Below are 55,006 nucleotides of genomic sequence, written 5' to 3'. Positions count from 1 at the left end.
GAGCGGTCCGCCGAGGATGTCGCCGACGCCCTTGCCGCGCAGGGTGGCCAGGCGGCGGGCGCGGCGCAGGTCGCGGGCGATGCGGTCGTAGACCTCCTCCGCGGACAGGCCGGCGAGCTGGGCGTCGTGCAGCAGCCCTTCGGGCATGGTGCCGACCTGCATCTCGCTGAGCCAGCCGTTGATGACGTAGTCGCAGGCGACGTTGAACAGGTAGGGGTCGCGGGTACCGCAGCGGTCGCCGTGCCGCAGGGCGGCGTGCAGCATCTCGTGGGCGAGGACGAAACGCCACTCCTCGTCCTCGAGCTGCCTGAGGGGGTGGCAACTGCTCGTCGAGGGGCGTACATAAGCTCGCTTTAGCTCGATCGTGTGATGGTCGGCTTCCGGCCTTGCGGCGCGCCGGGCCGTCCGGGTTAGCGTTGCTGTGCGATCTGGGACACCGGAAACGGTGCCAGCGTGCGGGGCCCCCGCTCCACCAGAGTGATGGTTCGGGGCCTCCCCGTCGCCTCTGGCCGTCTCCATCTGGCCAGGTCGTACAGGGAACTGGCCTCCCGGGAACGGACCACGCACGAGATGCGTGTCGCCGCCCCGGGGTCGAGTACGCCGGGGACCAGCTCGCCCAAGACCGTTCGGGGCGCGCGGCTGAACGGGACTCACTCACGCTCAGTCCACAGGAACGGTTGACGTACACCTCACCGGCCTCGGCGTTCACCGCGGCGACGGAGATGCCGTGGGCGCGGGCGAGTTTGGCCGCCCCACCTGCTCCACGGGACGAGCAGCTGGTCCGCCTCTCCGGCCGCCGTGCCGCAGTGCTCGAACGCGACGGGGATCCCGGTCCGCCGCCAGCTCGCGGCGAGCTGCTCCTCGTCGCCGTCGGGGTATGACAGCGGCAGGCTGTCGGGGGGCGGCCCACGGGGACGGTCAGCAGGAAGCGGTTGACGACCGTGCAGCGGGCGGCGAGGTCGTGGCGGTCGGGCTGGACGCGTTCGCCGCCTGCCGCGGGGACGTGTCCGAAGCCGAGGTGGATGAGGGCGTGTGCGACGGCCCAGGCCCACTCGTCGGGTTCGGCGAGTCGGGTGGGGTGCAGGTGCACGGTGCCGTTGGAGGTGACGCGGGCCAGGCCGTGCCGGGGAGCCAGGTCGCACTCCTTCTCACGGCACAGCTTGGCCTCGATCGCGGCCAGCGCGGGATTCGCCAGCGCGAGGCGCACCCCGTCGGCGCACGCCTCGGCGGCGGGGTCCTTCTTGGGCCCGCCCGGCTTGCGGCCGCGGCTCATCCGCGGGCCTCCGCGTTCGCGTGCGTACGGCTCACCGGCGGGCCCCCGTCCGCGCGCGGGCCCGGCTCATCGCCGCGCCTCCACCAGCCGGGGCATGTCCCGGGCCGCCTCGATGAGGAACCAGGCGGGCAGCACGGGGTTGCCGTCGGCGTCGGAGGCGATGACGCTCTGGGCGACCTCGACGGAGATCTCGGCGAGCTGCACGAGCAGCGACTTGGCGCGGTACGCGGTCTGGCGGCCGCTCGCCGACATGTGGTTCTTGCTCGCGGGCAGTTCCTTGGCGAGGCGGCCGCGGAAGGACTCGGCGAGGTAGTACAGCAGGTCGCGGTCCTCCAGGCGATTGGGCCAGTGGGCGTCGCCCTTGAGGATCGCCTCGATGCCGAACCGGCTGCGCACGATCTTGGCGTAGCCGCAGAACGCGGTCGCGTGCGCGGGTGTCAGCGTGCCGTGCGCCAGCACCTTGAGCGTCTCCTCGTCGAGGCCCGGCCCGAAGGAGTGCAGCGCGTCGGAGAGCATGTGCCAGGAGCGGGGCGTGGAGAAGGGCTCCTCGGTCTTCGGCGGCTTGGACCACAGGTGGTCGGGCCGGTCGGTGAGGTGGTCCGACGGCTGCCTGCAAGGAGCGGCTCCTGGGTGGGTGGTCGAGAAGGGGCGCGCCGGTGCGCGACGTCCGGTACGACAGTGTGGGCGCGGCGGTCGGCGGGCGCAGCCCACTTAATGTGCGCCGGATTCAGGCGGCTTCATGTGCGCCGGGTTCAGGCGGCGCTTCGGTCCTGGCGTGCCGCCAGCGGAACCTGTGGGCCGTCCGTCTCGCGCAGCCAGCGGCGCAGCACACGGTGGATGTGCTCGGCTCCGGCGAGCTGCGTGCCCTCCTCGACGGGGGCGGACAAGGCGAGCGGCGACAGCAGGAAGGCCTTGGCCTGGGCGCCGCCGAGGCCGCCGTGCGAGCCGATCTGCTCCTCGAAGGCGAGGACTTCGCCGTCGGCGGGGTCGTACCAGGAGTTGACCATGATGTCGGCGGTGTGCGGGAAGGAGTGCGTGCGGCGGACGGCGTCGGCGGCGCCGGGACCGAAGTCGGCGAGCGGGCCGGGGTTGTCGTCGAGTTCGTCCAGGGGGATCTCGGCGCCGAACGGGCCGAGGACGACCCCGCCGTGTTCCTCGCTGCGCACCAGCAGGAAGCCGATGCCGGGGTGGTTGGCGAGGGTGGTCAGCAGGGCGGGGTGGCGGGCGTCGATCTCCTCCTTGCTCATCCGGTGCGGTACGTCGGGGAAGGACACCAGGCCGAGGTTGCCGGAGGCCAGCACGATCGGCTCCGAGCGGCGGGTGGAGGGGCGGTATTGTTCGCCGCCCTCCTCGACGGGCCGGTGCAGTGCGGTGCGGACGGCCGCGCGGGCCTCGGCGCCGCTGTGGGTGCGCTCGGCCTTGCGCGGCACGGGCAGCCCGCAGCCGGCCCGGACCAGGTCGCCGAGGGTGAGGCCGTAGCGGGTGCGGAAGGTCTCGCCGGGGCTCTGGCCGTGGTCGGACAGGACGACGATGCGGTAGGGGCGCGGGGCGTGCTCGGCGACGTTCTCGATCAGGGCGAGGGAGCGGTCGAGACGTTCGAGGACCTTGAGGGCGTCGCGGCTCGCCGGCCCGGAGTGGTGGGCCACTTCGTCGTACGCCACCAGGTCGGCGTAGACGGCGGTGCGGCCGGCGAGCATGTCGCCCATGACCGCGGCGACGACGACATCGCGTTCGACGACGGTCGCGAAGGCGCGGATGAAGGGGTAGAGGCCGCCGCGTCCCACCCGCGGACGGACCTTGCGGACGCGGGCCCGGGTGGACTGGCCGATCTCGCGGCCGGCCTCGGCGACGAAGGACAGGGCGGTGCGCACGGCGTTGGCCGGGTCGGAGAAGTAGGCGAAGTAGCCCGCCCTGGAGCGGTTCTCGCGGCTGCGGCGGCGGGCGGCGATGGACAGCACGAGGGCCTGTTCGTCGGCGCCGCCGGAGAAGAGGTTGCCGCGGCTGGCACCGTCGGCGCCGAGCAGTCCGCCGTCGCCGGTGGCCTCGACGGCGCGGCGCTGGAGTTCTGCGGCGCTGGTCGGGCGGTTGCAGACCATGACCTCGCGGCGGTCCTTCTCGTACCAGCGGAAGGCGGGCACGTCGTGGTTGCTGCCGTGCAGGATGCCGAGCTGGCTGGCGCCGGTCTGGCTGGACCAGTCGGTGCGCCACGGGGTGAGCCGGTGGGTGGGTCTGCGCCGGCCGCCGTGATGGGCGGGGGCGTCGCCGAGCCAGCGGGCGACGGTGGGCATCAGACAGCGGCCGACCGCGTCGAGCAGGACGTCGTGGCCGACGCCGTCGAGTTGTATGAAGACGGTGCCGGGGCTGGCCGGGCAGGGCGGTGCGCCGCCCCTGCGGCGGCGGTCGGCGAGGCGGTACAGGCGGCGCCGGTAGGCGTCGTCGTCGCGCACGGCCAGCGCGGCGCCGGTGGCGGAGGCGACGGCCGACATCACGGCGGCCACCACGACCGCGGTCTCAGGGGCGGCGTCGCCCTGCTCGGCCGGGTTCAGGCGCAGGGCGAGCAGCAGCAGCCCGCCGTTGAGGAAGAAGACCAGCAGGCCGAGCACGAGCGCGGGCACGAGCAGCAGCAGCCGTACGAGGAGGGGCCACGCCAGCGCCGACAGCAGACCGAACGCGCCGGCCCCGAACGCGGCGGTGACGGCGATCCGGGTGGCGCTGTCGCCGTCGGGGGACTGGAGCCGGAAGTCCGGCAGGATGCCCGCCAGTACGAGCATCGTGACGGTGGAGACGGCCCACACCGCGACGCTCCGCCCGACCTGACTGGCGACCCGCCGCCAACGCCCTCCACGCACGCCTCGCACACCTCACGTCCCGGCCCGGCCCGTCATCGGTGCGGGCCCGGAGCAAGCCTGTCATACCGGCGCCGGTCGAACGGGGCCCTTGGTGGCGTCCGCTACCGGCCGTCGTACCCGGCCGTCGGCATCGACAGCCTGCGGTGCACCCGGGCCTTCATCTGGGCGTCGTACGACGGCTCCGCGCGCCCCACGGTCTCGACCCGCACCCCGCGGCGCGTGCACTCGGCGGTGAACTCGTCGACCGACGACAGGGCGCTCTGCAGGACGCGCAGGCTCGGTGCGACGAACACGTCGCGGCCGGGCCGTACGCCCTCCCACAGGACGCCGTGGTCGGGACGGAGCCGGTGCACGAGCAGTTCCCGGGTGACGACGTAGCCCCGCTCGGCGGCCCAGCGGGCGCACATCGCGTGCTGGCTGCGGGAGTCCACCAGGAAGGGGTCGTCGTCGAGCTCCTCCAGGGGCGTCAGGCTGGCGATCGCCGTGACCCGCAACGGCGGGCGCTTGCCCGGTGCGTCACGAACCTCTCCCATGGATCCCATGAAGTCCCCCCTCACCTCCGGTTTCGTTCGCCGACCCTACTCCTGCCCGTAGGCTTCGGGGGAGTCGCGCGAAGGAGGCAAAGAGGTGCCGGTGGAGATCACGTGGTGGGGTCACGCCACCTGCACGGTCACGGATTCGGACGTACGTGTGCTCACCGACCCTCTGTTCGCCCGCCGCCTGGCCCATCTGCGGCGCCGCCGCGGGGCGTTGCCGCCGCCCGGCGCCTGGCGCGCGGACGTGGCGCTGGTGTCCCACCTGCACGCCGACCATCTGCATGTGCCCTCGCTGGCGCGGCTCGCACCGGGCACGCGCCTGCTCGTGCCCCGGGGCGCACCACGGGCGGTGCCGGGGCTGCGCCGGCTCGCGCATCTGAGGGTGAGCGAGGTGGCTCCCGGGGACGAGACCAGGATCGGTGAGGTGGTGGTACGGGTCGTGCCGGCCCGGCACGACGGCCGGCGGCTGCCACTCGGACCGCACCACTCCCCCGCGCTCGGTTATGTCGTCGAGGGCGAGGGCCGTACCTACTTCGCCGGGGACACCGGCCTGTTCGACGAGATGGTGAAGGAGGTCGGTCCGGTCGACGTCGCGCTGCTGCCGGTGGGTGGCTGGGGACCGTATCTCGGCGAGGGGCATCTGGACGCGGGGCGGGCCGCGGAGGCACTGGTCCGGCTGGCGCCGCGCAGTGCGGTGCCCGTGCACTACGGCACGTACTGGCCGATCGGGATGGACGCGGTGCGCCCGCACGAGTTCCACACGCCGGGCGACGAGTTCGTACGCCTCGCGGGCGAGCGGGCGCCGCAGGTGGCGGTGCACCGGCTCGGGCACGGGGAGAGCGTGCGGCTGGAGGTCGCCCGGTGAGCTGGCTCGCCGCCGCCTCGACGGCTGTGTCGCCGGAGTCCACGCAGCAGGCGATCGGGTATCCGACGCTGTTCGTGCTGGTGCTGCTCGGGGCGCTGGTGCCGGTGGTGCCGACGGGGGCGCTGGTGAGTTCGGCGGCCGTGGTGGCCTTTCACCAGACGGCGCCGTTCGCGCTGGCGCTGGTGTTCGTGACGGCCTCGGCGGCCGCGTTCCTCGGTGACATCGCCCTGTACTGGCTGGGGCGGCGCGGCATGCGGTCGAAGAACGGCTCGCGCTGGCTGGAGGCGATCCGCTCGCGGGCACCCGAGGACCGGCTCACCCAGGCGCAGGAGAAACTCGCCGACCATGGTGTGGCGGTCCTGGTGCTGTCCCGGCTGGTGCCGGCCGGGAGGATCCCGGTCATGCTGGCCTGTCTGATGGCGAAGTGGCCGCTGCGGAGGTTCGCCCGCGGGAACTTTCCGGCGTGCCTCGCCTGGGCTGTGACGTATCAGCTGATCGGGATCCTTGGCGGGTCGCTGTTCAGCGAGCCCTGGGAGGGCGTGGTCGCGGCGGTCGCGCTGACCGTGGTGATCAGCGCGGCGCCCAGTGCCTGGCGCAGGGTCCGCCGGACCGCGAAGGCCTAGTCGAGGATCCGGGAACCACCCACCGGCAGGTCCCACAGGTCCTCCCGGGCCAGGCCCGCCTTCTCCCACGCCGCCCGCACGCGCGTGAGCGGTTCCAGCACCGGCTCCGCCGACAGCACGAACGTCGCCCAGTGCATGGGCGCCACGCGCCGCGCCCCGAGGTCCTGCGCCGCGCGGACCGCCTCCTCCGGGTCGCAGTGCACGTCGCTGAGCCACCAGCGGGGGTCGTAGGCGCCGATGGGCAACAGGGCCAGGTCGATGCCCGGGTGGCGCTGTCCGATGCGGGCGAACCAGTGGCCGTATCCGGTGTCGCCCGCGAAATAGACGCGCCGGCCGTCGGAGGCGGTGAGCACCCAGCCGCCCCACAGGGTGCGGCAGGTGTCGGTGAGGGAGCGCTTGGACCAATGGTGGGCGGGCACGAAGTCGAAGCGGACACCGTCCAGTTCGGCCGCCTCCCACCAGTCCAGTTCCGTGACGTTCGTGAACCGGCGGCGGCGGAACCAGCGGCCGAGTCCGGCCGGCACGAACATCGGGGTGGCGCGCGGGAGTCGGCGCAGTGTGGGGGCGTCCAGGTGGTCGTAGTGGTTGTGGCTGATGACGACGGCGTCGATACGCGGCAGGTCGCTCCAGTCGATGCCGACCGGGGTGATGCGGGCCGGGGTGCCGAGGATGCGGCGGGACCAGACCGGGTCGGTGAGGACGGTCAGGCCGCCGATCCGCACGACCCAACTGGCGTGTCCCGCCCAGGAGACGGCGATCGTGCGCGCGTCCACGCGGGGCAGCGGGCCCGGCTCGAAGGGGAGCCGGGGAATGTCGGCGAGGCCTTCCCGGTCGGGGCGGATGGCGCCCTCGCGGGCGAAGCGGGCCATGGACTTCAGGTCGGGCAGCGGGGCGGTCAGCCGGTTGTGGAAGGACCGCGGCCACAGGCGGTGCTCGCCGAGGGGCCTGGGGGCCACGGGGGGCGTGAAGGAGGGGGCCGTCGGAGCGTCGGTGTCGCGGTCGGGTGTGCTCGTGGTCGACTCGGACTGCTGCGTCATCGAGGAGGCTCCCATCGCTGAGCGTCGTCGCGGAGATCGTCGAAGACCGATTCCAGAAGGATCAACGCGCGTCGCACGTGTGGCAGTTCCAACGGCGAGGGTGAACCGAGGCATTCCGCGCGTTCCTCGTCCGTGCCGCCCAGCAGCGGACCCGTGCACAGCCGCACCCGCAGCGCCCCGAGGTCGTCGCCGAAGCGGTGGCCGCCCGGCGCGGGCATGCCGAGCCGGGCGGTGAGGAACTCCTCCAGTTCCTGGGCGTCGCCGACCCCGTGCCCGGTGAGCGCGGTCTTCAGGGGGCCGAGGTCGACGTAAAGGTGACGGCCGGCCTGCGGGGGCCGGGCCAGAGCGCCGGCCCTGACGACGGCCGTGTGCGCGGCGGCGGCCAGGCGCGCGTGCAGGCGTACGGCGGCTTCGACCCGGGCGGTCACCGGCTCGGGCTCGGTCAGGGCGTACGCGGCCGCGACGGCGACCGGGGCGGCGACGCGGGCGCCGAGCGCGGTGAGCACGTCGAGCACACGCGCGCGCAGGGCGTCGCCGGCCTCGCCCTCGGGGAAGCGGGCGACGGCGGCCGGCCAGCCGGTCGGCAGCAGGGCGCCGGCCAGGTCGGTGACCACGGTGGCCTTCCCGGGCAGCATCTCGGCCGGACTGAGCAGCACGGTGCCGTGCGGGTCGTGCAGGGTGTCGCGCCAGGTCTCGTCACTGACCAGGTACAGGCCCTCGCCGACGGCGGCCTCCAGCGTCTCGTGCAGCAGTTCCGGCGGGGCCACGGTGGCGGTCGGGTCGTCGGCGAGGGACAGCACGAGGAGCCGCGGGTCTCCCCCCTCCTCCCGGACCCGGCGGACGGTCTCCAGGAGGGCGTACGGATCGGGGACACCCCCGCTCTCCGCCGGTGTGGCCACATGGAAGGCGGGTCTTCCCAACAGGCGTGCGTACGGCGCCCACCAGGCGGCACACGGCCGCGGCACCAGGACGTCGCCGCCGAGGGCGGCGGTCAGGGCGAGCAGGAGGGAGGGGGCGCCCGGGGCGGCGACCACGTGGTCGCGGGCGGTGGGCAGGCCGCGCCGGTCCCAGTAGCCGCACGCGGCCCGAACGACGTCGGTTCCCCCGCCGACCGGTTCGCTCCCGGCGCGGCCGGCCGCGGCGGCGAGTACGGCGGACAGCTCGGGCAGCACGGGCAGCCCGTCTTCGGGCAGCGGCGGCCCGAAACGGACGGGGCCGTGGCCTTCCGGGTCCGTCCGCGACATGCGTACCTCCGGGGTGGGGGGGTGTTGTCCGCCGGTGTTGTCGCCCGGGTGTGTTCGGTGGCTCGTACGGTGCGGGTCGTGCCCTCGGGCTGTGAGTACCCAGACATGCGCCGCGGCATGGGCGCCTGTCCGGGTTGCTCCGGTCACACGGCGGCGACGATGCCGGTGTCGGCTCTTCTCGGCGGCGACAACGGCGGTGCGTGCCCGCTCTCGGCGGCGACAGCGCCGGCGTCACCTCTCGGCGGCGGGCTCCTTGCGGCGCAGCCGGTAGACGGCGCCGCCGAACGCGCCCGCGATCAGCACGCCACCGGCGACCAGGGCGGGCACGGAGTCGGTGAAGGCGCCGCCCTCACCGGCCCGCGCCCCGCGCGGGGCGACCGTCCCGCCGCAGGAGTCGGTGTGCGACTCGGTGCAGGGGCGGGTGGTGGCGCAGGACTCGGCGTGCGACCCGGTGCCCGACTCGGTCTCCGCCTCCCTCTCCGTCTCCATTCCCGTCTCCATTCCCGTCCCCGTCCCCGTCTCCGTCTCCATTCCCGTCCCCGTCTCCGTCTCCATTCCCGTCCCCGTCTCCGTCTCCATTCCCGTCCCAGTTCCCATCCCCGTTCCCGTCCCCATGCCAGTTCCGGTCCCCATCCCCGTCCCCGTCCCCCTCCCGGTCCACGTCCCCGTGCCGCACCACGTGCCGCTTCCGCGGGACACCGTGAACGTGGCGCTCCACTGCTTGCCCTGCCCGCCGGCAGCCGCCGGGCAGTTGCCGTCGACGGTCCGCGCGGAGTCCTTGCCGACCGCGTCCACGCCCTCCTCCAGGACCTCGGCCGAGGCGATCCGGGCGGTGCCGTCGTAGACGGGGCCGGTGACCTTGTCGTCGTTGCCGGAGACCAGCCGCAGCTGGACAGTGCCCTCCTCGAAGGCCTCCGAGGCGGCGTCGATCGTGTCCGGCGGGGCGCCGCCGGTCGGGTCACAGGTGACGGAGACGGAGACGCTGCCGCCCGGGGAGGCGCTGCTCGGGCTGACCTCGGCGGCCGGCTCCGCGAAGGCCGCCGGTACGGCGATGCTCAGCGCGGCACCTGCCAGGGCGGCGACGGACAGGGCGCGGACGCTCGGGCGCATGGGGAGGGCTCCTTCGGCCGACGGCTGCGGGGGCACGACCGCCGTGTCCCCGCACCATCACAGCCCGCCCACCGCCCGGCCGCGCGGGGCCGGACACCATTCGCGTGACGCAAACCGCCGAGCGGGTGACACCGCACGGCCACCAGCCACTCGGGCGTCAGACCGGGGGTAACATCACGCGGCCCCCCGCCCCCCACGAGGCGTCGGACCGCGCCGATGACACCACGCGAAGGCTCCGCCACTCAGGCGTCCCGGCCCGGGAGACACCACGGACCCCAGACCACTCAGGTCCTGCCGGCCCCGGAAGACACCGCACCGACCTCCGCCGCACGACGACCCCACGCCACTCGGGCGTCAGGCCGCCCGGCGACACCACACCGCACGACGACCCCCGTCGCTCGGGCGTCAGGCCGCGGTGTCCCGCATGACCTGCTCCCGCACCCGGCCGCAGCAGCGGCTGATCAGCCGGGAGACGTGCATCTGCGAGATGCCCAGCTGTTCGGCGATCCGACTCTGGGTCATGTCGCCGAAGAACCGCATGTACAGGATCGCGCGCTCGCGTTCGGGGAGGGCGGCGAGCCGGGGCTTGACCGCCTCGCGGTCCACCACCGTGTCCAGCGCGGGGTCGGCCGAGCCCAACGCGTCACTGAGCGAGTAGCCGTCCTCGGTGCCGGGCAGCTCCGCGTCCAGGGACAGCGCGGTGAAGCTCTCCAGGGCCTCCAGGCCCACCAGGACGTCTTCTTCGCTGAGGTTCGCGTGCGCGGCGATCTCCGCGACGGTGGGCCGGCGGCCCGGGATGGTCTGGGACAGGTCCTGGCTCGCGAAGCGGACGCGGTTGCGCAGGTCCTGGACGCGGCGCGGCACGTGCAGGGTCCACATGTGGTCGCGGAAGTGCCGCTTGATCTCGCCGGTGATGGTGGGTACGGCGTAGCTCTCGAAGGCGTTGCCGCGCTCGGGGTCGTACCGGTCGACGGCCTTGACCAGGCCGAGGGCCGCGACCTGGCGCAGGTCGTCGAAGCTCTCGCCGCGGCTGCGGAAACGGCCTGCGAGGCGGTCGGCCATCGGCAGCCAGGCCTCGACGATCTGTCCCCGCAGGGTGTCGCGCCGTGGGCCGGGGGGAAGCTCGGCGAGCTCGCGGAACGCCTGGGCCGTGTCGGGTGCGTCGTCGTGCGGATGGTGCTTCGCGCTCACTTTGGTCGCCATGGTGCGTCGCAACTCCCTGGGAGGGGTGCTCTGGGATGGACGGTCACCGTGGGGAGGGGGCGTCTGCGGTTCGGACAGACGCGGCCGTGGCGGCCTCTCGCCGCTCCCACGGACGTGCCTCCGGTCCGAAGCACAGAAGTGCGCCTGCCCCCGGCCCCCGACCGCAAACCCGGCGCAGGTTTTCCGGGACCGCGCAGGGTGACTCGTACAGCTGCTGTCCGTGTCACCCATGTCTATGTCCGGGAGGTCCGTACATGAGCACCAAGGTCTCCGACCGCGTCCTGGAACGACTGCGCGAGTGGGGTGTGGACCACGTCTTCGGCTATCCCGGCGACGGCATCAACGGCCTGCTCGCCGCCTGGGGGCGGGCCGACAACCGGCCCCGGTTCGTCCAGTCCCGGCACGAGGAGATGTCCGCGTTCCAGGCGGTCGGCTACGCCAAGTTCAGCGGTCGTCTCGGAGTGTGCGCGGCGACTTCCGGGCCCGGTGCCATCCATCTTCTGAACGGGCTGTACGACGCCAAGCTCGACCATGTGCCGGTGCTGGCGATCGTCGGCCAGACGCACCGCACCGCGATGGGCGGCTCCTACCAGCAGGAGGTGGACCTGCACACCCTCTTCAAGGACGTCGCCTCCGACTTCCTGGAGACGGTGACGGTCCCCGAGCAGCTGCCGAACGTGCTGGACCGGGCGATCCGCACCGCGTACGCGCGCCGCAGCCCGACGGCGCTCATCATCCCCGGGGATGTGCAGGAGCTCGACTACTCGCCGCCCACGCACGAGTTCAAGATGGTGCCCTCCAGCCTGGACCGAAGTTCCTGGACGTCGATTCCGTCCGAGGAGTCCCTGCGGCGGGCGGCGGAGATCCTCAACGCCGGTGCCAAGCCGGCGATCCTGATCGGCCAGGGCGCGGCCGGCGCGCGGGCCGAGGTGGAGCGGGTCGCCGAACTGCTGGGCGCGGGCGTCGCCAAGGCGCTGCTGGGCAAGGACGTGCTGAGCGACGAACTGCCGTACGTCACCGGCTCGATCGGCCTGCTCGGCACGCGTCCGTCGTACGAGCTGATGCGGGACTGCGACACGCTGCTGACCATCGGGTCGTCCTTCCCGTACACGCAGTTCCTGCCGGACTTCGGCAAGGCGCGGGGCGTGCAGATCGACATCGATCCGCACATGGTCGGCATGCGGTATCCGTACGAGGTGAATCTGGTCGGCGACGCGAAGGCCACGCTTCAGCGGCTGATCCCGATGCTGGAGACGGACCGCGGCGGGCGCGAGTGGTACGACACGGTGCGCGACAACGTGACGCGCTGGCGTGGGGTGATGGAGCGGCGGGCCGAGCTGTCGGCCGACCCGATCAACCCGGAGTACGTGGCACACACGCTGGATCCGCTGCTGCCGTCCGACGCGATCGTCACCTCCGACTCCGGCTCCACGGCGAACTGGTACGCGCGGCACCTGACGATGCGGTCCGGGATGCGCGGCTCGTTGTCCGGGACGCTCGCGACGATGGGCTGCGGGGTGCCGTACGCGATCGGCGCGAAGTTCGCGCACCCGGACCGGCCGGCGATCGCGCTGGTCGGGGACGGGGCGATGCAGATGAACGGCCTTGCGGAGCTGATCACGGCGGCCAAGTACCGGGACCTGTGGGAGGATCCGCGGCTGGTCGTCGCCGTCTGGAACAACCACGACCTCAATCAGGTCACGTGGGAGATGCGGGCCATGGAGGGCGCCCCGTCGTTCCTGCCCTCGCAGCAGCTGCCGGACGTGCAGTACGCGGCGTTCGCCCGCTCGCTCGGGCTGACCGGTGTCCGCGTGGAGAAGCCGGAGGACGTGGAGGCGGGCTGGCGGGCCGGTCTGGAGGCGGACGGGCCCGCGGTGATCGAGTTCCTCACCGACCCCGCCGTACCGCCGATCCCTCCGCACGCCAGCTGGGAGCAGATGGAGGCCACGGCCGCGTCGATCCTGAAGGGCGACGCGGACCGTGGGTCGGTGGTCAAGCAGGGGTTCAAGGCGAAGGTGCAGGAGTTCCTGCCGGGCCGCGAGAAGAAGAAGTAGCGGCAGCAGCGGCCGAGGGTTGGGATGGGGCGACGACCGGTTGGTGCCGGTCCTCGCCCTCCTCGGGCAGTAGCAGTTCCTCGTATCGACCCAGTGCCAGCACCACGCCGAGCATGAGGAGCGGGATGATCACAGCGAGCACCGCCATGGCCTGTCCTTTTGCTGGGATGTGCGCGGGGGGCGTGAGCCGGGTCTCCCGCCATCGGGCGGGCAAACCCCGTGTCGGTGTCCGGTCCTCGGGTACGCGGGTGCCCACCCCGAAGTTCTGGAGGGAGACATGCAGCGAGGCAGCGATCGGCTGAGTCGTCACCGCGACGACGAGATGAAGCACGAACTGCAGGGTCTGCTCAGGTCCGGCCACCCCACGCGCAGTGAGGAGTGGCACGACCCGGAGCCGACCGCCGAGGACGATCCGGAGGTCTGGGGCGGGCCCGTGGCACCGGACCAGGGGGCGCCGCTGGAGACGGTCCGGCTGGAGCTGGCCCGGATCCTGGGCCGCAGCTCCTTCCCGGCCACTTCCGTGGAACTTGCCCGCACCCTGCGCCGCAAGAACGCTCCCGACACCCTCGTCGAGGCGGTGGAGCGACGGCCGCGCAGGGAGTCCTACGCCACCGTGCAGGAACTGGCACGGACGCTGACCCGGAGGGAGGGCGCGTAGTGGCGGCCGACTTCGTGAAGGACGTCATGACCCCGGGCGTCGTCGCCGTACGCCCGGACGCCTCGCTCGTCGAGGCGGCGCAGCTGATGCGCACGCAGGACATCGGCGACGTCCTGGTGGCCGACGGACAGCACGTCGTCGGCATGCTCACCGACCGGGACATCACGGTCCGCGCCGTCGCCGACGGCGCGGATCCACTGACGGTGAGCGCCCAGATGGTGTGCACGCCGGATCCCGTGGTGGTGGCCCCGGGCGACCCGGTGTCGACGGCGGTGGCGCTGATGCGTGAGCACGCCGTACGGCGCCTGCCGGTCGTCGAGGACGGTCTGCCGGTCGGGATGGTGAGCCTCGGCGACGTCGCCGAGGCCGAGGACCCGGACTCGGCGCTCGCCGACATCAGCCGGGCCCTGCCGGACGACGGGCGGGCCGCCGACGGGCTGGACACCCTGTGAGCGGGCGGCGCGACCAGGCCGCGAGGATCGCGGCATCCGGCACCGTCGTGGACGTCGGCGAGGCGACCACGCGCTACCTGTTGTACGGGCTGCTGCCCGGCTGGTTCGCGCCCGGTCTCGCCGACTGGGCCATGCACCGGCGCACCCGCATCGAGGACACCGCGGGGACCAAGGAGTCCCTCATCCACTCCCTGATGATGGCCGAGGTCGGCCTCCCGATCGCCCTCACCCTGCGCTACGAGATCAACCCGCTGCTCCTCACGGTGCAGCTGGGCGGGGCCGCGGTGCACGAGGCGACCGCGCTGTGGGACGTGCGCACGGCCGTCCACAGCGACCGCGAGGTCAAGCCGGTCGAGCAGCACATCCACAGCTTCCTCGAGTCGCTGCCGTTCGCCGCGCTGGCGTCCCTGATGTGCCTGCACGCCGACCAGGTCAAGGCACTGCTGCGGGGCGGTCGGGGCGACCCGGACGCCTGGCGTCTCGTGCCGCGCCGTCCGCAGCTGTCGCCCGGCTATCTCGCGGGCATCGCCGCCGCGATCGGCGCCTGTGTGCTGCTGCCCTACGGCGAGGAGCTGCTGCGCTGCCGGCGCGCGGCCAGGTCGAGGAAGAAGCGCGCGGGGGGCGACGAGGCCAAGTGGCGTGCTCCGCGCGCCGAGAAGCGTTCCGAGAAAGGTCGTTGAACCATCATGCGTATCGCGTTTCTGACCGCACCCGAAGGCGTGGAGCAGATCGAACTCACCGACCCGTGGCAGGCCGCGAAGGACGCGGGCCACGAAACCGTGCTCGTGTCGACGAAGTCCGGTGAGATCCAGGCGTTCAACCACCTGGACAAGGCGGACACGTTCCCGGTGGACGAGGTCGTGGGCGAGACGTCGGCCGACTCCTTCGGCGGACTGGTCCTGCCGGGCGGGGTGGCCAACCCGGACTTCCTGCGGATGGACGAGAGGGCCGTGGCGTTCGTACGGGACTTCTTCGAGCGGGGCCGTCCGGTGGCCGCGATCTGCCACGCCCCGTGGACCCTCGTGGAGGCGGACGTCGTACGCGGCCGGGTGCTGACCTCCTGGCCGAGCCTGCGGACCGACCTGCGCAACGCGGGCGCCACCTGGGTGGACGAGCAGGTGAAGATCTGCGACCACGGCACCAACAAGCTGGTCACCAGCCGCAAGCCGGACGATCTGAAGGCGTTCTGCGAGGCGTTCCTGGACGTGTTCGCCCAGGAGGAGGCCGCTTGATGCCCGCCCCGGGCCGATAGCTCGGGGAGGCGTGGGAGGCGTTCAGGAGCGGGGAGTCGCCGACTCCCCGCTTCCGCGTTCCCGGGCTCCCTCACGGGTACGGCCCGCGGCGACCGGCCGGTTCGGGTTGCGGCGCAGGAACTCGCCCTCGAGCTGCGCCATGCGGTCGTTGTGGGCCCGCAGCGCGTCGTTCGAGGCGTACAGCAGCGTGTCGTGGCGCGTGCGGTGGATGGTCTCCAGCTCCTTCATGAGCTGCTGGTCGTCCAGCTGGGCGGCGTCGACTCCGGTCATGGTCATGTCCCGCTCGTCGTGTTCGTTCATGCCCTCCGGGTACCCGCCCGGTGAGCACTACCCCCAAGCGGCACCCGGGAGGGAGCCATGGATCTCGCGTTTCTGCATCCACTCTACGAACAAGCGGGCCCGTGGGCCTCCGTGTACGTCGACACCTCCCGGCACACGGAGGACACGCCCCACGAACGGCATCTGACCGCGATCGCGCTGTCCCGGGAGCTGGCCGAGCAGGGCGCCGACGAGGAGACGTGCCGGGCCGTGCGGGACGCGGTGGATCAGCTGCAGCACTCCTCCGAGCCGCAGGGACGAGCCCTGTTCGCGCGGGCCGGCGAGGTGGTTCTCGATCCGCCGCTGACCAAGGCGCCGGGCGGCAGCAGCGCGTACTGGGCGCCGCTGCCGCACACCGCGCCGCTGCTGGAGCTGGTCGGTGAGGACACGGTGTGCATCGTGGCGTACGTCGACCGCAAGGGCGCCGACTTCGAGCTGCGCAGCGGACTCGGGCGCCAGGACGCGGGGGCGGTCGCCGGTCGGCGGTATCCGATCCACCGTACGAGTACGGCCGACTGGTCGGAGCGGCACTTCCAGCTGCGGGTGGAGAACACCTGGGAGCACAACGCGGCCGAGATCGCGGACGCGCTCGCCGTCTGCCAGGAGGAGACCCAGGCCGACCTGCTGATCCTCGTCGGTGACGACCGGGAGCGGCGGACCGTCCACGAGCGGCTGCCCCAGCGGCTGCACGACCTGGTCGTGGAGGCCCCGCACGGCACCGGCAGCAGGCTGCTCCAGGAGGACGTGGAGCAGGCGCGCGCAGCGCATGTACGGCAGCGGGCGGAGCGGGAGCTGGAGCGGTTCCTCGCGGCCCGCGAGCCGGGCGACGACGGGCGTGCCGGGGCGGTCGAGGGCGTGCCGGCGCTGGTCGAGGCGGCGCGCGAGCACCGTATCGACGAGCTGCTGATCCGTCCGGACGGCCCCGACGCGCACCGCGAGGTGTGGATCGGCGAGGATCCCGACCAGCTGGCGGTGCGCCGCACGGAGCTGAAGATCCTCGGTGAGCAGCACGCCTGGCCGGCCCGCGCGGACGACGCGCTGATCCGGTCGGCGGTCGCGACGGGTGCCCCGGCGATCTCGGTGACACCGGCGGCTCCGGCGACCGACCGCGAGGTTCCGGTAGGCGGTCTGGGGGCGCTGCTGCGGTGGAAGTGAGTTGCTGAGCAGTGCCTGCCGGGCCCGGTGACCTGGGGTTACCGGGCCCGCTCGACGCGCCGCTCGTCCCACACCGGCTCTGTCGTCTCCCGCACCCGGCCGTCGCTGCCGAAGACCAGGTAGCGGTCGAATGAGCGGGCGAACCAGCGGTCGTGGGTGACCGCGAGGACCGTGCCGTCGAAGGCCTCCAGGCCCTCCTGGAGGGCCTCGGCGGATTCCAGGTCGAGGTTGTCGGTCGGCTCGTCGAGGAGCAGGGCCGTGACGCCCTGGAGTTCGAGCAGGAGGATCTGGAAGCGGGCCTGCTGGCCACCGGAGAGCCGCTCGAAACTCTGTTCGGCCTGGCCGGTGAGCTCGTAGCGGCGCAGGCGGGACATGGCGGCGCCCCGGTCCTGGGCGTGTTCCTTCCACAGGATGTCCAGGAGCGTGCGGCCCGCCAGTTCGGGATGGGCGTGCGTCTGTGCGAAGTGCCCGGGCACCACGCGCGCCCCGAGCTTCCACTCCCCCGTGTGCGCCACGTGGTCGCCGGCCAGCAGCCGCAGGAAGTGCGACTTGCCGGAGCCGTTGGAGCCGAGGACGGCGACGCGTTCCCCGTAGAAGACCTCCAGGTCGAACGGCTTCATCAGGCCGGTGAGTTCAAGTCCCTTGCAGGTGACGGCCCTTACGCCGGTTCGACCGCCCTTCAGGCGCATCCTGATGTCCTGCTCGCGCGGCGGTTCCGGCGGCGGTCCGGCCTCCTCGAACTTGCGCAGCCGGGTCTGGGCGGCCTGGTAGCGGGAGGCCAACTCGTGGCTGATGGAGGCCGCCTGACGGAGATTCAGCACCAGCTTCTTCAGCTGGGCGTGCTTCTCGTCCCAGCGGCGGCGCAACTCCTCGAAGCGGGCGAAACGTTCGCGCCGGGCCTCGTGGTAGGTGGCGAAGCCGCCGCCGTGCACCCAGGCGTCGGCACCCGCGGGCGAGGGCTCGACGGAGACGATCTTCTCGGCGGCGCGGGCGAGGAGTTCACGGTCGTGGGAGACGAACAGGACTGTCTTGCGGGTCTCCTTCAGGCGCTCCTCCAGCCAGCGCTTGCCGGGCACGTCGAGGTAGTTGTCGGGTTCGTCGAGCAGCAGCACCTCGTCGGTGCCCCGCAGCAGCGCCTCCAGGACCAGGCGCTTCTGCTCGCCGCCGGAGAGGGTGCGCACCTCCCGGAACTGCGCCTTCTCGTAGGGCACCCCGAGCGCGGCCATGGTGCACATGTCCCACAGCGTCTCGGACTCGTAGCCGCGCGCCTCCGCCCAGTCGGACAGGGCCTGCGCGTACTGGAGCTGGGCGGCCTCGTCGTCCACGGTCATGATGGCGTGCTCGGCCTTGTCGACGGCCCGGGCGGCCTCCCGGATGCGGGGCGGCGCCACCGACACGAGCAGGTCCCGTACGGTCGTCTCGTCCCGCACGGACCCCACGAACTGGCGCATCACCCCGAGGCCGCCGCTCACGGTGACGGTCCCGCCGTGCGGTTTGAGCTCACCGGAGATCAGCCGGAGCAGGGTGGTCTTGCCTGCGCCGTTGGGTCCGACGAGGGCCACGACGGCCCCTTCGCCCACCCGGAAGGAGACGTCGCCGAGCAGCGCCCTCCCGTCGGGGAGGTGGTACTCGAGGTGTGCGGCTTCCAGATGTCCCATGAGGCCGCATTGTGCGGGCCGCCGGTGAGCCCGGGCAAACCGTTATGCGGTCACTGCGGGCCCACGGGCCGGCCGGTGGGGCCGCCCTCGCCCGCGGGGGCGACCACCGCGCCCGCCCACGACAGGGCTTTCCAGCCGTCAAAGGGCGATCCCTCCAGGATCACCACCCCGGTGTTGTCCAGCGGGCGGGCGGCGGCGAAGGACACGTCGACGTTGTCGGCCCGGGCCGCCGTCCACATCCGGATCACCGCGCCGTGACTGACCATGGCGACGCTCGAGGCTCCGCTCGCGGCGGCCTCGGCGACCACGGCGTCGTACCGCGCCAGCGTCTCGGCTCCGGTCTCCCCGCCCGGCATGCGCAGCCCCGTGTCGCCGGCCGACCAGCCGAACACCGTCTCCATGTACCTCATGCCGTGCTCCGAGTCCCCGGGCAGCATCTCCAGGTCCCCCGCGGACACCTCCCGGATACCGTCCCGCACCCGCACGTCGAGGCCGCGGGCGGTTGCCAGCGGGGCGGCGGTGAGCTGCGTACGGACGAGGGTGGAGGCGTACAGGGCCTCGATGTCCTCGTCCGCGAGGGCCTCGGGCAGGGCGGCGGCCTGGCGTTCGCCGAGTGCGGTGAGGCCGGGTCCCGGCACGGCGGTGTCCAGCAGGAACCGTACGTTGGTGAGGGTCTGGCCGTGACGGATGAGCAGCAGACGCATGGGTGGTCCTCCAGGTGCACGGCCCGCCGGACAAGAAACGGCCACTTCAGGGTATCCGGGAGTGCATGAGCCCCGACGTCGACCTCACCGCCTTGAAGCCCGGCCCCCACGTGCTGCGCGACCGGCTGCTGACGCTGGACTGCCGGCTGTTCGAGTTCGCCGCCGAGCGGAACTGGCCCGCCGCCGAACCGGTCCTGCCGCGACTGAGCCGGAGCGCGAACCACGGGGTGCTGTGGTTCGCGACGGCGGCCGCGATGACCGTGAGCCGCACCCCGCGCGCCCGCCGGGCGGCGGCGCGCGGCCTCGCCTCGCTGAGCCTGGCCTCCTTGGCCATCAACACCTTCGGCAAGCGCTCGGTGCGCCGCCCGCGGCCCGTCCTGGACCCGGTTCCGCTGGTGCGGCAGCTGAAGCGGCAGCCGATCACCACGTCGTTCCCCTCCGGCCATTCGGCGTCGGCGGCCGCGTTCGCGGCCGGGGTCGCCCTGGAGTCACCGGCCTGGGGCGCCGTCGTGGCACCGGTCGCCTTCTCGGTGGCCATGTCCCGCGTGTACACCGGCGTCCACTTCCCGAGCGACGTACTGGCGGGCGCGGCGCTGGGCATGGGCGCCTCGTTCGCCGTACGGGCTCTGGTGCCGACCCGCGCCCAGGCGGTGCCGCCGGCCCGGCCACGCGCGGACCTGCCCGCCCTGCCGGACGGCGCAGGCCTGGTCGTCGTCACCAACACCGCCTCGGGCACCGCCGACCGGGTGCGCGCCCTGCGGGACACGCTGCCCGCGGCCGAGGTCGTCGAATGCGAACCGGCGGATGTCCGTACCGAGTTGGAGAAGGCGGCGGCCCGTGCCCGGGTGCTCGGCGTGTGCGGCGGCGACGGCACGGTCAACGCCGCGGCCCAGGTCGCCCTGCGCCACGGCCTGCCCCTCGCGGTGCTGCCCGGCGGCACGCTGAACCACTTCGCCCACGACCTCGGTGTCGAAGGCGTCCGGGATCTGAGCCGGGCCGTCCGGCAGGGCGAGGGCGTACGGGTGGACGTGGGCCGCTTCAGCTGCGGCGAACAGCAGGGCATCTTCCTCAACACCTGCAGCGTGGGCGTGTATCCGGAACTGGTGCGCGAGCGGGAGCGCTGGTCGCCACGGATCGGCGGCTGGCCGGCCGGGGTGCTCGCGGCGCTGCGCGTGTCGCGCACCGACCGGCACCCGCTGGAGGCCGAGTTCCGCGGCGAAACACGGCCGCTGTGGCTGCTGTTCGCAGGCAACGGCACCTACCACCGGATGGGCCTCGTCCCCGGCCGCCGCCGCGACCTCGCCGACGGGCGGCTCGACGTACGGGTCGTGCACGGCGGGCGGCGGCCCACGCTGCGGCTGCTCGCGGCCGCCGTCGCCGGTCCGCTGACCCGCTCTCCCGCCCACGCGGCCGTCCAGGTGGGCCGGCTGCACCTGTCCGGCGTCGCCCCCGGCACGCTCCTCGCCTACGACGGTGAAGTCACGGAGGTGGCGGGCGAGGTGACGCTGGAGAAGCTGCCCCAGGCACTCGCGGTGTACCGGCCGCTGCCCGGCGGCTGACCACCCGTCAGTCCAGATCGCGAAACGCAGATCTCATTATTCGACATGCGCGCGTAGCGTGAGGCGTGGCCGAGGAGACGCCGAACAGGGAGTACACCCATGTCGAAGTCGCAGGAGACCGCCGTCTACACGCACGGGCACCACGAGTCCGTGCTGCGTTCCCACACCTGGCGGACGGCCGCCAACTCGGCGGCCTATCTGCTCGGTTCGCTCAAGCCCCACATGAAGATCCTGGACATCGGCTGCGGGCCCGGCACGATCACCGCCGACCTGGCCGCGCTGGTCCCCGACGGGCACGTCACCGGTGTCGACCACGCGCCGGGCATCCTGGACCAGGCCCGGGCCACCGCCGCCGAACGGGGCCTGGCCAACGTCGACTTCGCGGTCGCGGACGTGCACGCCCTGGACTTCCCGGACGACACGTTCTGCGTGGTCCACGCCCACCAGGTGCTGCAACACGTCGGCGATCCGGTGCGGGCGCTGCGCGAGATGAGGCGGGTCACCGCACCGGGCGGGTTCATCGCCGTACGGGACTCGGACTACGCGGCGATGACCTGGTACCCCCAGACGCCGGGCATGGACGACTGGCTGGACCTGTACCGGCGGGTGGCCCGCGCCAACGGCGGCGAGCCGGACGCCGGACGCCGGCTGAGGTCCTGGGCGCTTCGGGCGGGCCTGACGGACATCACGGCGACCGCCGGCACCTGGACCTTCGCCACCGCCGAGGAGCGGGCGTGGTGGAGCGGCCTGTGGGCGGACCGCACCCTGGCCTCGGCGTACGCCGAACGGGCCACGCAGGGCGGCCACGCGACCGACGAGCAGCTGCGCGCCGTGTCGGCGGCCTGGCGGGAATGGGGGCGGCAGGAGGACGGCTGGTTCAGTGTGCTGCACGGAGAAATTCTGTGCCGAAAGGAAGCCTGAATCCCTGTTTCCGGGAAACTAGGAATGCAGGAGGTTCACACTATGGTTCCCATCCTGCTGGTACTGCTTCTGGCACTGATCCTTTTCGGTGCAGGATTTGCAGTAAAGATTCTCTGGTGGATTGCACTGGCCGTTCTGGTGCTATGGCTTCTGGGCTTCCTGATGCGGAGCACGACCGCGGGTGGAGGCAGGGGCCGCTGGTACAGGTGGTGAATTGACCCCAGGGTTATTCCCCGGGGAAGCACCGGGGTCCGGGTTCATTCCCGGACGCCGGGGTTCGTTCCCGGGGAAGCCTATTCCCCGGAGTTCGTTCCCGGGGAAGCCCCGAGGTTCATTCCCGGGGAAGCAGAGGTCCCAGCGGCCCGAGGTCCAGATTCAGGTCCTCGGGCCGCAGTCCGTAGCGCTCGCGCAGCTCGGTCATGCGGTCGTCCAGCAGCATCAGGGTGAGCCCGATGCGCTCCTCCTGGTCCTCGCTGAGGTCGCCTTCGTCGAAGCGGCGCAGCGCCTGGCGTTCCATGAGCTGGCGCAGCAGTTCCACCACGGTCAGGACGAGTTTGACCAGGTCCCGCTCGACGGTGTCGGGGTCGAGGTCCATCCGGTGGTTGCGTCGCTCGGTCACGGCAGCTCCCGAAACGGTGAGGGCACCTGGGCGTTCACCGAGCTGATCAGCGCGTTCAGGTCGATGCGGACGAGGTCGACGTCCGCGATGCGCAGGGTGATGTCGCCGGTGATGACGACCCCGCCGGCGAGCAGCCGGTCGAGGAGGTCCACCAGCGCGACCTCACGGCGCTCGATCACCGTCACCGTTCCCCCTCCCCCGTGGCCCCCGTGAACTCCTCCGCGAAGGAATAGGCGGCCCAGGGTCCGGTGAGTTCCACGCGCATTCCCGGTACCTCGCCCTTCGTGCGATCGACCAGTTCCACGAATTCCTCGGATTCGGCGCGCGGCACGAGATAGGCCGCATTGAGCACGTTCCGTCCCCGGACGCCGGAAAGGGCGGGGTTCTGCGGGGCGTGCAGCCGGGAATCCTCGGCATAGGCGGAAAGAGTTTCGTGCAGCCGGTTCGCGAACTGTTCCGCCTGCTCCCACCTGTCCTCGTGTGCCCGGACACTCTGGCGCCGCTGACGCAGATAGTCCCGGCCCGAAGCCGCCTTCTGAGCGGGCCGCCCATTTTCCGGGGCTTCCGGCTCCGGCTCGGCGTACACCTTGACACCCCATTCGACCCGGCCCTCCAGCCGGTCGAGGGTGCGCCGGAAGTCGTCCTCCCGCTCCTCGATCATCGTCCGCAGGCCGCTGTCGTCACGGAACACGGTGCCGAGCCGCAGCGGCAGCGGCGTGGTGACGACGGTCAGGGCGTCGATCACGCCCTGGTGTGCGCGGGCGGTCGCGGTGACCCAGTCCAGGTCCTCCAGATGGGCGTGGAGCGGCTTCTCGGCGAAGTCCCGCTCCGGCACATGGCTCACCACGGCGATCAGGCCGTGGTGGTTCAGCAGTCTGGGCGGGTCACCTGCCACGCCCGTCAGCTGGGACTGCAGAGGCGCGCGGAAAGGGCGGCAGACGGCGTAGACGTAGCGCAGTCCGCTCATGACGCCTCCTCCTCCTGAACGTGGCCGGACTTGGTGCGGCCGGCCCGAACGCGGCCGGACTCCAGTTCGTAGTCGGGATCCAGTTGGGCGAGCCGTTCACGCAACTCGGCGTTCTCCCGGGCGAGTTCCTTGCGGCGGGCGCCGGAGGACAACGCCGGGTCGTCCTCCCACCAGTCGATGCCCATCTCCTTGGCCTTGTCGACGGAGGCGACGATGAGGCGCAGCTTGATCGTGAGGAGTTCGATGTCGAGCAGGTTGATGCGGATGTCCCCCGCGATGACGATGCCCTTGTCGAGCACCCGTTCAAGGATGTCGGCAAGGTTGGCGCCGCTGCTGTGGCCGTAGGGTTCGGGCAGCCGGCTGGGTGTGGTCATCGTCGGCTCCCGCCGTCCGCGTACTCGTACTCCTCTTCCTCCTCCTCGGCCTCGGCCTCAGGCGCTTCTTCCTCCTCCTCAGGCTCCTCCTCGTCGTACTCGCCGGTCTCCTCCTCGTCCTCTTCCGGCTCCTCCTCGGCGTACGGGCCTTCCTCCTGGTCCTCGTACGCTTCCTCGCCCTCCTCCTCGTCCTCCTGGGCGGCGCCCCGGGTCTCCTCTTCCTCCTCCTCGGCCACCGCGTCGTCGTGGCTCTTGACTACCTCGGCGTCCTGGATCTCGCCGCGCCAGCCGTCCTCGGCCTCGCCCTTGAGGGTGATGTGGCGGGCGAAGTTCTTCAGGTCGAGCCGGGCCCGGCGGCCCTGGGCGCGCCAGATGTTGCCGGTCTTCTCGAAGAAGCCCGAGGGGTAGTACTCGATGACCAGCAGGACGCGGGTGAGGTTTTCGGCGAGGCGGTGGAAGGAGACGACGCCCTTCGTGGTGCCCTTGGCGCCCTCCGAGCTCCAGGCGATCCGGTCGTCGGGCAGTTGCTCGGTGGTGGTGGCCTTCCAGCTGCGGTTGGACCAGAAGACCTTCAGCTGCCAGTCGGAATGGGTGTCGTCGGCGCGGTTCGCGCTCTTGACGCCCTTCGCGAAGGTGCTGAAGTCCTGGTACTGGGTCCACTGGTCGTAGGCGGTGCGCAGCGGGACGCCGATGTCGATGAACTCGATGATGACGGTCGGCTTGTTGCCGCCTCCGCCTTTCTTCTTGCCCTTGCCGCCGCCGAGGTTCTTGAACGCGCTGACCACGCTGTCCTTGGCGCGCGAGGCGCCGAGCTCCAGCGCGGACCGCAGTGGGCCCTTGCCCTGGGCGAGCTTGCGACCGCCGTCCAGTGCAAGCTTGACGAAGCCCGGGCTTTTGCCCTCGGCGATGTCGTTCAGCTTGACGGTGGTCTCGCCGAGCTTGCGGCCGGCGCCGACCAGCAGGCGCTGGGCCTGGGCCGCGAGGTACTCCTGCGCCTCCGCCTTGAGTCGGTCGGCGGCCTCGCTCTTGGCCACGTCGGTGATCGGGTTCTTCGTCGCCTGATCCTTCGCCTTGTCGGTGACGCCCCGCGCCGCTCCGAGAGTTTCGGTCATCGCTCAGCGCCTCCCTTCGGCAGGCGGGCCCGGGCGCCGCGGGCGGCGCTCCTGGCCGAGGTGGTCTTCTTGGCGGCCGTCTTCCTGCCCGCGGTGTTCTTCGCGGGCGTCTTCCTGGCCGGTGCCTTCTTGGCGGGTGCCTTCTTTGCCGACTTCTTCTCCGGTGCCCTGTTCGCGGGCTCCTCGTCGGCGGCCTTCTTCGCCGCAGGCTTACGACGCGGTTCGTCGTCCTCGTCGGCACCATCGGCGCCTTCGGCCTCTTGCGCGTCGTCGGACTCATGCCCGTCGTTGGATTCTTCCTCGTCGGACTCTTCTGCCCCGTTTGCCTGTTCGGCTTCGGGCTCCTCGTAGTCCTCCTCCGCCTCGTCGTGCTCGTCGCGGTCACCCGAGCGCCCCAGGTCCGAGGTGTCCGGCACCACGCCCGCGAGCTGGTCGCGGACCTGGGCGGTACGGCCGTGCAGGCGGTCGGCTATCGAGTCGATCTGCCGTTCCACCATGGCGCCGGAGGCCGCCTTGCCGACACCACGCAGGTCCTCGCGCAGCTGGTCCCCGATCTCCTTGAACTGCGGGTTGTTCTGCAGCTGCTGGGACATCAGGTCCCCGATGGCCCGGGGGCTCAGGTGCATCCGCTTGCCGGCCACCAGAGAGCCGACCGCGAACGCCAGTTTCATCTTCTTGGTACGCCCGAGGACGTAGCCGGCCCCTACAGCGAGGCCCAGTCCCACTCTGTTCACTGTCCCGTCCCCTCAGCAGTGCCCGCGCCGCCGCGCAGGCCGATCTCCAGCCGGTCGAGGAGTTCGTCCTCGAGTCGGTCGAACTCCTCCTCGTCGAGCTCGCCCGCCTCGAGACGTTCTTCGAGCTGAGCGAGTTCGGCCCGGACGGCGGCCGGGTCGTAGTAGAGGCGCTCCGCCTCGTCCAGTACCTGTCTGATCACCCAGGCGCTGCCGCGCACGGGTGCGAACGGCAGCAGCAGCACCTCCGTTATGAGTCCCATGATCGCCTCACTCCTCCGCGCCGGCGCCCAGCGTGGTGCCCGCGGGCTTGTTCGGGCCGGGTTCCACGAAGCTGTACGGCGGCAGCGGGCCGTTGACGCGCACTTCGAGGTGCGGATGGCCGTTGCGGAGCTGATCCACCGCGGCCAGGAAGGTCGCGGCCTCGTCGCGGTCCACCAGGAACGAGATGTTGGCGATCCAGCCGGAGGACTCGGGACCCACGCTCACCGCCTCGGCGGCCGGTTCCAGGGTGTGCTGCACGTCGGTCGCGTCCTCGGACTCCCGGGCCTTGACCGCGGCCACCACCATCTCGCCGAGGTGGAGCCGCTGCTCGTAGGTGCCGCCACCCCCCTGCCGGTTGGCCTCGGTCAGTGCGCGGATCTCCGGGCTCTCGGCCATGACGCGGTGCAGCACGGCCTCCTCGTTGTGGACGGCCTTGACGTTGTACTCGACCTTGCCGTCCAGGGTGCGCAGGCGTTCCTTGTAGTGGTCGGCGCGCTCGGCGAGCACCCCGGTGACGGTGCCGTCGTCCTCGGCGACGCTGCCGAACCGCATGGGCAGGACGACGCCGCCCGCGCCGGCCTCGCTCAGGACGTTCTGGTGGGCGAGCAGGTCCCTGCGCTTGGGGCGCAGCCCCTCGGGGGCGTCGCCGACGATCGCCGCCAGGTCGCCCTCCTTGAGGATGCGCACCGGACGCGGCGGGTCGCCGACGCCTCCCATGCCGTCGGGCAGCGAAGGGTGGGACGCGGCGGTGATGCCGTAGACGTACGTGCTCACTCCTCTTCCTCCTTCCTGCGCGATGCCGTCGACTTGCGGGGCCGCGGCCTGGACTCGGCCTGACCCTGCCCGTCCTCACGGGCCTGCTTGAACGCGCCGGATATGGTCTCGGCGGCGCCGGACAGCGCGCCCTTGGACTTGCCGCGGGCGCCCGACTCGGTGATCTCACCGACCAGGTCGGGCAGGCCGGGGGCCTTGCGCGGCCCTGCCTCCAGGTCGAGGCGGTTGCACGCCTCGGCGAAACGCAGGTAGGTGTCGACGCTGGCCACGACGACACGTACGTCGATCTTCAGGATCTCGATGCCGACCAGGGAGACCCGTACAAACGCGTCAATGACGAGACCCCTGTCGAGGACGAGCTCCAGAACGTCGTAGAGACCGCTGGAGCCGCCTCCGCCGCCGCTCTGCTGTGCCGGGACAACGGTCATGCCGACCGCGCCTCCTTGTCTGTGGACTGGTGAACGGGTGCTGGACTGGGTGGGCGGCCTAGCGGCCGCCAGGCCTGTGTGAGTCGGCCCGCCCGCGTTCGTAGCGGCGAACGCGCCGGTAACCGGTGAGCTGCCCCTGTGGGTCGAGGTCGACCTGGTAGCTCGCCATCAGGCTCATCGTGTCGGGCACGCGGGAGAGTTCGAGGACCTCGATCTCCAGCGACCAGCCGTCCTCCGTCTGCTCGAAGGACGAGACGTTCTCGGCGGCCATACCGGTGAGCTCCGCCAGCTGGGTGCGCGCCTGGCGGAGCACCTCCATGGGGTTCGGCCGGTCTTCCGCCATGTTGCGCTCCGTGTCCTTTTCTTCGCTTCTGCGGGAATTCTGTGAATTCTGTGATTCCGAAGTGCTCTTTGTGTTCGACATGGCCACCTCTAACTTCGGGTGGCCGCTCGTCCGTTGGCCAAACCTTCAGGCGGGCACGCGACCGCGAGCAGGCGCGTCATGCCAGCTCAGAGGCGGTGCATGCATCAGCCACGCAAAGCGTTGAGGCGGCGTCGGGCCGGACCGAGCGACCTCCCCCTGGTCATCACACCGGCCCACGGATCGGTGCGGGCCTGGTCGACGGCATCGGCGATGGTCCACCGGCGGGCGTCGAGCCCCGGGCCGTCCAGCTGGCTCCAGGCGAGTGGCGTCGCCACGGGCGCCCCCGGCTTGGCGCGGACGGTGAAGGGCACGACCGCGGTCTGCGCGTAGCCGTTGCGCTGCACGTCGAGGTAGAGCCGCGCGCCGCGCTCCTTCTTGCGGGCGGCGGTGGTCAGCCGGTCGGGGTGGTCGGCGACCAGGGTGTCGGCGACGTCCCGGGCGAAGGAGCGCACCTCGTCGAAGTCGTGGGGCCCCTCGACCGGCACGACCACGTGCAGTCCCCGCGAGCCCGTGGTCATCAGCGCCGAGGGCAGCTTCAGCTCGTCGAGCAGCTCCCCGAGCAGTACGGCCGCCTCGCGCACCGCCGCGAAGTCCGGGGTGTCGCCGGACGGGTCGAGGTCGAAGACCATCCGGTCGGGCCGTTCGGCCCGACCGACACGGGACAGCCAGCGGTGCAGGGTGAGGGCGGCCTGGTCGGCGAGGTAGACCAGGGTGGCGGTGTCGTCGCACACGGTGTGGCAGACGGTGCCGCCCTCCTTGGCCAGCTCGACGCGGGTGATCCACTCCGGGTAGTTCTCGGGGGTGTTCTTCTGCATGAACCGGGGCCCGCCGATGCCGTCCGGGTGCCGCTCCAGCATCAGCGGGCGGCCGCGCAGGTGCGGCAGCATGAAGGGGGCGACGGACCGGTAGTAGTCGACCAGGTCGCCCTTCGTGTACTCCTTCGCGCCGCCGCCCCCGGGGAAGAGCACCTTGTCCGGACGGTGCACCTCCACTGTGCGCCGACCCGCCCGGACGGTGCGTGGTCCGTCTCCGCTCACCGCACGACCGCCTCCTCCACCAGCAGCTTCGCGGCCACCGCGATCGACTCGGCGTCGATGCCCGCGGCGTGCAGCTGCTCGTCGGGGGACCCCGAGCCGGGCATCGTACGGACGGCGAGGCGCACCAGACGGGGCACGGGACGCCCGTCGAGGAAGGCGTCGAGCACGGCGTCGCCGATGCCGCCCTCCTCGTGGTGGTCCTCCACGGTCACCAGGCAGCCGGTCTCCTCGGCGGCCCGCCGCAGCGTGAGCCGGTCGACGGGCTTGACCGAGTACAGGTCGATCACCCGCACCCGGATGCCCTCCCGGTCCAGCGCGTCGGCGGCGGACAGCGCCTCCGGTACGGTGACGCCCGCCGCGACGATCGTCATCCGGTCCTGGTCGGAGGAGCGCAGCACCTTGCTGCCACCGATCGGAAACTCCTCGTCGGGCCCGTAGAGCACCGGGCTCTCGCCGCGCGAGGTGCGCAGATAGCGGATGCCCTCCAGGCCGGCCATCTCGGCGATGAGATGCGCGGTCTGGTTGGCGTCGCAGGGGTACAGCACGGTCGAGCCGTGCACCGCCCGCATCATCGCCAGGTCTTCCAGACCCATCTGGCTGGGTCCGTCCTGCCCGATGGCGACGCCCGCGTGCGAGCCGACGAGGTTGATGCCCGAGCCGCTGATCGACGCCATGCGGATGAAGTCGTACGCGCGCGTGAGGAACGCCGCGAAGGTGGAGGCATACGGTACCCAGTCGCGGGTCGCGAGTCCGACGGCCGTGGCGACCATCTGCTGCTCGGCGATGTAGCACTCGAAGTAACGGTCGGGGTGTTCCTTGGCGAAGAGCTCCGCGCGCGTGGAGTCGCCGACCTCGCCGTCGAGGGCGACCACGTCACCGCGTCCGGTGCCGAGCGCGGCGAGGGCCTGGCCGAAGGCGTCGCGGGTCGCGACCTCCTCGCCCTTTTCGAAACGCGGCAGTTCGAGATGCCCGGCGCGTACGGCGTGCAGCATGCGGGCGGCCGGCGGCTCGTGCACCTCGACGCGGATGTCCCGGTCGGCGCCGCCGAGTTCCTCGATCGCGTCGTCGGCGTTCTTCAGGGGCTTGCCGTGCAGGCCCTCGCGGTCCTCCACGTCGGTGACGCCCTTGCCCTTGAGGGTGCGGGCGAGGATCGCGGTCGGCTGGCCCTTCGTGGAGAGGGCCTCGCCGTACGCCCGGTCGACGGCGTCCACGTCGTGGCCGTCCACCTCTACGGTGTGCCAGCCGAAGGCCTGGAAGCGGCGCGCGTACGCGTCGAGGTCGTGGCCGTGCCGGGTCGGGCCGCGCTGGCCGAGCCGGTTGACGTCGATGATCGCGGTGAGGTTGTCGAGGTGCTCGTGGCCCGCGTGCTCGGCGGCCTCCCACACGGAGCCCTCGGCCATCTCGCTGTCGCCGCACAGCACCCACACCCGGTATCCGGTGCGGTCGAGGCGCTTGCCGGACAGCGCGATGCCGACGCCGACGGGCAGTCCCTGTCCGAGCGAGCCGGTGGCCGTCTCGACCCACGGCAGTCGCTGGGGCGTCGGGTGCCCTTCGAGACGGCTGCCGAGTTTGCGGAAGGTGAGCAGTTCCTCGTCGTCGATGGCGCCGGCCGCCTTGTAGGCGGAGTACAGCAGCGGCGACGCGTGGCCCTTGGACAGGACGAAGCGGTCGTTGCCCGGGTGGGCGGGACGGTCGAAGTCGTAGCGGAGGTGGTTGGCCAGGAGCACGGCCATCAGGTCCGCGGCGGACATCGACGAGGTCGGGTGCCCGGAGCCCGCGGCGGCCGAGGCTCGCACGCTGTCGACGCGCAACTGCTGGGCCAGTTCGACGAGTTCACGGGTGTTCATGAGTCTCCTTCGGCGGGGGTTTCGTCGGTGCGCCGGACGGGGCCGGGGGCCTTGTGGGGCTCGTCGCCGGGTTGCGGATCGGCGGGTTCGCCATCGGGCTGGTTCTTGGGCGGCTCACCGCCGGGCTGGTTCTTGGCAGGCTCACCGCCGGGCTGGTTCTTGGCGGGCTCACCGCCGGGCTGGTTCTTGGCGGGCTCACCGCCGGGCTGGTTCTTGGCCGACTCGCCGCCGGGCTGGTTCTTGGCGGGTTCGGGGGCAGGTTCCCCGGAGCCGGTGTCCGCGGCCGTCGCCGCCCCGGGCCCCGACCGGGCGCCCGCTTCCTGCCTGTCCTGCCTGGCGTGGTCCTGGCTGTCCTGACTGTCCCGGCTGTCCCGGCCCTGTTCCTGCCTGTCCTGCCTGTCCTGCCGCCGCTCCGGCCCGCCCGGCACCCGTGCCAATTCCGGCGACGCCGTGTCGAGCGGGACCGACCAGGACCGTACGAGCCCCAACTGGACGGCCTGGCGCGGCAGTACGGAATCCAGCAGCCAGTCCGCGGCGACCCGGACCCGGTTTCCGGGCATCGCCGCCAGGTGGTAGCCGCGGGTGACCGCACCGGCGGCCGGCCCGGACAGCGGAATGCCGAGCGGGTTGGCGGCGGCCTTCGCACCGCCCAGGTCCACCACGAACCCCAGGTCCTTGTGCCGGTAGGGACGCATCTCGCCGACACCGAGCGAGGCGGCGACGTTCCGGGCCACCGTCTTGCCGTGCCGCCAGGCGTGCTGCGCGGTCATCGGCGTGTAATTGCCGGGGTTGTTCAGATCCGGTACGGCGGCCGCGTCCCCGCACGCGAACACCTCAGGACGGCCCGGGAGCCGGAGCTGAGGGTCGACGACCAGGCGCCCGCGCTCCAGCGGCTGCCCGGTGCCCTCGACGAGCGGATCGGGCCGCACGCCCACGCACCACACAAGCGTCCGCGTCGGCACGAACTCCCCGTCCGTCAGCAGCACTCCACCGGGCGTCGCCTCCTTCACGGAGGTCCCCATCCGCACCTCCACGCCCCGCTCCCGCAGTGTGCGGTCGGCGGTGCGGGAAAGGTGCTCGTCCAGCTCGGGCAGGACGCGCGGCGCGACGTCCAGAAGCAGCCAGCGGGGGCGCATCCCCTCCCGCAGCGGATGCTTGCGCACCTGCGCGTCGGTGAACAGCTGCCCGTGCGCGGCGACCTCGGTCCCCGTATAGCCGGCGCCCACCACCACGAAGGTGCAGCGCGCGGCGCAGCTCTTCGGGTCGTCCGCGGAGGCCGCGAGCTCCACCTGCCGGGTGACGTGGTCACGCAGGTACAGCGCCTCGGGCAGCCCGCGGAAGCCGTGCGCGTGTTCGGCGACGCCGGGGATGGGCAGCAGCTTGTTGACGCTGCCGACGGCGAGCACGAGCCGGTCGTAGGGGAGGGTGCCGTCGCCGCCCTCGGGGTCGGTGTAGTGCACGGTCTGTCCGTCGAGGTCGATGCCGTCGGCCTCGCCGAGCACCAGGCGTACCCGCGGCAGGGTGCCCGAGAGGGAGACGGTGACCCGGCGCGGCTCCAGGATCCCGGCGGCCACCTGGGGCAACAGGGGCAGATACAGGAAGTAGTCGGTCGGGTTCAGCAGGGTGATGTCGGCCTTGCCGCGGGACATCCGGGACAGCTCTCGGGCCGTCCGGTACCCGGCGAAGCCGGCACCGACGATCACTATGCGGGGTCGACTCACGGTTCGCCTCCGGGGCTGTCGCGTACCTCGGGAGCCTTCCGCGTCCCCCTGGTCAGGGCACCCAAACGTCCGCCGGGGGCCGTTACGGCCCCCGCCTCCGGCCGGTTTCCGCCACGGCCGCCGGGTACTCGGCACGGCGAACCTTCCGCCCACCCCGTGGAGGCGCACCCCCCATGCCCGAGTACGGCTACTTCCTCTCGTGCGAGCAGTACGGTCCCGCGGAGCTCATCGAGCAGGCGCGGATGGCCGAACAGGCCGGGTTCCAGTCGCTGTGGATCTCCGACCACTACCACCCGTGGAACGACGCGCAGGGCCAGAGCCCGTTCGTCTGGTCGGTGATCGGCGCACTGTCGGAGGCCGTGTCCCTGCCGATCGAGACGGCGGTGACCTGCCCGACCGTGCGCATACATCCGGCGGTGGTGGCACAGGCGGCGGCGACCAGCGCGGTGATGACGGGCGGCCGCTTCCGGCTGGGCGTCGGCACCGGCGAGGCGCTCAACGAGCACATCCTGGGCGACGCCTGGCCGCCGGCCCACGTGCGGATGGAGATGCTGGAGGAGGCCATCCAGGTCATGCGCCGGCTGTTCACCGGCGAGGAGGTCAACCACCACGGCCCGCACTACACGGTGGAGAACGCCCGCCTGTACACGGTCCCCGACGAACCCGTCCCGGTCGACGTCTCCGGCTTCGGCCCCGCCGCGACGGCGTTGGCGTCCCGGGTGGCCGACGGCTACATCACCATCCAGCCGGACGCCGCGATGGTGGAGCAGTACCGCAAGGGCGGAGGCGGCGGAAAGCTCGTCAGCGGCGGCACGAAGGTCTGCTACGACATCGACAAGGACGAGGCCGTACGGACCGTGCACCGACTGTGGGCGAACGAGCAACTGCCCGGGGAACTGGGCCAGGTGCTGCCCTCGCCGAAGCACTTCGAGCAGGCGCAGCAGCTGGTCACCGAGGACATGGTCCGCCAGAACCGGGTGTGCGGCGACGACGTGGACGAACACGTCGCGGAGCTGAAGCAGTTCGCCGACGCGGGCTTCGACATGGTCTACGTCAACCAGATCGGCCCGGACACGCGCGGTTTCTTCGACTTCTACCGTACGAAGGTGCTGCCGCAGCTCCAGCAGGCCGGCTGAGGGATTCGGGGCAGGCGATGAAACTCCACCGACCCGTCGTGTCCGCGTACACGGTGCCGACCGACGCCCCCGAGGCCGACGGCACACTGGCCTGGGACACCACGACCGTGGTGATCGCCGAGGTGACGGCGGGCGACGCCACCGGCACGGGCTGGACCTACGGCCCGGTGGCGGTCGGCGACTTCCTGTACGAGCATCTCGGCCCCCTCGTCGAGGGCCGCGGCGCCCTCGACATCCCCGCCCTGCACGACGCGATGTGCCGCTCGGTCCGCAACGCGGGCCGGCCCGGCATCGCCGCCTGCGCGATCTCGGCCCTCGACATCGCCCTGTGGGATCTCAAGGCCCGGCTGCTCGAACTCCCCCTGGCCCGGCTCCTGGGCACCGCCCGCGAGACGGTCCCGGTGTACGGCAGCGGCGGCTTCACCACCTACCACGACACGCATCTCGCCGCGCAGCTGGGCGGCTGGGTGCACGGGCAGCACATCCCCCGCGTCAAGATGAAGATCGGCGAGGCCTGGGGCCGCGCGGTCACCCGCGACCTGGCCCGGGTCGCTGCGGCCCGCCATGTCATCGGCGACGACGCCGAGTTGTACGTCGACGCCAACGGGGCCTACACCCGCAAGCAGGCGGTCCGCGTGGGGCACGCGCTCGCCGAGCACGGCGTCGGCTGGTTCGAGGAACCGGTGTCCTCCGACGACCTGACGGGCCTGCGGCTGGTCCGGGACGCCGTGGTGTGCGACGTGGCGGCCGGCGAGTACGGCTACGACCTCCCCTACTTCGCCCGCATGATCGCGGCCGGCGCGGTCGACTGCCTCCAGATCGACGCGACGCGTTGCGGTGGTCTGACCGAGTTCCTCCGCGCTGCCGCTCTCGCCCACGCCCACGGCCTGGAGGTATCGGCCCACTGCGCCCCGCACGCCCACGCCGCCGCGGCCGCCTCGCTCCCCAACCTCCGCCATCTGGAGTGGTTCCACGACCACGTCCGCATCGAGGACATGTTCTTCGACGGGGCGCTGGATCCGACGGGAGGTGTGGTGCGGCCGGTGCGAGGGATCGGCCACGGGCTGACACTGCGGACGGAGGACGTGGAGGAGTACCGGGTGGCATGACGCGGCGTGACACCATCACCCACCTCGTCAACTCGTCAACGGCGCCCCGCCCCACGGCCACCGCGACGCAGCCCGGCGGTCACCGCGGCCCCCAGCCCACCGGCCACCGCCAGCCCCATCCCCATCCCCATCCGCCCGCGATTGCGGGACACCCAGTCCTGCGGGCTGTTGTCCGCCGCCTCGTCGTCGAAGCGCCCGTGCGCCCCGAAGTCCCGCCCGTGCGGCCCGTCCGCCGGCGTCCACAGGTTGCCGGGGCCGCCGCCGTACGCCCCTTCGTCCCGCTCGTCCTGCTTGTCCTGCTGGGCGTCGAACCCGGTCCGGGCCAGATACCGGTCCAGTGCGCCGGGTGCGACCGCGTTGGCGATCAGCGTGGCCACCGTCGAGCCGCCGACCCAGTACTCGCGCCGCCGCCCGTGCGAGGCCGCGTGCACGATCGCCCGCGCCGCGACCTCCGGCTGGTACACCGGCGCCACCGGCCGTGCCCGCCCCGGCATCCGGTTCAACACCCACTCGAACTGCGGAGTGTTGACGGCGGGCAGCTGCACCATCGTCGTACGGACACCACTGCGGGAGTGCAGCAGCTCGCACCGCAGCGACTCGTTGAAGCCCTGGATGGCGTGCTTGGCACCGCAGTACGCCGACTGAAGCGGAACGCCGCGGTAGGCGAGCGCCGAGCCGACCTGCACGATCGTGCCCCGGTCGCGCGGCAGCATGTGGTGCAGCGCGGCGCGGGTGCCGAACACATAGCCCAGGTAGGTCACTTCGGTCACCCGGCGGAACTCGTCCGGGGTGATCTCGGTGAAAGGGGCGAACACTCCGGCAAAGGCGTTGTTGACCCAGACATCGATGTGTCCGAAGGCGTCGATCACCTGCTGAGCGGCGTCGTCGACCGCCTTGGCGTCGGCCATGTCCACGGTGACGACGAGTGCCTCACCGCCGGCGCGCTGCACCTCGTCGGCGGCCGCGGCGAGGCCCTCGCGGCCCCGGGCCAGCAGGGCGACGCCGGCCCCCCGGGCGGCGAAGGCCCGGGCGGTGGCCCGGCCCACGCCGCCGCTGGCGCCGGTCACCACGACGACCTTGCGGTGCTTGGACAGCGGGCCCTTGCGGAAGTCGCGCACCGCGCATCACGCCCGGTGGTGCGGCTGCTCGGGGTCGATGTCGTCGGGGCGCGGCGCCGGGCCTGCGGCGGGGCCGGGCGGCGGCGCACCCGCCACCGGCGCACCGGTGGCCCCTCCCACGCCGCCGGGCGCGACAGGCGGCATCGGCGGGTACGGCGCGCTGCCGAGGCCGCCGGGCGGGCCGACGGGCGCGGCGGCGCCGTGGCCGCGGTCCGGCTCCGCGGCCAGTTCCGCCTCGCGTTCGTGCGTCGGCCGGGACGCGGAGGGACGCGCGGCACCGCGCAGCACGTAGGCCAGGACACCGAGGATCGCCCCGGTGATCAGCGCGGCGGCCCAGTCCGGCAGACCGATGGCGAGGGCCAGCCCCACGGCGAGCGCGAGGGCCGCGCCCGCGTACAGGGCGACGGCGCCCGAGGCGCCGTACAGCATGGCCTTGCGGCGCTGCTTGCGGGTCTGCTCGCGCAGTTCGTCACGCACGGTCTCGCGCGCCACCTGCGCCAGCTCGTCCACCAGCTGCCTGTCCAGATGCTCCAGATGATCCAAACGGTCCATACCCGCCGGGTACCCGTGGTCAACAGCACGTAACGCTGCGGGCCGTGTCGTCGACCGCGGTCGACGCCGGAGGCGGCCGGAGGCGGGCGGGACGGTGGGAATCATGTGAAACGATCTCGCTCCCGCAGCCGTCCCAACTAGGCTCGTCCCCATGGACATTCTGGGAGCCACGCTGCGCGTATGCGTCGACGACCTGGAGACCGCGGTCCCCTTCTACGAGCGGCTGGCGGGCGGCAGAGCTCTTCGTTTCGAACGCGGCGGCGTGCAGGTCGCCGCGGTCGGCTGTTTCCTGCTGATGAGCGGGCCGGAGGCCGAGCTCGAGGTGCTGCGCAAGGTCACCGCGACGATCGCCGTCAAGGACGTCGACGAGGCCCACCGGGTACTGACGGAGCTGGGCGCCCGTGTCATCGCGGGCCCGGTCCCCACGCCGGCGGGCCGCAATCTGATCGCGCTGCATCCGGACGGGTCGGTGTACGAGTACGCGGACCGCGGTGGCGTGTAGCTCACCCCGCTGTCGACGGCCGGCATGACGCGCGGGTCAGGCGCGTCGGCCTGCCCACTTCTCCACGGTGATCGCCCATCGCTCGTGATCCCGCCAGGCCCCGTCGATGAAGATCATGTTCGGCGAGAAGCCCTCCAGCCGGAACCCGCATGTGCGTGCCAGCGCGATCGACGCGGCATTGCGGGGCTGCACGTTGATCTCCAGCCGGTGCAGCCGCATCGGCCCGAACGCGTACCCGACCACGAGGTCCAGACCCTCACGCATCAGCCCCCGCCCGGCGGCGTGCGCGAAGGCCCCGTACCCGAGCGTCCCGCACTGGAAGCCGCCCTCGACGATGTTGTTGATGTTGATGAACCCGGCGATGGCACCCGCCTCCTGCTTCTCGCGGACCTTCTCGCAGACGAGGAACCCGGCCTTGGTCGGATCCTCGATCAGCCGCCCCGCGTACGCGGTGTAGGCACCGGTGCTGTCGGGCGGGAAGAGCCACGGACGATGCAGTTGCCTGCTCTCCCGGACCCGGGCGGTGAACTCGGCACCGTCCTCGTAGGTGAAGGGGCGTATGCCCACGCGAGGGCCTTCGGCCAGATAGCGGGACTCGTGGTGCGGCATCCCGTCACCCTACGACGGGTGACCTGCCCGCACCCTACGACGGGTGACCTGCCCGCGGGCGCGACCAGCCGGTGCACCAGCGTCCTGGTGCCGTCGGGGGCGATGTCGTAGAGCCGGCCAACAGGAGGGACGAGCTTGTCGGCGGCGTTGCCGGAGTTCTGGGTGCGCTCGGCCTCCGGGGAGACACCACCTTGAGCGTCGCCCTGAGCGCGCCCGTACGTCGGTGGTGCGTGACGAGAATTCAGTGAACCGGGATCAGCGCAGAGCCGGTTCGTCGAGCGTCAACGTGCCCGCGTCGGCGTCCAGTTCGGCGCTCACGCCGAAGGGGATGGTCAACGCCCCCGCGCAGTGCCCGAATCCGAACTCCTCGACCACGGGCACACCGAGCGCGCCGAGTCGGTCGGCGAACAGCGGACGCAGTTCCTCGTGCGGGCCACAGCTGTCCCACGAGCCGAGCGCGATGCCTTCGACGCCCTCCATCCAGCCGGTGCGAAGGAGTTGGGTGAGACTCCGGTCGAGGCTGTACGCCCGCTCGCCCACGTCCTCGATCAGCACCAGCCCACCGCGGGCGCCGGTACGGGTGTGGGGCGTGCCGTAACCGGTGGCGAGCAGCCTCAGACAACCGCCGAGCGTGACGCCCCGGGCCCGTCCCGGCACCAGGGGGACGCCGGAGGAGGTGATCGTGCCGACGGCTTCGGGGGTGAAGAGGGTGGACCTCAGATGGTCCTGGGCTCGCGCGTTCTTGATGAAGTCGACGCCGGCGGCGGCGGGCCCGTACAGCGTGACCAGGCCCAGCCGCACGGCGAACGCCTCGTGCAACGCGGTGCTGTCGCTGAAGCCCACGAACACCTTCGGCCCGGCCGCTCGCATCGCGTCCCAGTCGAGGAGGTCGACGATCCGCTGGGCCCCGTATCCCCCGCGAGCGCACAGCACCGCGTCCACGGACGGGTCGCACCAGGCCTGTTGCAGGTCTGCGGCACGGTCGGCGTCGGAGCCCGCCAGGTATGTCAACTCACCGTGCACGTCCAGCACATGAGGGCCGACCACCGGCTCCAGGTCCCAGCCGCGCAGGATGTCGAGTCCGGCCTGCAACCGGTCCTCCGCCACCGGCCCGCTGGGCGCGACCACCGCCACGCGCGCACCGGGAGCGAGTCTGGACGGGCGTAGAAGTTCCTTCACTTGGCAAGCTCCAATGTCGGGACGCCGGGCGGATTCAGCCCGAAGACCTGGGCGTACAGGGAGAGTTCCGACTCCAGGGCCCGGACCGTGGTCTCCGCCCGCCGGAACCCGTGCCCCTCCCCCTCGAACGCGATGTAGGCGTGCGGCACCCGCTGCCCCTCCATGCGGGCCAGGAAGCGTTCGCACTGCGCGGGCGGGCAGATCACGTCGTCGAGCCCCTGGAGCAGCAGGAAGGGCACGGTGATCCGGTCGGCGTGCTCGATGGGCGAGCGCTCCGCGTACCTGGCGGGCACCTCGGCGTACGGTCCGACCAGGCTCTCCAGGTACTGCGACTCGAAGTCGTGGGTCTCGCCCGTCGCCCAGCTCACCAGGTCGAGGACGGGATAGAGGATCGTGCCGCAGGCGTAGACGTCGGTGGTGGCGAGCGAGGCCGCCGCGGTCCAGCCGCCGGCGCTGCCGCCCCGGACGGCGAGCCGGTCGCGGTCGGCGGTGCCCTCGTCGGCGAGGGCCAGCCCGACGGCCGCGCAGTCCTCGACGTCGACCACGCCCCACTGCTCGCGCAGCCGGTCGCGATATTCGCGGCCGTACCCGGTCGAGCCGCCGTAGTCGACCTCGGCGACGCCGATGCCCCGTGAGGTGAAGTAGGCGATCTCCAGGTCGAGCACGAGCGGAGCCCGGTCGGTGGGTCCGCCGTGCGCCCGGACGACGTACGGCGGCAACTCGTCGCCGGGCGCCACACAGCCGGGATTGTGGGGCGGGTAGATGTGCGCGTGGACGTCACGTCCGGCCGGCCCGGTGAAGGTGCGGATCTGCGGCTCGGGGTGGTACGCGGGGTCGACGGCGTCGTCGTGGGCGGCACCGATCACCCGGGCGTGGCCGGTCCGGGCGTCCAGTTCGACCACCTCGTACGCGCTGCGCGGGCTCGCTCCGACGGCGACAACGCGCTCGCCGCGCACCGCGAGGGTGGGCGCGAACTCGGTCCAGGGACCCGCCGCGTCGACCACCTCCGCGGTCTCCGGGTCGAGGATCCCGAGCGTGGTGGCGCCGCGGCCGTGCACGACAGCGATTCGGCCGCCCTCCAGCGGGGCGAACCAGCGGTGGCCCAGCTTCCAGAGAGGGCCGCCGAACTCCTCCTCGCGGGGGCACAGCGGTACGCCGTCTTCCCTGTTCGGCAGATCGTCTTCCGCACTCGGTACTCTGTCTTCCGCATACAGGTTCCACCAACCCGTACGGTCGGCTGTATACAGTAGACGGCCGTCTGTCGACCACTCGACCTGCGCGATCGACTCCTCCGGCCCACCGGCCACGGTTCGCGCCCCGCGGAATGTGCCGTCCCCGCCGATCCCGGCGACGACCAGTTCCGTCCCGTCCCACGGCATGCTCGGATGGTCCCAGGCGAGCCAGGCCGCGCGCCGCCCGTCGGGCGAGATCCGGGGCCCCGTGACGAAGCGCTGGCGCTCGTCGGTGAGTTCGCGTACGCCGTCCCGGTCTTGGGCCGCCGAACCGTCCAGCGGCACGGCGGCGAGCACCCGCCGCACGTCGACGGCCCCGTCACCGGTGAACTCCTCCAGCACGCACCACACTTCGCCACGGTCGACCAGCACCTGCGGATCGGCCCATCTCAGTCCGCCGCCGACCGGGGACACGGGCGTCAGCGGACGCGGCACGCCGCCCGGCCGGAACCCGTACAGCCGCTGGTCGGCGTAGTGCACGAACACGACGAGCGGCTCGCCCTCGACGACAGCCCCGGCCCAGGGCTGTCCGCCGTACTCGACGACCCGGCTGCGCACGTTCCACGGCGCGGGCAGCACCGACTCCTCGGTGCCGTCGGCGCCGCGCCGCACCAGTGTGCGCCGGCCTCCTTCGGTGGGCCGCGGCTCGGTCCACCACGCCTCGTCGCCGACGAAGCCGACGTACTCGGGATGCCCGTCGTGCGCGGCGGCTAGCGCCGCGTCGATGGGCGAGGGCCAGGAACCGTACGCCAACGTCCGCACTTCGTCCCCCATGTGTGCCTAGGCCGTGCGCAGGAAGCGGTCGAGTACCCGGACGCCGAAGTGGAGCGCCTCGACGGGCACGCGTTCGTCGACTCCGTGGAAGAGGGCCTGATAGTCGAAGCCCTCCGGGAGCCTCAGCGGCGTGAAGCCGTAGCCGGTGATGCCGAGGCGCGAGAACTGCTTGGCGTCCGTGCCGCCGGACATGCAGTACGGCACCACGTGCCCCTTCGGCGCGAACTCCTCGACGGCGGCCCGCATTCTGGCGTACGTCGCCGAGTCCACCGGCGCCTGCAGGGCCACCTCGCGGTGGTGGAACTCCCACTCCACGTCAGGTCCGGTGAGCCGGTCAAGGGTCGTGCGGAACTCGTCCTCGGTGCCGGGGAGATACCGGCCGTCGACGTACGCCACCGCCTCCCCCGGAACCACGTTGATCTTGTAACCGGCGTCCAGCATGGTCGGGTTGGCGCTGTTGCGGACGGTCGCCTCGACCAGCGCGGCCGCCGGACCGAGCTTGTCCAGGAGCGCGTCCACGTCGGCGTGGTCGGTCTCGATGCCGTACAGCGCGGCGAGTTCGGTGAGGGCGGCGCGCACGGTCGGGGTCGGTCGCAGCGGCCAGTCGTGCTCGCCGATGCGGGTGATCGCAGCGGCGAGACGCGTGACGGCGTTGTCCCGGTTCACCTTGGAGCCGTGCCCGGCCCGGCCGCGTGCGGTGAGCTTCAGCCAGGCCGTGCCGCGCTCACCGGCGGCGATCGGGTAGAGCTCCCGCCCGGTGCCGTCGTGGAAGGTGAACGCCCCCGACTCGCCGACGCCCTCGGTGCAGCCCTCGAACAACTCGGGGTGCTCGTCGGCGAGGAACCCGGAGCCGTCCTCGGCGCTGGCCTCCTCGTCGGCGGTGAACGCGATCACGACGTCCCGCCGGGGCCGCACGCCGTGGCGTGCCCAGTCCCGCACCACGGCGAGGATCATCGCGTCCATGTTCTTCATGTCGACGGCGCCCCGCCCCCAGACGACCCCGTCGCGGATCTCCCCGGAGAACGGATGCACGCTCCAGTCGCGTGCCTCGGCGGGCACGACGTCGAGATGACCGTGAAGGAGCAGCGCGTCGGCCGACGGGTCGGTGCCCTCGATGCGGGCGACCACGTTCGTACGGCCCTTGGTGCGCTCCAGCAGGGTGGGCTCCAGGCCCGTCTCGGCCAGCCGTGCGGCGGCGTATTCGGCGGCGGGCCGCTCCTGGCAGTCGCCGCCGCCCCGGTTGGTGGTGTCGATGCGGATGAGGTCGGAGGTGAACTCGACGACCTCGTCCAGGGCCTGCGGGTCAGGCCCGTCGGACAGGTGAGAAGGGTGAGCCCGGTCAGCCATACTGCTCCTCCACCGCGGCCGAGACGATCGTGGTGACCGCCTTGAAGGTGCGGATCCCGTCGTACATGGTGCCGCTGGTGTACGCCACCTTCCGCTCCCCGACACGCGCCACGCCCGGCACCACGGTGGCGGCCATCGCCAGGTGCTCGGCGTCGAATTCGAGGGCGACTGTATACGGTCCACCGTCGACCGGATTCTGTCGTCTCGCCAGCCTGGCCGCCTCCTTCGCCGCGGCACGGATGTCGGCGGCGGTCCTGGTCGGCGTACGGCACACGGCCGCGTACCTCGACACATGGTCCTTGACGGCGACCTTCAGCGCCTCGGGGGCGTAGCCGAGGGCATCCTCGCAGGCCACGTCGTCGCCGGTGACGAGGATGACGGGCACCCCGTACTCGGCGACGACGTGGGCGTTGAGAAGCCCCTCGCTCGCCCGTACGTCGTTCAGCCACACCCCGGTGATGGAGTTGGCGAGGTAGGTGTGGGCGAGGACGCCCTCCATACCGGCTCCCGCGTGGTAGCCGACGAAGGCGATGCCGTCCACGTCGCCGTGCTGCACGCCCTCGACCATGGACAAGGACTTGTGCCGCCCGGTGAGCATCTCCACCCGCTCGTCGAGCTGTTCGAGGAGGAGGTTGCGCATGGTCGAGTGGGCCTCGTTGACGAGCACCTCGTCCGCGCCGCCGTCGAAGAACCCCAGCACGGCGGCGTTGACGTCCGAGGTGAACATCGAGCGGCACCGCTCCCACTGCGAGGTCCCCGGCAGCACGTCGGCCGGCCAGGTCACCCCGGTGGCGCCCTCCATGTCGGCGCTGATCAGGATCTTCATGCCCCGTCACGTTACGCGCCGCGGGAGGAACCGGCCAGGAAGCCACCCGGCCGGTTCCTCCCGCGGGCGGGGGATCAGTACGCCGTCGTCCGGGACTCCAGGCAGTCCTTCAGGAAGGCGTACTTGGCCCGGTCACCTCGTGGTGGCGAGTTCACCGCCGCGGGGTGCCCACAGGCTCAGAGGGAGACCGCGACGGCGTTGTACGGCGTCTCGGGTGTCGGCGTCGTGGTGAAGCGTGCGTTGACCAGGTAGAGGCGGTCGCCGAAGCGGGCGGCCGTGGTGGGCACGTCGAAGCGCGGGTCGCTGATCGTCTTCCGCAGGGTGGCGGTGGTGGCCGTGGCGTCGAGATCCCAGACGCTGATCAGGTTCAGGCGGTTCTGGACGACGTACAGCGTGCGGCCCAGGCGCCACAGGCCGTCGCCGTTGACCACGTCCGCCTGGCCGACCAGCGTGATCTTCGTGGTGACGCCGGTCTTGACGTTCACGTTGTACAACTCGCCCGGCGAGCTCTTGACCACGATGAGACCGCGGCCGTCGGGCGCGGCGACGATGCCGTTGGCGTTGTTGACGTCGGGCAGTTGCGTCCAGTCGCCGGTGAGCGGCAGGGCGCGGATGTCGCCGCCCTTGCCGCCGCGCGGGACGCTGTGGAGGACCGCGTCGCGGGAGTCGGTGAACCAGGCGCGGTCGCCGAGCAGGGTGACGTCGTTGACGAAGTGGCCGGTGGCGCCGGTGAGTTGGTGTGTGACGAGGAGTTCGCCGGTGCGGGAGTCGTGGACCCGGGCGACGCCGGTGTTCCCGGCGACGTAGAGCAGTCCGTCGTGGTCGATCTTCAGGCCGACGGAGATCAGGCCGGTGCCGCCCGCGAAGAGGATCTTGCCCTCTCCGGTGCGCAGGTCGGTGCGGTAGATCGCGCCGGTGGCGCGGGAACCCATGTAGGCGTACGGCTTGCTGCCGATGGCGATGCCCTCGGGAAGCCAGCCGTCGGGAAGCGGGAACTCCGTCGGCCAGGTGGCCTTCGGGGTCGCGCTCGCCGGACCGGCGCCGGCCGTCACGGCCAGGCCGGCCAGGGCGGCACCGCCGAGCACGGCGCGCCGGGTCGGACGGGGGTGGGTCGGGTGGGGGTGGGCCGGGGTCATGGTGGGGCCTCCATGGCGTGGGTTTCGTCGACAGCTGCGGCGACAACTACGTTGACAATCCCGCGACTTGGCAACGTCTTTACGCCTCACGGAGTTCCCCGTGACCCCGACCGCCACCGGCGTTACGCCCCCCGCCCCGCCACCACCCACGTCGACGGAAGTTCGATCCGGGTGCCGTCGGGCCGGTACTCCGTGGTGATGAGCGGCAGTTCACCGCTCGCCAGGACGGTCAGGCCGGCCACGCTCAGATAGACGGGGATCGCGTCGTCGGCGACCTCGCCGGGCGCGATGCCGTGCCGGAAGACCGGCGCCAGCTTGGCCGGCGGGCCGTCGGGGCTCTGCGCCAGCCCCATGAGGACGGGCTTGGCGGCCTCGGAGAGTTCGACGAGGAAGGCCCGGCCGCGCTCCCCGAGGAGTGCGGCGAGCCCGTCCACCAGGGACTGCCGGTCGTCGGGGTCGGCCTGGTGGAGGACGCCCCGCATGTAGACGTTGGCGTCGCCGAGTTCGGCGTGCAGTGTCTCCGCCTCGCCCTTCCCGGCGGCGTCCAACAACCGGTACGTCGCCTGTCCCGCCCGGTCGGCGTGCCGGGCGTGGTCGAGGGCGGCGGTGGACAGGTCGGCGCCCAGGACATGCGGGAAGCGGTCGGCGAGGAAGCGGGTCTGGGTGCCGTTGCCGCAGCCGAGGTCGACCAACGGCAGTCCGTGGTCGACCATGTGGGGCTCGAAGAGGGCGAGGTGGGCGCCGGCCGTCAGGATCGGCTCAGCGTCCCAGAACACGGCCCCCTGTTCGCCGGGAGCCTCGCGCCAGAAGCCCTCCCATGCCTCTCGGTACCGACTCGTGCTCATGACCAACTCCCCAGGGTGCGACGCCGCCCGCCCCGAGTGACGGGCCAGTACGGTGTATCGCGCCCTGGTCGCGCCCACAAGCGCGCGGCGCATTTCCTTCACGGCTCGTTCGAGAGGCGTGCGCCGTCGTGCGCCGCGGCACGTTGGGGCCGGTCAGCGCCGCGGCAGCGTCAGTTCGAACCACACGGTCTTGCCGGCCTTGGTCCGGCTGGTCCCCCACTCGCGCGCGAGGGTGCTCACCACGTGCAGGCCGCGCCCGAACTCGTCGTCAGGGCCCGCGTTCAGCAAGGTCGGGAGCTCGTGGTCGTCGTCGTCCACTTCGCACAGCAGGGTGTCGCCGCGCACCAGGCGCAGATCGACGGGGCGGTGGTGGGAGTGCCGTACGGCGTTGGTGACGAGCTCGCCGACCATGAGCTCGGCGGGACCGGCGAGCTTCGCGAGCCCCCACTCGTGGAGCTGTTCGCGGACGACCGCGCGGGCCCGGCCCACCTCGACCGGGTCGAGGGTAAGCCGCCATTCGGCGACGTCGTCGGGCTCGATGCCGTTCAGACGGGCCATCAGCAGGGCCACGTCGTCCTTGCGGCCGCCGCGGGTGTTGAGAGCGCGGATGATGGTGTCGCAGGCGTCGTCCATGGAGGCGGCCGGGTGCGCGGCGGACTCGCACAGGGTGGCCAGGCCCACGCCGATGTCCTCGCCGCGCACCTCCACCAGGCCGTCGGTGCACATCACGAGCCGGTCCCCGGGCTCCACGCGCACGCGTACCGCCTCGAAAGGCACCCCGCCGACACCGATGGGAGCACCGGTGGGCAGGTCGAGCAGCTCGCTGCCGCCGTCCCGGGCGCGGACCACGACGGGCGGGATGTGACCGGCGTTGGCGATGTGCAGTTCGCTCGCGATCGGATCGTAGACGGCGTACAGACAGGTGGCGAGGTAGGTGTCGCCGAGGCGCTGGGCGAGGTCGTCGAGGTTGCGCAGCAGCTGTGCGGGCGGCAGGTCGAGGGCGGCCATGGTCTGTACGGCGGTCCGCAGCTGGCCCATCATGGCGGCCGAGTTGAGGCCGTGGCCCATGACGTCGCCGACGACCAGGGCGGTGCGGGCGCCGGGCAGTTTCACGGAGTCGAACCAGTCGCCGCCGACCCGCCCGAGGAGGGTGCCGGGCAGATAGCGGGTGGCGATGTCGCAGCCCGCCATCCGCGGCGGGATGTGCGGCAGCATGCTGTCCTGGAGGGTCTCGGCGACGCTCTCCTGGTAGGTGTACATGCGCGCGTTGTCGAGTACGAGGCCCGCGCGGGCGGCGAGTTCGGCGCCGGTGACCCGGTCCATGTCGTTGAACTCGACGCGCTCGGGGTGCCGCAGCAGGATCATGAAGCCGAGGACGACATTGCGTGCCTTGAGGGGCACGACCAGCATGGAGCGGCCCGTGATGAGGGGCCGGATGTCTCGCTTCTCGAACTGCGAGGCGATGGCGTGGCCCATCTGCTCGCTGATGCGCGGCACGAGGACGGGTTCGCCGCTGGTCATGCACTGGAAGAACGGTGTGTGTGCCGGGAACGGCATGGCCTCGCCGACCGGCACGACGTCGTCCCAGCGGCCGGGTTCGTCGGTGTGCTCCAGGGCGACCCGGTGCCACATGGTCGTCGTGTCCGGCACGCCCTCGGAGAACTCCTCGCCGGCGACGACCTGTTCGCGCAGATAGGTGCCGGCGACATCGGTGAAGCGGGGCACGACGGCCTTGCTGACCTCGATGATCGTCTTGGCCAGGTCGAGCGAGGTGCCGATACGGCCGCTGACCTCGTTCAGGAACTCCAGACGCTCGCGTACGGCGGCGTACTCGAGGTCCTCGCTCTCGTCGGCGAGGTCCTGCGGGACGGGCCGTCCCTCGGCCAGGGCGCGGGCCGCGCGTTCGCGGCGGGCCTTGCGCTCGGTGCGCCGGGGCACGCCCCAGTCGGGGGTGACGGGCACCCGGTCGTTCTGGCTGAACTCCAGGACGGGGTAGCCGAGTTCGAGGACCTGCGCCACGATGCGGGCGCCCTCGTCGACGCTCATGCTGGGCAGGATCTCGGGGAGCCTGCGGGCCAGTTCGTCGGCGCCCGGGAAGTCGGTGTGCAGCGCGAAGCCTGGGGCGATCCGCTCGAACGCCACGTCCTCGTCGGGGTCGTCCTGCCGCAGTCCGCCCGCGTCGGCGGCGAGCACCAGCAGGCGTTCGCGGCCGGGACCGACCAGCGGGTAGGCCCACCACAGGACGTCGACCCGGTCGCGGTCCGTCACGGTGAGGCGGGCGCGGCCCGCGGCGGGGTAGGACAGCCTGCCGCCGAGGGAGGTCTCGAGGTCGGGTCCGAGGCCGTCGTAGGCCGCGTACGCCCAGGAGGGCGTGATCTCGTCGTCCTCGGGCAGCGCTCCGGAGACGGGCAGAAGGTCGACCGCGGGCCGACCGATCGCCTCCTCCTTGGCGGCGCCGAACAGGCGGCGGGCACCGGTGCTCCAGTGGGAGACCAGGCCGTCGCGGTCCACCACGACCACGGCCAGCGGGATGCGGCCGTGCGCGGCCTGCCGCACCGCGCCGTTCCCAGCTCCGGGGCTGGGAGGTGCGTCCCTCTCGGTGCCACGGTCCATGGCCCAGGCCCTCTCTCCCCACGGCTCCGCGAGATCTGTGCCGCCTTCACCACCGTACGGCGCCGGGCGGTCGCGATGTGCGGCAATCCGGGAATTGAACTCGCGGGATCACACCGGCGCACGCCCCCGCGCCCCCACTCTGAGCAGGGCGAACAGCCCAACAGCGCCAGGTTACTGACAGGTTTTCAGTCCTCGTGCCCCAGCTGCAGATCCCGTTCCGCGCATCCCCCGCCGGCAGCCACCTGGAGGGCGGTGGCTACCGGCGGGTAACCCCGCGGCGATGACGGTGTACTCGCCGGAGGGCAGGCCGACGAACCCGAACGTCCCGTCCGGGCCGTGGTGAGGGTGTCCACGACGTTGCCGGCCGCGTCCAGCAGCGTCACGCGCGTCCTCCACCGGCCTCCCCCACCCTTCGCGCGGAGGGACCCCCGTCCCGCTTCGCTCGCCGCCTGTCCGCACGGTGCCGCGCAGCACGGCTCCGCCGGCGAGTTCGACGTCCTGGCGGGTCTCCCGGGAGGCCCGGACGGTGGCGGGGAGCGCGGCCGGGCGGAAGCCGGGCGCGCCGGCGGCGAGGGTGTACTCGCCGGCCGCCACCTCGGTGATGACATAACCGCCCTCGGGTCCACTGCGAGTGGTGGCGACGACCTCGCCGTGCCCGTTGGTGAGGGTGACGACGGCGCCCGGGACGGTGCTTCCGTCCGCGGTGACCACACTCCCGGCGAGGCGTCCGGCGCCCCCGAGGACGATGTCCAGCTCGACGGGGCGCTCCCCGACGGTCACGGAGACCGCCTGCGGCTGGTGCCCGACCGCCGCGGCGATCAGGACGTACGCCCCCGGGCCCGGCGTCGACAGCGGAGGTGAGCAAGTAAGCGGTGATCGCCCAGGACATCTTGTCCAGGCCGTGCAGTTCGCCGACGATCTTCGGCAGTGCGGTGGCGACGATCATCTGCTCCAGCGCCGCCAGCAGCAGCGCGAGCATCAGCCCGACGAAGACCAATCGCACCCGGCCCGGGCTCGGTCCGGGCTCGGCGGCCGTCTTGCTGGACGGGCCCTCCGGCGGAGGTGCCGCGGCCGGTTCGCCCTTTACCAGAGTGGTCCCGCCCACGTACCGCTCCCCTCGTCGCGCTGCCACACAATGCCCGCGTAAAGGGACAACTGTGAGCAAGCGCGACGAGTCACGGCGTGTCGCCACGGCGTACGGAGATCCACTCGAACCGGTGAGGGGGCCAACGGCCCGTCACGAATGGCCCTTTGGGGCTACTTCTCGACCTCGGCGGCCAGCCTGTCGAGCACCGAGCCGTAGATGCGGCCGAGGCCCTTGGGCGCGAAGGTCCTCTCGAAGAAGCCGCCGACCCCGCCGGCGCCCTGCCAGGTGGTGGTGACGACGACCCGGGACTTGCCCTCGCCGGCCGGGGTGACCCGCCAGGTGGTGACCATCGAGGAGTTGCGGTCCTTCTCGACGAGTTCGCCGTCGGTGGGCTCGCTGACCTCCAGGAGGCAGTCACGGACGCGCTTGCTGGTGGCCTGGAGCTTCCAGTGGACGACGGTGCCCTCGCCGTCGCCGCCCTCGCGCACCTCGTACTCGCTGAAGTGCTCGGGCAGCAGCTTCGCGCGCGTGCCGGTGTAGTCGGCGAGGGCGTCGAACACCTTCTCCGCGTCCGCCGCGACGATCCGCTCCGTAGTGGCCTCGACCTGCGCCATTGACTTCCTCCAGGACCTGGGTGCTCGGGCTTGGGGCAAGCCAACCACCCCGGGTACCGGGCACCCAAATCGGGGGCCCGGAAGCGTTCGAGGGGCGATCGGGAGTGCGGGTCGCACGATCAAGGGAACAAGTGTTCTATTCTGGCGGCAGTGCTACCGAGGAGGCCTCATGCGCTGGGAGAACCTCACCGAGTCCGGCGATCACAGCCGGGCCGACGCCGCCCTGTTCGACGCGGACGCGGTGACCATCCGCACCTTCGACACGCCCGAGTTCCGCGGGATCACCTTCCACGAGGTCCGGGCCCGCTCGATCCTCAACCGGGTGCCGGGCGCTTCCCGCATGCCGTTCGAGTGGACCGTCAACCCGTACCGGGGCTGCACGCACGCGTGTGTGTACTGCTTCGCCCGCAAGACGCACAGCTACCTGGACCTCGACACGGGCATCGACTTCGACTCCCAGATCGTGGTCAAGGTGAACGCGCCGGAACTGCTGCGCCGCCAGCTCGGCTCGCGCCGCTGGCAGGGCGAGCACATCGCGATGGGCACCAACGTCGACTGCTATCAGCGCGCCGAGGGCCGCTACCGCCTGATGCCGGGCATCATCGCCGCCCTGCGCGACCACGCGAACCCTTTCTCGATCCTGACCAAGGGCACGCTGATCCTGCGCGACCTCGACCTGCTCACGCAGGCCGCCGAGGTGACGGACGTCGGCATCTCGGTCTCGGTCGGCTTCACCGACGCCGAACTGTGGCGCACCGTGGAGCCGGGCACGCCGGCACCGGAGCGGCGCCTGGAGGTCGTACGGACGCTGGGCGAGCGCGGCATCGGGTGCGGTGTCCTGATGGCACCGGTCATCCCGTTCCTGAGCGACAACCCGGCCCAACTCCGGGACACCGTACGGGCGATCGCGGCCTGTGGAGCCACGTCGGTCACCCCGCTGGTGCTGCATCTGCGCCCCGGCGCCCGGGAGTGGTTCATGGCCTGGCTGACCCGCCACCACCCGCATCTGGTCGGCCGTTACGAGCGGCTGTACGCGGACGGCTCCTACGCCCCCAAGTGGTACCAGCGCCGGATCACCCGTCAGGTCCACGACCTGGCCCAGGAGTACGGCATCGGCCCCACGCGCGCGGGGATGCCGCGACGGGTCCGCGAACCAGAGCCCGACCGGCCCGATCTGTCCGAACCGATCCAACTCACGCTGATCTGAGAGCATCCGAGCGCATACCGCGACCCAATTGGGTCAAGTATTGCCAGAACGCGTTCTTCCGCGGGTGCTTTCCGGGACGATGCGGCGGGGACCGTGACCTTCGCGGTCCGAAACCCTCCGTCCTGGGAGGACTCCATGAGAAAACGCGCAGCCGCGTTGTGCGGCGCCGCCGCCGTCGTGGCCGGGACCTTCACCGCTGTCCCCGCCGGCGCCAGCACTCCGCAGACCGCACAAACCGCACAAGCCGCGAAACTCACCTGGAAGAAATGCGGCACCACCGACTATCCGACGCTCCAGTGCGCGTCCCTCAAGGTGCCGCTCGACCACGCGAACCCGCAGGGCCAGGAGATCACGCTCGCACTGTCCCGCGTCCCGCACACCGCGAAGAAGTACCAGGGCCCGCTGCTGGTCAACCCCGGCGGTCCCGGCGGCAGCGGTCTGACGCTCGCCGGATTCGTCGCCTCCTCGCTGCCCAAGGCGGTCGCGGCCCAGTACGACGTCATCGGCTTCGACCCGCGCGGGGTGGGCGCGAGCAAGCCCGCCCTCGACTGCGAGCCGGGCTACTTCAACCCGGTGCGCCCGGACTCCGTGCCGAGCACACCCGCGATCGAGAAGGCCAACCTCTCCCGCGCCAAGTCCTTCGCCGCGGCCTGCGGCAAGAAGTACGCGAGCGTGCTGCCGTACATCAACACGATCAGCGCCGTGCGGGACATGGACTCGATCCGCGAGGCGCTGGGCGCCAAGAAGATCAACTACTTCGGTTACTCGTACGGCACCTACCTCGGCGCGGTCTACGGCAAGCTCTACCCGGAGCGGGTGCGGCGCCTGGTCCTGGACTCGATCGTCGACCCCACCGGCGTGTGGTACGACGACAACCTCGCCCAGGACTACGCCTTCGACGACCGCCACCGGGCGCTGATGTCGTGGATCGCCAAATACGACGCCACCTACAAGCTCGGCACCGATCCGGAGAAGATCGAGGCCAAGTGGTACGCGATGCGGGCGGCCCTCGCCAAGAAGCCGGCCGAAGGGAAGGTGGGCGCCTCCGAGCTGGAGGACACCTTCATTCCCGGCGGCTACTACAACGGCTACTGGCCGTACCTGGCGGAGGCGTTCGCGGCGTACGTGAACGACAACAACGCCGACCCGCTGGTCGAGGCGTACGAGAACTTCGCCACCGTGGACGCCTCGGGCGACAACGGCTACAGCATCTACACCTCGGTGCAGTGCCGTGACGCGTCCTGGCCTCGCGACTGGAACCAGTGGCGCAAGGACAACTGGGCGGTGTACGAGCAGGCGCCGTTCATGGCCTGGAACAACGCCTGGTACAACGCGCCGTGCGCGTTCTGGCCGACGGAGTCCAAGAAGCCGGTGAACGTCGCCAACGGCGACCTGCCGCCGGCGCTGCTCTTCCAGGCGACGGACGACGCGGCCACCCCGTACCAGGGCGGCGTGACGGTCCATCGGCTGCTCGCCCGCTCCAGTCTCGTGGTCGAGCAGGGCGGCGGGAACCACGGCATCTCGCTGAGCGGGAACACCTGCCTGGACAAGTACCTGGCGGCGTATCTGACCGACGGCACGGTGCCCCGCGGTGCCGGCGAGGCCGACGCGGTGTGCCAGGCGCTGCCCGATCCCGAGCCGCTGACTTCGAAGGCGGCGTCGCCGTCGGCACGCGGCTCAACCCTGCACGGTCTGCTCGGCTTCCGCGGCTGAGCACGGCCTGACGGCCCGTCGGGGGCGACTGCGAGGGTGGGGTGACTCCGTCGGGGGCGTTGTCAGACCCATGGTCCAGGATGGACGCATGAGTGAGCTGACGAGGATCCCCGCCCCCGACGGAGTCGCCCCCTCCGCCCAGTACAGCCACGTCGTCCTGGGCACGGGGCGTTTCATGGCCGTCTCCGGCCAGCTCGCCCTGGACGAGGACGGCGGGCTCGTCGGCGAGGGCGACCCCGCGGCCCAGGCCCGACAGGTCTTCGAGAACCTGCGCCGCTGCCTGGCCGCCGCGGGGGCCACCTTCGGCGACGTCGTCAAACTCACCTACTTCGTCACGGACATGGCCCATATGCCCGCGATCCGCGCGGCCCGCGCGGTCCACATACCCGAGGACCGTCTGCCTGCCGCCTCGGCCGTGCAGGTCGCCTCGCTGGTCCGGCCCGAGTTCCTGATGGAGGTCGAGGCGTTCGCGGTGGTCGGCGCATGACGACCGGCGCCGTCGGCCCGAGGGGCCACCGCTGCCTCGGGATCCTCGCCGTCGCCCGTCACCGCTGCCTCGGGATCCTCGCCGTCGCCCGTCACCGCTGCCTCGGGATCCGCGCCAGCGCCCGCACCGCCGCCTCCGCCAGCACCGGGTGCGCGAGAGCCTCGTTCAGGACGGACCTCGCCCGGGTGTCGGCGAGCGTGCCGAGCCCTTCCACGCAGGCGAGGGCCACGCCTCGGTAGGGGTCGTGCGGGCGCAGCCGCCGCCCCAGCGTGGTGATCAGCGCCGGTACGGCCTCGGGGGCCCGCAGCCGCACCAGGAGCCGGACGGGATGCAGGGCGTAGGCGACGCGGAGTTCGTTGGTGGCGAGGGCGGCGGCCGCGCGGGCGGTGCGCGGGTCGCCGAGGCGGGCCAGGGCGTGGGCCGCGGAGGCACAGCGCTGCGGGTCACGGTGGTTGAGCAGCAGGACGAGCGATTCGAAGGCCCGCCGGTCGCCCGCGAGGCCGAGCCGGAACGCGGCCAGTTCCCTGGCCCACAGCGGTTGCCCGGGCTCGGTGAGCACGGCCGCCAGGTCGTCCACGTCCCCGGTCGACACGAGGCGCTCGTACACGGGCGAGTTCCCCGACTCCTGCCGTAAGCGTTCCGTGAGTGATCGCAACTCTTCGTCCATGAACCCGAGGTTAGGCGGGCGGGCCGACGGCCGGGACCCACATCACAAACTCGGGGACTAGCGCGCTCGTTACTCACGGGTTAAGCTCAGACGAGCGAGTTACCCACTCGCGGATCTGCTCGTGGTGGCCTGGTGACGCAGCCGCCGCGATGGGGGTCCCTCCCACGCCCTTAAGGCAGTGGGGGAAGTCGGTTCGGTACCTCGTGTACCCGAGTACGACCCGGCCCCGGGACAGGGCCGGTCGGTTCCGCCGTTTCCGGGCGTGTGTACGCCCCTCATGACGGCACCGGGCGTGTGCGCTTGCAGCCCGGCAACACCCGCACTCCTCTTCGCACCCCGGTGCGCCCGTGGTCCGGCTCCCTTCGGGCCTTCCTCGGCGCACCCGGGCGCGCTCCCAGTCGTCACCCTCATTCCTGGAGTCCGCGATGGTCGCTCCCCTGTCCGACACCCCTCTGTCCCCGTTCAAGACCGTCGCCGTCGTCGGCCTCGGCACGATGGGCACCGGCATCGCCGAGGTGCTCGCCAAGGCCGGCCGCGAGGTCGTCGGCATCGACATCAGCGAGGCCGCCGCCGCCCGGTCGGTCGCCGCCCTGGCGGCCGGGACCGCCCACGCCGTGGAGCGCGGCCGGCTGACCGAGCAGGAGCGCGCCGACCTGCTGGCCCGCGTCCGCACCTCCACCGATCTGCGGACCGCGGCCGACGCCGACCTGGTCATCGAGGTCGCTCCGGAGTCGTACGAGATCAAGCAGCAGATCTTCCGTGAACTGGACGGGATCGTGCGGCCGGAGACGATCCTGGCGACCGGCACCAACGCCCTCTCCGTCACCCGGCTCGCCGCCGACTCGGCCCGCCCCGAGCGCGTGCTCGGCCTGCACTTCTTCAACCCCGCGCCGGCGATGCGGCTGGTCGAGGTCGTCTCGTCCGTGCTGACCGCACCCCAGGCCGTCGCCGCCGTCACCGATCTCGCCATCGAGCTCGGCAAGGAGCCCGTCGCGGTCGGCGACCGGCCCGGGTTCGTCGCCGACGGTCTGCTGTTCGGCTACCTCAACCAGGCGGCCGCGATGTACGAGGCGAAGTACGCCTCCCGCGAGGACATCGACGCCGCGATGCGGCTGGGCTGCGGGCTGCCGATGGGCCCGCTCGCCCTGCTCGACCTGATAGGCGTCGACACCGCGCGTACGGTCCTGGAGGCCATGTACGCCGAGTCCCGCGACCGGCTGCACGCCCCCGCGCCGATTCTCAAGCAGCTCAGCGAGGCGGGCCTGACCGGCCGCAAGTCGGGCCGCGGCTTCTACACGTACGAGGCGCCGGGCAGCGCGACGGTCGTGCCGGACGCCCTGACGCCGCTCTCCGGTGGCCTCGAGGTCCCCGGCCGTCCGGTGCGCTCCGTCGGTGTCGCGGGCTCGGGCACCATGGCGTCCGGCATCGCCGAGGTCTTCGCCAAGGCGGGGTACGAGGTCGTGCTCGCCGCCCGCAGCGAGGAGAAGGCGCAGACCGCCAAGTCCCGTATCGGCAAGTCGCTTTCACGCTCCGTCGACAAGGGGCGGATGACCGCCGAGGCTGCCGCGCAGACCCTGGACCGGATCACTCCGGCGGGTTCGTACGACGCCTTCGCCGATGTCGACCTGGCCGTGGAGGCCGTCGCCGAGGACCTGGAGATCAAGCAGCAGCTGTTCGCGACCCTGGACAAGGTCTGCAAGCCGGGCGCGGTCCTGGCCACCACGACCTCGTCGCTGCCCGTCGTCGCCTGCGCCCGCGCCACCTCGCGCCCGCAGGACGTGATCGGCATGCACTTCTTCAACCCGGCGCCGGCGATGAAGCTGGTCGAGGTCGTCCGTACGGTGTTGACGGCCGAAGACGTCCACTCGACGGTTCGCGAGGTCTGCGTCAAGATCAAGAAGCATGCGGTCGACTGTGGGGACCGTGCGGGCTTCATCGTGAACGCACTGCTTTTCCCGTACCTCAACAACGCGATCAAGATGGTGCAGGAACACTATGCGTCTCTTGACGACATCGACGCGGCGATGAAGCTGGGCGGCGGTTACCCGATGGGCCCCTTCGAGCTGCTGGACGTCGTCGGGCTCGATGTCTCGCTGGCCATCGAGAAGGTCCTGCACCGGGAGTTCCGCGACCCGGGCCTGGCCCCGGCCCCGCTCCTGGAGCACCTGGTGGCCGCGGGCTGCCTCGGCCGCAAGACGGGCCGTGGCTTCCGCGAATATGCCCGCCGCTGAGCGTCCCGGCGACTGGTTCGAGGGGGACGAGGACTGGGGTGGCCTGCTCGATCCGGGCGGCTTCGCGCCGCCCGTCACGCGCAGTTCGGCCCCACCCGCGCAGCCCGGTACTCCCCCGCCCGCACCGGGCGGGGGAAACCGGGGACATGCGCAACGAGCTGCGCACATGCAGTACGTTCGGGGCATGTCCCAGCCCGCCAAGTCCTCACGTACACCAGCTACGCCCGACGCACCGGAGACTGCCGCCGGCAC

The 55,006-nt window shown here is 72.0% G+C and carries 53 protein-coding genes and 3 pseudogenes (2 of these 56 only partly in view); 19 read left to right on the top strand and 37 right to left on the bottom strand.

What is annotated here, in order from left to right; translation table 11 throughout:
- From ACFYO2_RS14805 to ACFYO2_RS14790, 4 genes and pseudogenes are all read right to left on the bottom strand, one after another.
- Positions 1-1,273: pseudogene (locus ACFYO2_RS14805) on the bottom strand (hypothetical protein); it reaches 679 nt to the left of the window's first position.
- A gap of 66 nt (positions 1,274-1,339) precedes the next feature.
- A pseudogene (locus ACFYO2_RS14800) lies at positions 1,340-1,873 on the bottom strand (MoxR family ATPase); the annotation flags it as partial.
- A 152-nt stretch (positions 1,874-2,025) separates the two neighbouring features.
- Positions 2,026-4,131: a phage holin family protein gene (locus tag ACFYO2_RS14795; protein WP_388348485.1), complete on the bottom strand. Its 2,106-nt coding sequence runs from the start codon at positions 4,129-4,131 to the stop codon at positions 2,026-2,028.
- 92 nt (positions 4,132-4,223) lie between these two features.
- Positions 4,224-4,655 carry a hypothetical protein gene (locus tag ACFYO2_RS14790; RefSeq protein ID WP_388348483.1) on the bottom strand — a complete coding sequence of 144 codons (432 nt, stop codon included), beginning with the start codon at positions 4,653-4,655 and terminating at the stop codon, positions 4,224-4,226.
- Positions 4,656-4,749: 94 nt separating this feature from the next.
- Between ACFYO2_RS14790 and ACFYO2_RS14785 the strand changes: the two genes are divergently transcribed.
- Positions 4,750-5,523 (top strand): MBL fold metallo-hydrolase, encoded by a 774-nt coding sequence (locus ACFYO2_RS14785; protein WP_388348481.1) that lies wholly within the window; start codon positions 4,750-4,752, stop codon positions 5,521-5,523.
- Positions 5,520-6,146, top strand: coding sequence for a DedA family protein (locus ACFYO2_RS14780; protein ID WP_388348479.1), 627 nt, complete (start codon positions 5,520-5,522; stop codon positions 6,144-6,146). Before ACFYO2_RS14785 ends, ACFYO2_RS14780 begins: the two co-directional genes overlap by 4 nt.
- On the opposite strand, the gene ACFYO2_RS14775 is transcribed toward ACFYO2_RS14780, so the two are convergent.
- The 4 genes from ACFYO2_RS14775 to ACFYO2_RS14760 form a co-directional block, all read right to left on the bottom strand.
- Positions 6,143-7,183 carry an MBL fold metallo-hydrolase gene (locus tag ACFYO2_RS14775; RefSeq protein ID WP_388348477.1) on the bottom strand — a complete coding sequence of 347 codons (1,041 nt, stop codon included), beginning with the start codon at positions 7,181-7,183 and terminating at the stop codon, positions 6,143-6,145. The two genes, ACFYO2_RS14780 and ACFYO2_RS14775, sit on opposite strands and share 4 nt — an antisense overlap.
- Positions 7,180-8,427, bottom strand: coding sequence for an aminotransferase class I/II-fold pyridoxal phosphate-dependent enzyme (locus ACFYO2_RS14770; protein WP_388348475.1), 1,248 nt, complete (start codon positions 8,425-8,427; stop codon positions 7,180-7,182). The genes ACFYO2_RS14775 and ACFYO2_RS14770 overlap by 4 nt, the downstream gene beginning before the upstream one ends.
- Positions 8,428-8,658: 231 nt before the next feature.
- The gene (locus ACFYO2_RS14765; protein WP_388348473.1) at positions 8,659-9,537 is read right to left on the bottom strand and encodes a hypothetical protein; all 879 of its coding nucleotides are present in this window, start codon (positions 9,535-9,537) and stop codon (positions 8,659-8,661) included.
- A 405-nt stretch (positions 9,538-9,942) separates the two neighbouring features.
- Complete coding sequence (locus tag ACFYO2_RS14760; protein WP_388348471.1) at positions 9,943-10,740, bottom strand: RNA polymerase sigma factor SigF; 798 nt, start codon at positions 10,738-10,740, stop codon at positions 9,943-9,945.
- Between the two features lie 254 nt (positions 10,741-10,994).
- Here ACFYO2_RS14760 and ACFYO2_RS14755 point away from each other — a divergent pair, with 254 nt between their 5' ends.
- The 5 genes from ACFYO2_RS14755 (at position 10,995) to ACFYO2_RS14735 (ending at position 15,136) form a co-directional block, all read left to right on the top strand.
- The gene (locus ACFYO2_RS14755; RefSeq protein ID WP_388348469.1) at positions 10,995-12,794 is read left to right on the top strand and encodes a thiamine pyrophosphate-requiring protein; all 1,800 of its coding nucleotides are present in this window, start codon (positions 10,995-10,997) and stop codon (positions 12,792-12,794) included.
- A 277-nt stretch (positions 12,795-13,071) separates the two neighbouring features.
- Positions 13,072-13,452: a DUF2795 domain-containing protein gene (locus ACFYO2_RS14750; protein WP_388348467.1), complete on the top strand. Its 381-nt coding sequence runs from the start codon at positions 13,072-13,074 to the stop codon at positions 13,450-13,452.
- A gap of 26 nt (positions 13,453-13,478) precedes the next feature.
- Complete coding sequence (locus ACFYO2_RS14745) at positions 13,479-13,904, top strand: CBS domain-containing protein (RefSeq protein WP_388348629.1); 426 nt, start codon at positions 13,479-13,481, stop codon at positions 13,902-13,904.
- Positions 13,901-14,584, top strand: coding sequence for a diguanylate cyclase (locus ACFYO2_RS14740; protein WP_388348465.1), 684 nt, complete (start codon positions 13,901-13,903; stop codon positions 14,582-14,584). Before ACFYO2_RS14745 ends, ACFYO2_RS14740 begins: the two co-directional genes overlap by 4 nt.
- 6 nt (positions 14,585-14,590) lie before the next feature.
- Positions 14,591-15,136 carry a type 1 glutamine amidotransferase domain-containing protein gene (locus tag ACFYO2_RS14735; protein WP_388348463.1) on the top strand — a complete coding sequence of 182 codons (546 nt, stop codon included), beginning with the start codon at positions 14,591-14,593 and terminating at the stop codon, positions 15,134-15,136.
- Between the two features lie 42 nt (positions 15,137-15,178).
- On the opposite strand, the gene ACFYO2_RS14730 is transcribed toward ACFYO2_RS14735, so the two are convergent.
- The gene (locus ACFYO2_RS14730; protein WP_388348461.1) at positions 15,179-15,457 is read right to left on the bottom strand and encodes a DUF6158 family protein; all 279 of its coding nucleotides are present in this window, start codon (positions 15,455-15,457) and stop codon (positions 15,179-15,181) included.
- 57 nt (positions 15,458-15,514) lie between these two features.
- Between ACFYO2_RS14730 and ACFYO2_RS14725 the strand changes: the two genes are divergently transcribed.
- Complete coding sequence (locus ACFYO2_RS14725) at positions 15,515-16,630, top strand: Vms1/Ankzf1 family peptidyl-tRNA hydrolase (RefSeq protein WP_388348459.1); 1,116 nt, start codon at positions 15,515-15,517, stop codon at positions 16,628-16,630.
- A 38-nt stretch (positions 16,631-16,668) separates the two neighbouring features.
- On the opposite strand, the gene ACFYO2_RS14720 is transcribed toward ACFYO2_RS14725, so the two are convergent.
- Positions 16,669-18,288 (bottom strand): ABC-F family ATP-binding cassette domain-containing protein, encoded by a 1,620-nt coding sequence (locus tag ACFYO2_RS14720; RefSeq protein ID WP_388348457.1) that lies wholly within the window; start codon positions 18,286-18,288, stop codon positions 16,669-16,671.
- Positions 18,289-18,338: 50 nt separating this feature from the next.
- Positions 18,339-18,992: a histidine phosphatase family protein gene (locus tag ACFYO2_RS14715; protein WP_388348455.1), complete on the bottom strand. Its 654-nt coding sequence runs from the start codon at positions 18,990-18,992 to the stop codon at positions 18,339-18,341.
- A 65-nt stretch (positions 18,993-19,057) separates the two neighbouring features.
- On the opposite strand from ACFYO2_RS14715, the gene ACFYO2_RS14710 reads away from it, so the two are divergent.
- The 3 genes from ACFYO2_RS14710 to ACFYO2_RS14700 all read left to right on the top strand — a co-directional run bounded on the left by ACFYO2_RS14710 (position 19,058) and on the right by ACFYO2_RS14700 (position 21,685).
- Positions 19,058-20,551, top strand: a complete 1,494-nt coding sequence (locus tag ACFYO2_RS14710) for a bifunctional phosphatase PAP2/diacylglycerol kinase family protein (protein ID WP_388348453.1) — start codon at positions 19,058-19,060, stop codon at positions 20,549-20,551.
- A gap of 99 nt (positions 20,552-20,650) precedes the next feature.
- A complete protein-coding gene (locus ACFYO2_RS14705) occupies positions 20,651-21,472 on the top strand; it encodes a class I SAM-dependent methyltransferase (RefSeq protein ID WP_388348451.1) in 822 nt (273 codons plus the stop codon).
- A gap of 42 nt (positions 21,473-21,514) precedes the next feature.
- Complete coding sequence (locus ACFYO2_RS14700; protein WP_388348449.1) at positions 21,515-21,685, top strand: hydrophobic protein; 171 nt, start codon at positions 21,515-21,517, stop codon at positions 21,683-21,685.
- 118 nt (positions 21,686-21,803) lie between these two features.
- On the opposite strand, the gene ACFYO2_RS14695 is transcribed toward ACFYO2_RS14700, so the two are convergent.
- The 13 genes from ACFYO2_RS14695 to ACFYO2_RS14635 form a co-directional block, all read right to left on the bottom strand.
- Complete coding sequence (locus ACFYO2_RS14695; protein WP_388348627.1) at positions 21,804-22,067, bottom strand: gas vesicle protein K; 264 nt, start codon at positions 22,065-22,067, stop codon at positions 21,804-21,806.
- Between the two features lie 20 nt (positions 22,068-22,087).
- Entirely contained in the window at positions 22,088-22,276 is a 189-nt protein-coding gene (locus ACFYO2_RS14690) for a gas vesicle protein (protein WP_388348447.1), read from the bottom strand.
- Entirely contained in the window at positions 22,273-23,058 is a 786-nt protein-coding gene (locus ACFYO2_RS14685) for a GvpL/GvpF family gas vesicle protein (RefSeq protein ID WP_388348445.1), read from the bottom strand. Before ACFYO2_RS14685 ends, ACFYO2_RS14690 begins: the two co-directional genes overlap by 4 nt.
- Positions 23,055-23,432: a gas vesicle protein gene (locus ACFYO2_RS14680; protein ID WP_388348443.1), complete on the bottom strand. Its 378-nt coding sequence runs from the start codon at positions 23,430-23,432 to the stop codon at positions 23,055-23,057. The genes ACFYO2_RS14685 and ACFYO2_RS14680 overlap by 4 nt, the downstream gene beginning before the upstream one ends.
- Positions 23,429-24,544, bottom strand: coding sequence for an SRPBCC family protein (locus ACFYO2_RS14675; RefSeq protein ID WP_388348442.1), 1,116 nt, complete (start codon positions 24,542-24,544; stop codon positions 23,429-23,431). Before ACFYO2_RS14675 ends, ACFYO2_RS14680 begins: the two co-directional genes overlap by 4 nt.
- Complete coding sequence (locus tag ACFYO2_RS14670) at positions 24,541-25,278, bottom strand: DNA primase (protein WP_388348440.1); 738 nt, start codon at positions 25,276-25,278, stop codon at positions 24,541-24,543. Before ACFYO2_RS14670 ends, ACFYO2_RS14675 begins: the two co-directional genes overlap by 4 nt.
- Complete coding sequence (locus ACFYO2_RS14665; protein WP_388348438.1) at positions 25,275-25,538, bottom strand: gas vesicle protein GvpG; 264 nt, start codon at positions 25,536-25,538, stop codon at positions 25,275-25,277. Before ACFYO2_RS14665 ends, ACFYO2_RS14670 begins: the two co-directional genes overlap by 4 nt.
- 7 nt (positions 25,539-25,545) lie before the next feature.
- Complete coding sequence (locus ACFYO2_RS14660; protein WP_388348436.1) at positions 25,546-26,313, bottom strand: GvpL/GvpF family gas vesicle protein; 768 nt, start codon at positions 26,311-26,313, stop codon at positions 25,546-25,548.
- Positions 26,310-26,741 (bottom strand): gas vesicle structural protein GvpA, encoded by a 432-nt coding sequence (locus ACFYO2_RS14655; RefSeq protein ID WP_388348434.1) that lies wholly within the window; start codon positions 26,739-26,741, stop codon positions 26,310-26,312. Before ACFYO2_RS14655 ends, ACFYO2_RS14660 begins: the two co-directional genes overlap by 4 nt.
- Before the next feature lie 58 nt (positions 26,742-26,799).
- Positions 26,800-27,165: a gas vesicle protein gene (locus tag ACFYO2_RS14650; RefSeq protein WP_388348432.1), complete on the bottom strand. Its 366-nt coding sequence runs from the start codon at positions 27,163-27,165 to the stop codon at positions 26,800-26,802.
- A gap of 104 nt (positions 27,166-27,269) precedes the next feature.
- Positions 27,270-28,202 carry a non-homologous end-joining DNA ligase gene (gene ligD, locus ACFYO2_RS14645; protein ID WP_388348431.1) on the bottom strand — a complete coding sequence of 311 codons (933 nt, stop codon included), beginning with the start codon at positions 28,200-28,202 and terminating at the stop codon, positions 27,270-27,272.
- Positions 28,199-30,049 carry a transketolase gene (locus tag ACFYO2_RS14640; protein ID WP_388348429.1) on the bottom strand — a complete coding sequence of 617 codons (1,851 nt, stop codon included), beginning with the start codon at positions 30,047-30,049 and terminating at the stop codon, positions 28,199-28,201. Before ACFYO2_RS14640 ends, ligD begins: the two co-directional genes overlap by 4 nt.
- Positions 30,046-31,752 (bottom strand): FAD-dependent oxidoreductase, encoded by a 1,707-nt coding sequence (locus ACFYO2_RS14635; RefSeq protein WP_388348625.1) that lies wholly within the window; start codon positions 31,750-31,752, stop codon positions 30,046-30,048. The genes ACFYO2_RS14640 and ACFYO2_RS14635 overlap by 4 nt, the downstream gene beginning before the upstream one ends.
- 191 nt (positions 31,753-31,943) lie before the next feature.
- On the opposite strand from ACFYO2_RS14635, the gene ACFYO2_RS14630 reads away from it, so the two are divergent.
- Both ACFYO2_RS14630 and ACFYO2_RS14625 read left to right on the top strand, forming a co-directional pair.
- Positions 31,944-32,906 (top strand): LLM class F420-dependent oxidoreductase, encoded by a 963-nt coding sequence (locus ACFYO2_RS14630; RefSeq protein ID WP_388348427.1) that lies wholly within the window; start codon positions 31,944-31,946, stop codon positions 32,904-32,906.
- 17 nt (positions 32,907-32,923) lie between these two features.
- On the top strand, positions 32,924-34,015 hold the full coding sequence (locus ACFYO2_RS14625) for an enolase C-terminal domain-like protein (RefSeq protein WP_388348425.1): 1,092 nt from the start codon (positions 32,924-32,926) through the stop codon (positions 34,013-34,015).
- Positions 34,016-34,050: 35 nt separating this feature from the next.
- Here ACFYO2_RS14625 and ACFYO2_RS14620 read toward each other — a convergent pair whose 3' ends face one another.
- Together ACFYO2_RS14620 and ACFYO2_RS14615 are read right to left on the bottom strand one after the other, a co-directional pair.
- Entirely contained in the window at positions 34,051-35,133 is a 1,083-nt protein-coding gene (locus ACFYO2_RS14620) for an SDR family oxidoreductase (RefSeq protein WP_388348423.1), read from the bottom strand.
- 6 nt (positions 35,134-35,139) lie between these two features.
- Positions 35,140-35,685: a phage holin family protein gene (locus ACFYO2_RS14615; protein ID WP_388348421.1), complete on the bottom strand. Its 546-nt coding sequence runs from the start codon at positions 35,683-35,685 to the stop codon at positions 35,140-35,142.
- A 151-nt stretch (positions 35,686-35,836) separates the two neighbouring features.
- On the opposite strand from ACFYO2_RS14615, the gene ACFYO2_RS14610 reads away from it, so the two are divergent.
- Positions 35,837-36,187: a VOC family protein gene (locus ACFYO2_RS14610; protein WP_266450000.1), complete on the top strand. Its 351-nt coding sequence runs from the start codon at positions 35,837-35,839 to the stop codon at positions 36,185-36,187.
- Between the two features lie 36 nt (positions 36,188-36,223).
- On the opposite strand, the gene ACFYO2_RS14605 is transcribed toward ACFYO2_RS14610, so the two are convergent.
- The 10 genes and pseudogenes from ACFYO2_RS14605 to ACFYO2_RS14560 all read right to left on the bottom strand — a co-directional run bounded on the left by ACFYO2_RS14605 (position 36,224) and on the right by ACFYO2_RS14560 (position 48,449).
- Positions 36,224-36,796, bottom strand: coding sequence for a GNAT family N-acetyltransferase (locus ACFYO2_RS14605; protein WP_388348419.1), 573 nt, complete (start codon positions 36,794-36,796; stop codon positions 36,224-36,226).
- Between the two features lie 255 nt (positions 36,797-37,051).
- Entirely contained in the window at positions 37,052-37,975 is a 924-nt protein-coding gene (locus tag ACFYO2_RS14600) for an LD-carboxypeptidase (protein ID WP_388348417.1), read from the bottom strand.
- Positions 37,972-39,981 carry a prolyl oligopeptidase family serine peptidase gene (locus ACFYO2_RS14595; protein ID WP_388348415.1) on the bottom strand — a complete coding sequence of 670 codons (2,010 nt, stop codon included), beginning with the start codon at positions 39,979-39,981 and terminating at the stop codon, positions 37,972-37,974. Before ACFYO2_RS14595 ends, ACFYO2_RS14600 begins: the two co-directional genes overlap by 4 nt.
- A gap of 6 nt (positions 39,982-39,987) precedes the next feature.
- Entirely contained in the window at positions 39,988-41,328 is a 1,341-nt protein-coding gene (locus ACFYO2_RS14590; RefSeq protein ID WP_388348413.1) for a M20/M25/M40 family metallo-hydrolase, read from the bottom strand.
- On the bottom strand, positions 41,321-42,154 hold the full coding sequence (locus tag ACFYO2_RS14585; RefSeq protein WP_388348412.1) for a M55 family metallopeptidase: 834 nt from the start codon (positions 42,152-42,154) through the stop codon (positions 41,321-41,323). The genes ACFYO2_RS14590 and ACFYO2_RS14585 overlap by 8 nt, the downstream gene beginning before the upstream one ends.
- Positions 42,155-42,330: 176 nt before the next feature.
- Entirely contained in the window at positions 42,331-43,290 is a 960-nt protein-coding gene (locus tag ACFYO2_RS14580; RefSeq protein WP_388348410.1) for an SMP-30/gluconolactonase/LRE family protein, read from the bottom strand.
- A gap of 122 nt (positions 43,291-43,412) precedes the next feature.
- Complete coding sequence (locus tag ACFYO2_RS14575) at positions 43,413-44,135, bottom strand: class I SAM-dependent methyltransferase (protein WP_388348408.1); 723 nt, start codon at positions 44,133-44,135, stop codon at positions 43,413-43,415.
- A 153-nt stretch (positions 44,136-44,288) separates the two neighbouring features.
- Positions 44,289-46,748, bottom strand: coding sequence for a SpoIIE family protein phosphatase (locus tag ACFYO2_RS14570; protein WP_388348406.1), 2,460 nt, complete (start codon positions 46,746-46,748; stop codon positions 44,289-44,291).
- 185 nt (positions 46,749-46,933) lie between these two features.
- Positions 46,934-47,600: pseudogene (locus ACFYO2_RS14565) on the bottom strand (collagen binding domain-containing protein); the annotation flags it as partial.
- A 405-nt stretch (positions 47,601-48,005) separates the two neighbouring features.
- On the bottom strand, positions 48,006-48,449 hold the full coding sequence (locus ACFYO2_RS14560) for an SRPBCC family protein (RefSeq protein ID WP_388348404.1): 444 nt from the start codon (positions 48,447-48,449) through the stop codon (positions 48,006-48,008).
- 169 nt (positions 48,450-48,618) lie between these two features.
- On the opposite strand from ACFYO2_RS14560, the gene ACFYO2_RS14555 reads away from it, so the two are divergent.
- From ACFYO2_RS14555 to ACFYO2_RS14545, 3 genes are all read left to right on the top strand, one after another.
- Positions 48,619-49,656 (top strand): Rv2578c family radical SAM protein, encoded by a 1,038-nt coding sequence (locus ACFYO2_RS14555; protein ID WP_388348403.1) that lies wholly within the window; start codon positions 48,619-48,621, stop codon positions 49,654-49,656.
- 135 nt (positions 49,657-49,791) lie between these two features.
- Positions 49,792-51,369 carry an alpha/beta hydrolase gene (locus ACFYO2_RS14550; protein WP_388348401.1) on the top strand — a complete coding sequence of 526 codons (1,578 nt, stop codon included), beginning with the start codon at positions 49,792-49,794 and terminating at the stop codon, positions 51,367-51,369.
- An 88-nt stretch (positions 51,370-51,457) separates the two neighbouring features.
- Positions 51,458-51,856, top strand: a complete 399-nt coding sequence (locus ACFYO2_RS14545) for a RidA family protein (protein WP_388348399.1) — start codon at positions 51,458-51,460, stop codon at positions 51,854-51,856.
- 91 nt (positions 51,857-51,947) lie between these two features.
- Here ACFYO2_RS14545 and ACFYO2_RS14540 read toward each other — a convergent pair whose 3' ends face one another.
- Positions 51,948-52,523, bottom strand: a complete 576-nt coding sequence (locus ACFYO2_RS14540) for an adenylosuccinate lyase (RefSeq protein WP_388348397.1) — start codon at positions 52,521-52,523, stop codon at positions 51,948-51,950.
- A gap of 425 nt (positions 52,524-52,948) precedes the next feature.
- Between ACFYO2_RS14540 and ACFYO2_RS14535 the strand changes: the two genes are divergently transcribed.
- Complete coding sequence (locus tag ACFYO2_RS14535) at positions 52,949-54,754, top strand: 3-hydroxyacyl-CoA dehydrogenase family protein (protein WP_388348395.1); 1,806 nt, start codon at positions 52,949-52,951, stop codon at positions 54,752-54,754.
- A gap of 184 nt (positions 54,755-54,938) precedes the next feature.
- On the top strand, positions 54,939-55,006 hold the beginning of the coding sequence (locus ACFYO2_RS14530) for a TetR family transcriptional regulator (protein WP_388348393.1). It continues 742 nt past the right edge of the window; 68 of the gene's 810 nt are visible here — the first part of the coding sequence; the start codon lies at positions 54,939-54,941; its stop codon lies beyond the right edge, outside the window.

Source organism: Streptomyces sp. NPDC006602 (assembly GCF_042870385.1).
Classification (GTDB): domain Bacteria; phylum Actinomycetota; class Actinomycetes; order Streptomycetales; family Streptomycetaceae; genus Streptomyces.
This window is presented reverse-complemented; position numbering and strand designations above follow the sequence as displayed.

Bases quoted from the DNA above. Each gene is read 5' to 3' on its own strand.
- ACFYO2_RS14790 (WP_388348483.1), bottom strand. From the start codon at position 4,655: ATGGGAGAGGTTCGTGACGCACCGGGCAAGCGCCCGCCGTTGCGGGTC.
- ACFYO2_RS14775 (WP_388348477.1), bottom strand. From the start codon at position 7,183: ATGACGCAGCAGTCCGAGTCGACCACGAGCACACCCGACCGCGACACC.
- ACFYO2_RS14770 (WP_388348475.1), bottom strand. From the start codon at position 8,427: ATGTCGCGGACGGACCCGGAAGGCCACGGCCCCGTCCGTTTCGGGCCG.
- ACFYO2_RS14765 (WP_388348473.1), bottom strand. From the start codon at position 9,537: ATGCGCCCGAGCGTCCGCGCCCTGTCCGTCGCCGCCCTGGCAGGTGCC.
- ACFYO2_RS14760 (WP_388348471.1), bottom strand. From the start codon at position 10,740: ATGGCGACCAAAGTGAGCGCGAAGCACCATCCGCACGACGACGCACCC.
- ACFYO2_RS14755 (WP_388348469.1), top strand. From the start codon at position 10,995: ATGAGCACCAAGGTCTCCGACCGCGTCCTGGAACGACTGCGCGAGTGG.
- ACFYO2_RS14750 (WP_388348467.1), top strand. From the start codon at position 13,072: ATGCAGCGAGGCAGCGATCGGCTGAGTCGTCACCGCGACGACGAGATG.
- ACFYO2_RS14745 (WP_388348629.1), top strand. From the start codon at position 13,479: ATGACCCCGGGCGTCGTCGCCGTACGCCCGGACGCCTCGCTCGTCGAG.
- ACFYO2_RS14735 (WP_388348463.1), top strand. From the start codon at position 14,591: ATGCGTATCGCGTTTCTGACCGCACCCGAAGGCGTGGAGCAGATCGAA.
- ACFYO2_RS14730 (WP_388348461.1), bottom strand. From the start codon at position 15,457: ATGAACGAACACGACGAGCGGGACATGACCATGACCGGAGTCGACGCC.
- ACFYO2_RS14725 (WP_388348459.1), top strand. From the start codon at position 15,515: ATGGATCTCGCGTTTCTGCATCCACTCTACGAACAAGCGGGCCCGTGG.
- ACFYO2_RS14720 (WP_388348457.1), bottom strand. From the start codon at position 18,288: ATGGGACATCTGGAAGCCGCACACCTCGAGTACCACCTCCCCGACGGG.
- ACFYO2_RS14715 (WP_388348455.1), bottom strand. From the start codon at position 18,992: ATGCGTCTGCTGCTCATCCGTCACGGCCAGACCCTCACCAACGTACGG.
- ACFYO2_RS14710 (WP_388348453.1), top strand. From the start codon at position 19,058: ATGAGCCCCGACGTCGACCTCACCGCCTTGAAGCCCGGCCCCCACGTG.
- ACFYO2_RS14705 (WP_388348451.1), top strand. From the start codon at position 20,651: ATGTCGAAGTCGCAGGAGACCGCCGTCTACACGCACGGGCACCACGAG.
- ACFYO2_RS14700 (WP_388348449.1), top strand. From the start codon at position 21,515: ATGGTTCCCATCCTGCTGGTACTGCTTCTGGCACTGATCCTTTTCGGT.
- ACFYO2_RS14695 (WP_388348627.1), bottom strand. From the start codon at position 22,067: ATGGACCTCGACCCCGACACCGTCGAGCGGGACCTGGTCAAACTCGTC.
- ACFYO2_RS14685 (WP_388348445.1), bottom strand. From the start codon at position 23,058: ATGAGCGGACTGCGCTACGTCTACGCCGTCTGCCGCCCTTTCCGCGCG.
- ACFYO2_RS14680 (WP_388348443.1), bottom strand. From the start codon at position 23,432: ATGACCACACCCAGCCGGCTGCCCGAACCCTACGGCCACAGCAGCGGC.
- ACFYO2_RS14675 (WP_388348442.1), bottom strand. From the start codon at position 24,544: ATGACCGAAACTCTCGGAGCGGCGCGGGGCGTCACCGACAAGGCGAAG.
- ACFYO2_RS14665 (WP_388348438.1), bottom strand. From the start codon at position 25,538: ATGGGACTCATAACGGAGGTGCTGCTGCTGCCGTTCGCACCCGTGCGC.
- ACFYO2_RS14655 (WP_388348434.1), bottom strand. From the start codon at position 26,741: ATGACCGTTGTCCCGGCACAGCAGAGCGGCGGCGGAGGCGGCTCCAGC.
- ACFYO2_RS14650 (WP_388348432.1), bottom strand. From the start codon at position 27,165: ATGTCGAACACAAAGAGCACTTCGGAATCACAGAATTCACAGAATTCC.
- ACFYO2_RS14640 (WP_388348429.1), bottom strand. From the start codon at position 30,049: ATGAACACCCGTGAACTCGTCGAACTGGCCCAGCAGTTGCGCGTCGAC.
- ACFYO2_RS14630 (WP_388348427.1), top strand. From the start codon at position 31,944: ATGCCCGAGTACGGCTACTTCCTCTCGTGCGAGCAGTACGGTCCCGCG.
- ACFYO2_RS14625 (WP_388348425.1), top strand. From the start codon at position 32,924: ATGAAACTCCACCGACCCGTCGTGTCCGCGTACACGGTGCCGACCGAC.
- ACFYO2_RS14615 (WP_388348421.1), bottom strand. From the start codon at position 35,685: ATGGACCGTTTGGATCATCTGGAGCATCTGGACAGGCAGCTGGTGGAC.
- ACFYO2_RS14610 (WP_266450000.1), top strand. From the start codon at position 35,837: ATGGACATTCTGGGAGCCACGCTGCGCGTATGCGTCGACGACCTGGAG.
- ACFYO2_RS14605 (WP_388348419.1), bottom strand. From the start codon at position 36,796: ATGCCGCACCACGAGTCCCGCTATCTGGCCGAAGGCCCTCGCGTGGGC.
- ACFYO2_RS14595 (WP_388348415.1), bottom strand. From the start codon at position 39,981: ATGGGGGACGAAGTGCGGACGTTGGCGTACGGTTCCTGGCCCTCGCCC.
- ACFYO2_RS14590 (WP_388348413.1), bottom strand. From the start codon at position 41,328: ATGGCTGACCGGGCTCACCCTTCTCACCTGTCCGACGGGCCTGACCCG.
- ACFYO2_RS14585 (WP_388348412.1), bottom strand. From the start codon at position 42,154: ATGAAGATCCTGATCAGCGCCGACATGGAGGGCGCCACCGGGGTGACC.
- ACFYO2_RS14580 (WP_388348410.1), bottom strand. From the start codon at position 43,290: ATGACCCCGGCCCACCCCCACCCGACCCACCCCCGTCCGACCCGGCGC.
- ACFYO2_RS14575 (WP_388348408.1), bottom strand. From the start codon at position 44,135: ATGAGCACGAGTCGGTACCGAGAGGCATGGGAGGGCTTCTGGCGCGAG.
- ACFYO2_RS14570 (WP_388348406.1), bottom strand. From the start codon at position 46,748: ATGGACCGTGGCACCGAGAGGGACGCACCTCCCAGCCCCGGAGCTGGG.
- ACFYO2_RS14560 (WP_388348404.1), bottom strand. From the start codon at position 48,449: ATGGCGCAGGTCGAGGCCACTACGGAGCGGATCGTCGCGGCGGACGCG.
- ACFYO2_RS14555 (WP_388348403.1), top strand. From the start codon at position 48,619: ATGCGCTGGGAGAACCTCACCGAGTCCGGCGATCACAGCCGGGCCGAC.
- ACFYO2_RS14550 (WP_388348401.1), top strand. From the start codon at position 49,792: ATGAGAAAACGCGCAGCCGCGTTGTGCGGCGCCGCCGCCGTCGTGGCC.
- ACFYO2_RS14545 (WP_388348399.1), top strand. From the start codon at position 51,458: ATGAGTGAGCTGACGAGGATCCCCGCCCCCGACGGAGTCGCCCCCTCC.
- ACFYO2_RS14540 (WP_388348397.1), bottom strand. From the start codon at position 52,523: ATGGACGAAGAGTTGCGATCACTCACGGAACGCTTACGGCAGGAGTCG.
- ACFYO2_RS14535 (WP_388348395.1), top strand. From the start codon at position 52,949: ATGGTCGCTCCCCTGTCCGACACCCCTCTGTCCCCGTTCAAGACCGTC.